A 57671-nucleotide genomic window follows, 5' to 3' on the forward strand; every position below is an offset into this window, starting at 1 on the left:
AATCACAAAAACAACTGCAATTACAGAGTGCTTTTCACTGATATTAAGAATGCTGCAAATGGCAAAACCATTACCAAAGAATTTGTATTCAATATTTTAACACAGCATAAGTCCTAAAATTTCCCCAAAACACATTGTTCTTTTATTAGGTTGTTCTATTTTTGCTTTCCATTAAAAATTGCATGGATTCCAACACAAAAACAAAAAAAAGTAGGTTTAGACTACTGCATCAGTATTACTCTTATACTGGGTTTTATAGGTTTATTGGTTTAAGCCTTAAAAAATCTATTATCCCTGTTGTACTTTTTATTGGTGTGCTTTTAGGTATTCATTATTTTGTTATTGATATTAATACAGCCTTAACAACTATTACCGAAACCTTTAGTACAGTTAGTGTTCTTGTGGTATTTTTTCTTTCGGAATCAATGTTAGGACTTATTCCTCCTGAAATTTTTATTGCGTGGTCCAAAAAATTACCGCAGCCAATTTTATACTTATCTATATTGGCACTATTGTCATATTTGGGTGGTGTAATTTCATATATTACAGGACTTAGCATTACTAGAATACCTAAAGTTCGTTATGCTATTGAAAACAGACTTGCAAAGCATATTAAAAACACTAGAAAGTGGGGAGGCTTCTTAATTGTAGTTGGAGCTTTATTCCCTATTCCATTTGCAATAACGAGTATTGCAGCAGGTTTTATTAGGTATGAATTTAAAAACTATTTGCTATTTGGCCTATTACGATTTGCAAGGTTTTATTTGTATGCTATTGCGATTTTTAAGGTAGTGCAATAATATAATTCTATTCTTCTGGAGGTCTTCCGTGGATTTCTTCAAAAATGACATCGAAATTTTCTCTTAGATACGAGCGTAATTTTTTGCGATAATCTTCTTTTAACCATTCAACAAAATTAAAAGTACTTTTACTTATGCATTTGGTATAACGCCCAATTCTATGGTCAATATCGTCACTTAAAAGCTTAACCAACAATAAGGCATCAAAAACATCTTCGCTGTTCTCAATACAAATTTTAGCATGGTGTTTAATTGATTTTTCAAGCACGGTTTTAGTAGATTCACCTTTTCTAATACTATCGACATAAATTTCTCGAATATCTAAATATACTTCTTTGGAATTTTTAAATTCCTCGCGAACTTCAGGAGGCATTTCATATCTAAAATTGCTCTCAATTTCATCGTCATTTAAAATACCATCTAAATAATAATTTGGTGACTTAAATATGCGCTGCCAATCTAAATCACTTCCCCAAGGTCCAAAGCGATGGAAATTATTTCCAAGATCAACTACCTTAAAAGTGTCTTTATTGTCTAAAATTCTTGATCCACGACCAATCATTTGGTAATAAAGCGTTAAAGATTTAGTAGCTCTATTTAATATAATTGATTCTACAGTAGGCTCATCAAAACCAGTGGTAAGAATACTTACTGATGTTAAAATAGCATCAGGTGTTTTTTTAAACCATTTTAAAATAAGCTCACGCTCCTTTTTGGAATGTGTATTGTCCAAGTGTGCAATAGGATAACCAGCAGCCCTAAAAGTATCATAAACATGCAAAGATGTATTAATCCCATTATTAAAAATCAACGTCTTTTTACCTTTTGATGTCTCTTCATAGGCATGTACTAATTTACCCAACATATCGTGGTTTGTGTATAAATCTTCTGAAGATTTCACGGTATAATCGCCATTCGCTCCTACTACTAACGATGTTAATCCAACATTATAAGAAAACGTTTCGGCACGAGCTAAAAAATTATTTTCAATTAACGACTCAATAGTTTCACCAACAATTAATTCATCATAATTATCGGTCATTGGAAGATTGATATTCGAGCTTAAAGGTGTAGCAGTAACGCCCAATAAAAAAGACTTATGAAAGAATTTGAATAGCTTGGTAAATGAGTTATAATGTGCTTCATCAATGATAACCAATCCAATGTCTGATATATCTAACTTGTCTTCATTTAGTCGATTGTTAAGTGTTTCGACCATGGCTACAAAACAAGAATAATCTCCTTGGTCATCAAGTTTTGCTTTACTATCAATAACTTTATTCTTAACATTAAACTCCGAAAGCATCTTTGAGGTTTGTTTACACAGCTCAATACGATGTGTCATTACTAACACTTTTTTATTATGATGCTTTAAATATTGTCTTACAATCTCAGAGAAAATCACTGTTTTACCACCACCTGTCGGCAATTGATATAATAAATGATAATCATCGGGAGCATCTTCAAAAGCCTTAAAAATTTTGTCAATAGCTCCTTTTTGGTAACTATATAATTCTTTTCCTTCCTTAGTTTCTCCCTTTAATGTTGTAGATGTAAGCATTAATGCAATTATTATTAAGTTGCAAAAATACTGTCTTTCTTGAGTTTTTTCTATGTTTTATAAAAAATGTTTCCGAAAGTTTTCAAGGATTATTAACAAAATCAATTCAAATAACCAATCTGCAAGTCACTAAACTTTTAAAATATAATTTGTTTTATTAGGGCTTTCTACCTAAATTGTTATAACATAACTCTATGTAAAACACTATTTTACTAACTAAAAACTAATTATTATGTCTAATTCTAACAAACCTGGAATTGCCTTTTGGATTATAGGTATTATAGCACTACTTTGGAATGGAATGGGTGTAAACACTTACCTTCAAATGGCTTTTAAAACTGAAGCTTCAACAGCTGGTTTAAATGCTGAGCAAATCGCAATGATGAATGATACACCTGCTTGGTTAACAGCTTTATTCGCAATTGCAGTATTTTCTGGAATAATTGCTTCAATCTTATTCTTAATGAGAAAAAAAATTGCAGTAACGCTATTTGTAATATCATTCGTAGCAGCTACAATACAACATTTATATTGGATGTTTGGTACTAATGCATCAGAAGTTTATGCAGATATGCAACCGTACTTAATGCCTACAATTGTAATAGTTTTAGGCGCATTTTGGGTATGGTTTTCTAAAAACCAACAAGCTAAAGGTATATTAGCTTAAACAAAAAAAAGCACAATTAAAAGTCAGGGCATTAGTTCTGGCTTTTTTTATGGTATCATTTTTGAGTTTTAAGAATCTATTAACATTTAAAACTTTAATTATGAAAACAAAAAAATCAGCGCCAGAGGTCAACGCTGGCTCTATGGCAGACATTGCATTCTTGTTACTCATCTTTTTTTAGTAACAACCACAATGGCAAACGACAAAGGCATTCAAAGAAAATTACCTCCAATATGTGTAGCAGACTACTGTGGAGGAGAGATTTACGAACGGAACATCTTAAGGATTTCTTTAAATGGCAACCAAGAAATTATGGTTCAAGATGAAATTGTTGCAATCGATAAGCTAAAAGATATTGTAAAAACATTTGTTGATAACAATGGAGACCATACTTGTACATATTGCAATGGTATTAAGGATGCCTCATCTTCCGATAACCCATCAAAAGCAGTAGTATCCTTAACAAGCCACCCACTATCATCTTATGAGTTATTTGTTAACGTTCAAGACAAATTAACTAAAGCTTATCTTGAGCTTAGAAAAGCATATGCAATAAACGTATTAGGTAAATCTTTAGATAACTTAAATGAAAACGATATGATTTTGTTAAAAAAAGCTTATCCCTTTATAATCTCTGAGGCACAAACAAAGTAACTTACATTTTATTATTATATTTGGTTGAATAAATACTAATAACCAATCAATTTAATAATGAAAAACAACAAAACAGCTCAAGCTTTTAAGTCTATTTCGATTTTTAAGCTTGTTTTTTTATGTATCGTTCTCCTAAGTGTTTCCTGTAAGGAACAAGAAGAAAAACCAATGAGCGAAGAGGATCTAATTGCTAAAGCAAAAGATATTCACGAACGCGTAATTACACTTGATACTCACTGCGATATCAATGTAAATAATTTTACCGACTCTATTAACTATACACAAGAATTAGACAACCAAGTAAATCTACCTAAAATGAAAAAAGGAGGACTTGATGTTGCATGGTTTATAGTTTACACAGGTCAAGATACATTAACAGACGAAGGTTATGCAAAGGCATACGAAAATGCTATGTCTAAGTTTAATGCCATTCATAAATTAACAAAAGAAATTGCTCCAGATCAAATTGGATTAGCAGTTACGTCAGATGATGTTAGGCGTATTGATGCAGAAGGGAAAAAAGTAGCTATGATAGGTATTGAAAATGGCTATCCAGTTGGTACAGATATTAGCAGAGTAAAAGAATTTTACGATTTAGGAGCTAGATATATGTCTTTAGCTCATAATGGACATAGTCAGTTAAGCGATTCTAACACTGGTGAACGTGATGACGTTTGGCTACATAACGGATTGAGTGATTTAGGTAAGCAAGTGGTTGCAGAAATGAATAAGTATGGTATTATGATAGATATTTCACATCCATCAAAAGAAGCCATTAAGCAAATGATAGAATTATCTAAAGCGCCAGTTATTGCGTCGCATTCTTCTGCTAGAGCTTTATGCGATCACAGCAGAAACCTTGATGATGAGCAATTAGGATGGGTTAAAGAAAATGGAGGTGTTGTACAAACTGTAGCTTTCACTAGTTATGTAAATAAAGAAAAGAATGATGCTCGTAATGAAAAATCGAGAGAGATTCAAATGCAAGTAGCAGATTCTATGGGAATAAAATGGATTACAAGTAGAGCTGATTTTGGAAAATTAACCGAAGAAGAGCAAAAAGCATTCATGGAAAACAGAAGTAAAGTTATGGAGATTGTTGATACTAAGGCTGCAAAAATGCCAGATTTTCCTGGTAAAGTTGATGTATTAGACTTTGTAGATCATATTGACTATCTAGTAGAAAAAATAGGATTAGAACATGTAGGTATTAGTAGTGATTTTGATGGAGGTGGTGGTGTTGAAGGTTGGAACGACGCTTCTGAAACTTTCAACGTAACATTAGAACTTGTTAAAAGAGGTTATACTGAAGAGCAGATAGAAAAGCTTTGGAGTGGTAACTTGTTAAGAGTACTTGATGAAGTTGGAAAAGTTGCTCAAGAAATTCAAGCTGGAGCATAAATTTCAATTTCTAACATAATAAAAAGTCAGCTTAATAGCTGACTTTTTTATTTAATCACTTTTTTTAAATCCGTAAAACAACTGCCTAAAAAATCCCTTAGGCATTTTATTATCATCTTCATATCCTAATTCTATACTACCACTATCCTCTGGAATATAATTAGTTTTAAAAATATAATCCCATAGGCTTAAGCTAATTCCAAAATTGACACCATAAAACCTGTCTTTTGGAAGTGAATAAGCATGATGATATAAATGCATAACAGGGTTGTTAAATACATATTTTAAAGGTCCGTAACTAAGCTTAATGTTAGCATGATTTAAATGACCAATAGAAATTGCTACAAAGTGAACTATATACGCCTGTTCTGGTTCAAAACCACCCAGAAGCATCACAACGAGGAGCTTTAATGGTTTATACAAAACATTTTCCATCCAATGATAACGCAAATGTGCTGCAAACCCCATTTCTTTCACTGAATGATGCACTTTATGAAAACGCCATAACACATTAAACCTATGCAACAACACATGAGTAAACCACTGGACAAAATCAGATAGAATAAAGAAGATTAGTAATTGACTCCACATTGGAAGTTGCTTTATATCTATAAGCGCTAAAGATTTGGCATCCATTCCAAAAACATCTAGAAAGAATAACTCAAAAACCTTATAAAAGCCACTGATAACAATGGCAAAAATGAAAAAGTTGAAAAACATGTAGAAGACATCTAACCAAAAGTCCTTTCTAAAAACCGATTGGTTTTTCCGCCAAGGAAATGCTATTTCAAGTCCCCAAACTATTAATGAAATAAGTATCAATCCCCAAAAATAATTATTGTACCAAACGACATCAAAAGTTATGGAACGCCAAGTCCAATCTAGTGTTCCCAATATTGAATTGATAAAAGCATCAAAATACTTCATTGGCAATAAAATTAGTAATCTAGAAGTGTTTTAAGTTCAGTTTCAAACCTATTTTTTGGCAGATACTGCTCTTCTAATTGATTAATAAACGGAATTGGAGTTTCTATACTTGCTACACGTTTAACTGGTGCGTCGAGATATTCAAAACATTCTTCCATAATCATGGATGCTATATCTGAAGCTATACCACCAAAAAGAGAATCCTCTTGTAAGATTATTGCTTTACCAGTTTTTTTAACCGAAGTTAATATCGCTTCAGTATCTAGAGGTTGTAAAGTTCTCAAGTCAATGACGTCGGCATCAATATCCTTATTGTTATCAAGTGTTTCAAGAGCCCAATGTACTGCTGCTCCATAACTAATAACCGTTACGTCTGTACCTTCACGTAGTAGTGATGCTTTACCAAAAGGTAAAGTAAAATAATCTATTGGCACTTCTTGGCGAATACTCCTATATAATGCTTTGTGTTCAAAGAATAACACAGGGTTGGGGTCGTTAATTGCTGTTGCTAATAGTCCTTTAGCATCATAAGGAAACGCTGGATAAACAACTTTTAAACCTGGTGTTTTAGTAAACCATGCTTCGTTTGTTTGCGAATGAAATGGGCCAGCTGCTACACCACCACCGCAAGGCATTCTTAGTACTACATCGGCATTTTGATTCCATCTATAATGCGATTTGGCCAAATAATTGACTACAGGGTTAAATCCAGAAGTCACGAAATCGGCAAATTGCATTTCCACTACACTTTTTATGCCAGCAATAGATAATCCCATTCCAGCTTCAACGATAGCCGATTCGCAAATAGGTGTATTTCTAACACGTTCTTCTCCAAAGGCCTTTAAAAAGCCATCGGTAATTTTAAAAACACCACCATAATCGGCAATATCTTGTCCCATTATTACCAAGTCTTTATGCTTTTGCATTGATTGCTTTAGGCCTTCAGAAATGGCATCAACAAATCTAATTTCTTTAGTTTTTCCTTTATGCGTAACCTCTTGATATTTAAATGCTTTATAAACATCATTTAACTCAGATGTTAAATTAGGAACAATCGCTTCTTCAGCGTAAGCCTTTTCTAAGCCATCATGAATTTCTTTCATAATGTCTTCCTTTATTATCACTTCATCCTTTTCGGTTAAAATGCCTTCTTCTTTAAGATAAGCTTGGTAATTCACTAACGGATCTTTTAAAGCCCATTGCTCCATTAAATCTTTCGGAACATATTTTGTACCACTGGCCTCTTCATGACCACGCATTCTAAAGGTTTTAAACTCTATAAGTATTGGTCTTGGACGCTTTCTAATACTCTCTGCTAGTTTCGTAAGCTTAGAGTAAACGTCCAAAATGTTATTACCATCAATAATAAATGACTCTATTCCATAACCCTTACCTCTATCTGCAATGTTCTTGCAATTATACTGCTGAGATGTTGGTGTAGATAAACCATAACCATTATTTTCAATACAAAATATAACAGGAAGCTTCCATACAGAAGCCACATTTAACGCTTCGTGAAAATCACCTTCGCTTGTCCCTCCTTCTCCAGAAAATACAGCTGTAACTTTATTATTCTTCTTTAATAGATTTGCAAGTGCAATACCATCTGCTACACCTAATTGCGGTCCAAGATGCGATATCATACCAACAATATTATACTCCTGAGTACCAAAATGAAATGAGCGGTCTCTACCTTTAGTAAATCCGCTAGCTTTTCCCTGCCATTGTGCAAATAAGCGATGAAGTGGGATCTTTCTTGTTGTAAAAACACCAAGGTTTCGATGCATTGGCAAAATATATTCGTCATCCTTTAAAGCCATAGTAACACCTACTGATATTGCCTCCTGACCTATTCCTGAGAACCATTTTGATATTTTTCCCTGTCGCAATAGAATGAGCATCTTCTCCTCTATCATTCTGGGTTTAAGCATATTAATATATAGTGAAATAAGTGTATTACGACGTAAGCTCTTTTTGTCATAATTTATATTTCTAATAGTATTTGTTGTTTTAGCCATCTAAAAAAAATCTTAATCAAAAGTAGCAAAAATAAGGTAACGGTAGCAAGATTTTTGCTATTGCACAAATTTCATCGATTATCTAGTTTATAATAAGCTATAAGGTAGATATTTGTCAATACTAGCCTTGTTTAGTGACCAATTTCGCTATCTTTGTTATTCTATTATATTTAATTTTAAGACGATGAATAAGATACCTAGCGTAAATCTTAAAGATTTTCTTTCAGAAGATCCTCAAACAAAACAAAAATTTATTAATGATATTGGAAAAGCTTATGAAGACATTGGTTTTGTTGCACTAAGAGGTCATTTTTTGGATGACGAATTAGTTGAAAACCTATATAAAGAAGTGAAAAACTTTTTTGACCTTCCATTAGAAACTAAAAGAAAGTATGAAATTCCTGGAATTGGAGGTCAACGTGGTTATGTATCGTTTGGAAAAGAAAGTGCTAAAGGAAAAAAAGAAGGCGATTTAAAAGAGTTTTGGCATTTTGGACAGTATGTAGAAAACAATCCTGATTTGGAAGCTGAGTACCCAAAAAATGTAAGTGTTGAAGAACTTCCAGCTTTCAATGCTATTGGAAAAGAAACCTATAGAATGCTTGAAAAAACTGCAAAATATGTGCTTCGCTCCTTAGCTCTTCATTTAGGTTTAAATGAGATTTATTTTGATGAATATATATTTAATGGTAATAGTATATTAAGACCTATTCACTATCCACCTATTAAAGAAGAACCAAAAAATGCAGTTAGAGCTGCTGCGCATGGAGATATTAACTTAATCACCTTGTTAATGGGTGCTCAAGGTCGTGGATTACAAGTGCAAAATCATAAAGGTGAATGGCTAGATGCTATTGCAGAACCTGATGAACTTATGATTAATGTTGGTGATATGTTATCAAGGCATACTAATAATAAACTAAAATCAACAATTCACAGAGTTATAAACCCACCCAAGGAGCTTTGGGGAACATCACGTTATTCTATACCATTTTTTATGCATCCAGTAAGTAGTATGAAGTTAGATGTACTAGATAGCTGTATTGACGAAGAACACCCTAAAAAATTTGAAGATATTACTGCTGGAGAATTTTTAAATGAACGTTTGATAGAATTAGGATTGATAAAAAAGTAGTATTCAGAAATCAGTCACAGTCGCAAATAAATTTTATTACTGTAACTGAAACTGTAAACTGAGACTATAAACTAATACACATGGATTTACAAGATCAATTAAAAAATCTGTTTCCAGATCACCAAGTACCTGAAACAACTGAAGAAACTAAGAAAACAGATGCTGTCTGGCTTCAAGATGATCCCATAATTTGTAAATACGAAAAACGTAAAGGCAAACCAATAACCATACTTGAAGGTTATAATGGAGCTACAGAAGATTTTAAGAAACTGGCAAAAGAACTAAAAACCAAGTTAAGCGTTGGAGGTAGTTTTAAAGATGAGAAAATCATCATCCAAGGTGATTATCGCGATAAAATTATGACTATTTTAAAAGACAAAGGGTTTAATGTTAAGCGTGTTGGTGGTTAATAATGACAAATAAAATCCTTCATATCACAAATGGATCAAGCCTAACTAACTATTTAAATGAGTTAAACTTCTCAGGCGATTTTTTAACTTGGCATGAAATGCTTTGCGAAGGCCCAACTGTTGAGAAAATTGATACTCAAGAGTTTGTAGAAATAAGACGCACTTTTCTAAATAAATATTATAATATAGATATTGATGAATATAAGTTTCATAATGAACTAGGAGTAATTGATGATATTAAAAACTATTCCAAAATAATTCTTTGGTTTGAGTATGATTTATTTTGCCATATAAATCTTATGGCAGTCATTAGCTTATTACAACAACAAAAAGTTAAACTACCTTTATTTTTAGTTTGTAGTGGTAGAATTAAAGGAGAAAAAGATTTTAAAGGACTAGGTGAGTTAAGTGAGAGTCAGCTTCTAGATCATTTTGATAATAAAATTGAATTGAACGAGTCTGATATAGAATTAGCTTCGTCAATTTGGAAAACATACTGTGGTAAAGACCATAATTTGTTAAGACCATATATTTTAAAAACCTCGTCATTTAAGTATTTAAATAGTTGCTTAAAAGCACATTTAAAACGTTTTCCAAACTCAAAAAATGGTCTAGATAGACTTGAAAAGCATATATTGGAAATAATTAGAGATAACGATATAAAATCTAAACATCATCTATTAGGTTATGTATTAAACTATCAAGGATATTATGGTTATGGAGACATACAAATAAAACGTATGATTGGCAATTTGAGTATATTCATTGAAGAAACTGACCAAAGATTAGAATTAAACCGTAAAGGTCATGACGCATTATTAAATCAGCATAACTTTTCAAATGAAATACATAACGATATTCAATATGGAGGTATAAATAGATTAAAATATCAGTTTAACAAAAAACAAAACAAACTCATAAAAACAGTATATAATGTCAATTAAGGAATCCGAACTTATTCTAAACCCAGATGGCAGTGTTTATCATCTTAATTTAAAACCAGTGCATATTGCCGATACTGTTATTTTTGTAGGCGACCAAGATCGTGTTGCAAAAATATCTAAACATTTTGATATAATTGAATTTGAAACTCAAAAACGAGAGTTTAAAACCCATACAGGATATTATAAGAGTAAACGACTTACGGTAATGTCTACTGGAATTGGTCCCGATAATATTGATATTGTTATGAATGAGCTAGATGCTTTAGTAAATATTAATCTTGAAACCAGAAAACCTAAACAAACACTTAAATCGCTAAACATTGTTCGTGTTGGTACATCTGGCTCTCTCCAAAGTGATGTTCCTGTGGACTCATTTGTATTGAGTACACATGGGTTGGATTTAAACGGCATGTTACACTTCTATCAAATTGAAGACATTTGTAATCCAGAGCTTGAAGATGCGTTTATTAAACACACCAATTGGCATAAAGACAAAGCAAGACCAGTAATAATTGGCAATAGTAAATTTCTTGAAAAATTTCTAGATAGCCCAAAAGTATATAAGGGTGTTACTGCTACTGCAGGTGGGTTTTATGGACCTCAAGGGCGTGTGCTTAGGTTACCTCTATTCGATAATAATATGAATACCAAAATGGACTCTTTTAATCATAATGGCATAAATATTACCAACTTCGAAATGGAAACATCAGTCATTTATGGATTGTCAAAACTGTTAGGTCATCATGCCTGCTCTTTAAATGCAATTATAGCCAATAGACCAAACGGAACATTTAGCAAAGATCCAAAAGCAGCTGTTGAAGAACTTATAAAATACACCCTAAATAAATTAGTTTCTTAAATGAGTGAAAGTTTAAAAACTGTCAGAATTGGAGGCGTACCAGAACATTTCAATCTAGCTTGGTACTTAACTCTTAAAAATAAGGAATACAAAGCAGAAGGTATTAATTTACGCTGGAAGGATTACTTTGGAGGTACTGGTCAAATGTGCAAAGCATTAAGGGATAATGAAATAGATTTAGCTGTAATTTTAACTGAAGGAATTATAAAGGATATTATTGCAGGCAACAAGTGTAAAATTGTTCAAGTTTATGTGAAATCGCCATTAATTTGGGGAATACATGTATCGCATAATTCCCCATATAAGGCAATTAATGATATAAAAGGAACCAAAGCAGCAATAAGTCGTTTTGGTTCTGGGTCTCATTTAATGGCATATATTAATGCTCAAAACAATCATTGGAATTTAGAAACCGATTTGCATTTTGAAGTCGTAAAAAATCTAGATGGCGCAGTTGAGGCTCTTACCAATGGAACAGCCGATTATTTTATGTGGGAAAAATTTACAACCAAGCCATTAGTAGACACTAATATCTTTGAACATATTGACGATTGTCCCTCTCCTTGGCCATGTTTTGTCATTGCTGTAAGAGAAGAGTTTCTAGCCAATGAAGAAGAATGTTTAAAGACTATTTTAAATATAATTAATAGGATGACTAAGGAGTTTAAAAATATTCCTTCTATTGATGTTACTATTGCTAATAGATACAATCAAAAACTAGAAGATGTGCAGCAGTGGCTTAATTTAACTGAATGGTCTCAAGACAACTTAGACATCGAAACAGTAAACAATGTTCAGGAGCAACTTTTGGCTTTGAAGATAATCCCAAAAAAAATACCTTTTAACCAGCTGGTAACCAACATTTAACGTTTTTCATCCAAAAAGTAGGAGTTTTCAACGAATACTTGTTATATACGTATATATACGTATTGTTTCGTATTATTTTTTTATTTACCTTTATTAACATATGTTAACATAGTTTTTGCATTTCATCGAATTTATTTGTATTTTGCCGAAATAATGTTGCCCAAATCCCTTAGTATATGATTTATAAAATTACATTAATTCTTTTAATTTTAGTAGCAATAAATTTCGTCCTATTGGTTTTTAGCACAAATAAAATTAAGAGTTTTTCGAAACCTAAAAAAGCCAAAGCTAGCAGACCTATAGTACTGAAAAAAGCACCAAAAACACTTACCACTCGACAGGTTCCAGGCCGTTTGTCTCCAACAGGGAGTTAGCTTTACTAAAGTGCTTATTTCCAAACCAATAACCTCTATTAGCACTTAATGGTGAGGGATGTCCAGACGTTAACACATGATGTCTTTTCGTATCAATAAGTTTTACTTTTTTTTTGGCAAATCCACCCCATAGCAGAAACACAATCCCTTCTCTATTTTTTGAAATTGTTGTAATTACAGCATCTGTAAATTGTTCCCAGCCTTTATTTTGATGACTGCCAGCTTGATGTGCTCTAACAGTTAGTGTTGCATTTAAAAGTAATACACCTTGATCTGCCCAACGTTCTAAATTTCCACTTTTTGGGTATGGAATTCCTACATCAGTTGTAATTTCTTTAAAAATATTAATCAGTGATGGTGGATGTTTAACACCATCTCGAACAGAAAAACATAAGCCATTAGCTTGACCAACACCATGATACGGGTCTTGACCAATAATTATCACCTTTAAATTATTAAAGGTGCAATGGTCAAATGCTGCAAAAATTTCTTTTCCAGGAGGGAAACATTGCTGCGTTTTATACTCTTGTTTTATAAAATTAACTAGCTCAGTAAAATATGGTTTACTAAACTCGTCTTGCAAATGTGTTTTCCAACTTGATTGAATGTTTACGTCCATATTAGTTCTTATCATTCCGCAATTGATACAGAATCTACTTAAGAAACAAAAATAAAACTCTCTCTTTACACAACTAATTAATTAAGCAATTAGTTACTAACAGTTTGTTTGCATAATTATTAGTTATGACAAACAACTACTTGACATTAAGAACTTAAAAAACTAACTTCATTAAATACATACTAATACCAAATAATGCGTTTCATAATTTTTGCATCTCTTATATTTCTTCAAATATGCTCACTATCTGGACAAGATTCATTAAAAGAAATAAACCTAAATAAAGGAAAATATGAAGTTGGCTTTCAGCACTACACAGTTATTGATAGCACGAGAACTTACCAAATCCACAATGAGCATAATAATCAATTCATACTAAGACCAATTTCTATTAGTATTTGGTATCCTGCTGAAATTAAAAACAGTAATACAGTAATTCTAAGCAATTAATTGTTTTGGATTATTTGGAGGTCTTAAAAGAGGAGGAAGAATGGAGAAACCTACCAAACAAGTTTTTGTTAGATTGGTTTCCTTACTTATGGAATACACCACAAAATAGATCTCATTTGTTAGAAAGAGTAAATGCCGTCTCCAATACTAACGTTTTAGAAGGCAAATTTCCAGTCGTAGTTTATGCACCAAGTTATCAAGCCTCATCCATTGAGAATTTTGCCTTATTCGAATTTTTGGCAAGTAATGGTTTCGTAGTGATATCAAGCCCTTCAAGAGGGACAGATACAAGATGGTTAGAAAGAGGAACTACAAAAGATATGGAAACACAATCTAGAGATGTAGAATTTCTTTTAAAAGAAATTCATAAATACGAATCTATAGACTTCGATAGAACAGCACTTATGGGCTTTAGTTTTTGTGGACTATCGAATGCTATAACGGTAATGAAAAATAAGAACATAAGCGCAATAGTAAGCTTAGATGGAACTGAAAGATTCAATTACCCTGTACTAGAAAAATCACCTTACTTTAATATAGATAGGTTTAATATTCCTTATATCCATTTTGCTCAAAAAGAGATTCCAAAAGAAGTACTTACTAGTGACAAAATTCCTGCCGAATTGAATTACAAATTTCAACTGTACGATTCTTTAAAATTTAGTGACGCCTATAGTTACAGATTCCACGACCTAACACATTCTTATTTTAGCTCCTTTGGTGTTTTATTTGCCAATAGAGATAAAAGACAAGACAAAAGTGATGCAGAAATTATGGCTTCTTATAAACTCCTTTCTGAACATACCTTACAGTTTTTAAATGCTACTTTGAAAAATGAGGAGAACGCAAAGGAATTCATTGAAAACAACCCTGACAAAAATAGTATTTCCAAAACACTGATTTCGAAAAAGATGAAAAAATCACTTGCGACAACATTTGATTATAAAGATTTTAATGATTTAGCACTTAGTCAGGATTATCAAGATTTAATTCCGTTATACGAAGAAACAGTAGTAAAACATCCAACACTAAAGCTTGAAGAAGGCATGTTAAACACCATGGGCTTGCGATTTTCATTTAACCCTTCAAAGTTTGAACAGGGTATAAATGTGTTGTTATTGGCATTGCATATCTATCCGAAATCGGCAAACTTATACGATAGTTTAGCTGAAGTTTATCTTCACAAGAAAGATTTTAAAGAAGCTGTTGCTAACTTCAAGAAGTCATTGGAATTTAATCCAGAAAATCAGAATGCTATTAATAAACTAAAGCAATTAAAAAATTAAAGTTGGCTATTACTATGTACATCTCCACAATTTCACATATCAATTGTAATACGTAACTTTGTCATCCTGTAAAAACAACAGGGTTGCTAAGGATGATTAACATTCACGAAAAGACACTTCAAGATTTAGAGTTTTCTACCGTTTTACAACAAGTTAGTGACCACTGTGTCACTGCTCTTGGGAAAGCAAAAGCGTTGGAGATTTTGCCTTATGATAAAAAAGAAACGTTGCTTATTAGTTTACAGTTAACTAATGAGTATGTCTCGTCTTTTTATAATGACAATCGCATACCAAATCATGGTTTTGACCCTATTATTAAAGAGCTTCAGTTATTAAATATTGAAAACACGTATTTAGAAACTCATAGTTTAAAGAAATTAGTTTCAATATCATTAACGGTAAATGACATACTTAAATTCTTAAAAAACTTTGAAGAGTATTACCCAAATTTATATCGTTATACATCTCACATTGAAATAACCACCGATATCATTGAACAAGTAGATGCTATTGTGGACCGCTTTGGGGATGTGAAAGATGATGCTTCTCTACTATTATATGAATTACGACAAGGCATCAATAAACTAAAAGGCAAAATTAATTCTAGTTTTGCCACTGCTTTAAGCACCTATCATAATCTAGAATATCTCGATGATATCCGTGAGTCTGTCGTTGAAAACAAGCGTGTTTTAGCTGTAAAAGCAATGTACAGGCGCAAAGTAAAAGGCGCAATAATGGGTGGTAGTAAAACAGGAAGCATCGTTTATATAGAGCCTGAAGCTACTTTGCAGCATTCTAGAGAGCTCAACAATTTGGAGTATGAGGAGAGCGAAGAAGTGGTTAGAATCTTAAAGGAACTTACCAATTATATTCGTCCGTTTTTACCATTATTAAAAAACTACCAATCGTTTTTAACAACTATGGATGTGATTGCTGCAAAAGCTAAGTATGCAAGGTCCATGAATGCAATTCTTCCTGAAATTACCGAAGAGCGTGAAATGTACTTACGTGATGCCTATCATCCGCTACTATACTTAACCAATTTAGAAAAGAAGGAAAAAACATTTCCGCAGACCATTGCATTAAAACATGATAGTAGGATCATTGTCATTTCTGGACCTAACGCTGGCGGAAAAAGCATTACGCTTAAAACCGTAGGGTTATTACAAGTGATGTTACAAAGTGGCATGTTAATTCCTGTACATGAACGTAGCAAAGCATGTTTATTTGACAGAATATTGAGTGATATAGGGGATAATCAATCCATTGAAAACCACTTGAGCACTTATAGCTACAGACTCAAGCAAATGAATTATTTCTTAAAAAAGTGCAACAAAAAAACACTGTTTTTAATTGATGAGTTTGGTACAGGAAGTGACCCTGAACTTGGTGGTGCTCTGGCTGAAACGTTTCTAGAAGTATTTTATGAGCGCAAAGCGTTTGGAATTATTACAACGCATTATTCTAATTTAAAATTATTGGCTAATGAAAAAGAGCATATGATTAATGCCAATATGTTGTTTGATGAGCGCTCCTTAGAACCAAAATATAAACTCGCTTTAGGTCAGGCAGGAAGTTCTTTTACGTTTGAAGTGGCACAAAAAAACGGTATTCCGTATAACTTAATAAACAAAGCAAAAAAGAAAATTGAGCGCTCTAAAGTACGCTTTGATGCAACCATTGCAAAATTACAGAAAGAACGCTCTAAGCTTGAAAAAACAGGTGAATCGTTAAAGCAAAATGAAAAAAAGAAACTCGCTGAGGCAGATAAACTAGAAGCTATTAACGAGAAAATTCAGAAAAAACTGGAAAACTACCAAGAGTTGTATGATAGCAATCAACGATTGATTTATTTAGGACAAAAAGTAAACGACTTATCAGAGAAATACTTTAATAATAAACGCAAGCGTGAATTAATGGCGGAACTTTTTAAGCTTGTTCAAATTGAAAATTCTAAACGTAAAAAAATATCTGTTAAAGAAAGTCGCTCGCAAAAAGCAAAATCAACTCAGATAAAACAAGAGGTTGAAAAGAAAGTAAACATCATTAGAAAGAAAAAGAAAGCCGCCAAGAAAAAAGCCATTGAAACACCTAAACCTAAACCAATTCTTAAAGTTGGTGACAGAGTGAGACTTGAAGATGGACGCGCTGTAGGTAGTATCGATAAAATAGAAAAAAACAAAGCCATAGTGAATTATGGCTTGTTTACGACTAATGTGAGTGTGGAACAGTTGGAATTAGTGGAAACAAAAAAATAACAGCCAACACCAAGTTGTTGAATCTACAACTTTAGGTGCCGACTGTATTTATAATTATTTTATTCTTGTTACAGCAAAGTATGCTCTTGCTTCGTGGTTTGCTTTCTCATCAAAATCCAACCTAACATTAAACTCCCTATTATCATCAGAAAATATTTTATCGGGATTACCTGGTAGATTGTATGGTATATCCTTTAATTTAAATTTAAATCCCCTGAAGCCCAAATCATCTACTCCCCAATCTTTATCGTATAAATGGCCAGATAAATAGACATAATCATCATCGTAATTTGGTCTATACACTTCAAATTCAATAGATTCATAAATATGATGATGATCTTCAACCTGTAAGTTATTGCTTTCGCTTCTATACCATTCCACTTTTCGTTGGGTGCCATCACTATTTTTTACATAGTCTTCATCATTTTCTTGCCATAATCTACCTCTCACATTACCAAACAATTCAAGATGGCTCCCTTCAGTTCCTCCTGGAGTTTCTTTTACGCGAATTTTAATAAGCTCCACTCTAAATTTAGGATATGCCAAATCGCAAGTACGTATTGCATATTCACTCGACAATACAACTTTTGCGATAGGGAAATCATTTTTTATATACCTTAGGGTATAACCCAAAGGAGCAGCTGGAGAGTCTGCAGAATAATTACCACCATTTGTAATATACTCATGAACACCTGAAGGTCCAGTAATTACCTGTGCAGCATCTTCACCAGAGCCACCAATAACCAAAGCCTTGACATTGGATGAACTCACAATATTTTGATACCCAACATTACCATTGGCATCAGCCGATTCAAATGAAGCACTAAACGCAGCTTGCACATCTGTTTTTTCGTAATCAGATTCAATGGTGTATAACACCATACGACCATACTTAACCGAAGATACCATCACAGGACTGGTAGAGTTTAAATTTGGAAGCTCTTTAAACAGTGATCCAGGATTGTTGTTCTCAGGAAGATCCATATCAATGGTATAATACACTTGGAAATATTTTAGTACGTACTTGTATTTTTTTTGAGAATTAGAAAAATCAAACGATGCCGAAACACTTCTGTTGCCACTTCTGTAATTAGCTCCTAAAGCTAGATTTAAGTGTTCTTCGGAATAAACTTCAGACAATTCAAAATTGATTTTTGCTGGTGTAGCACCACTAACACCTTGTTGCAAAATACTACTTATACCATTTCTTACCGTTGATAAACTAGGATTCTCTACTTCTACCGAGGCAGTACCATTAATGTTTTCCAATGATACCGAAAGTGTGATTGGTGCTCTACCACCATTAATGCCAATATATTCTCCTGTTGGTATAGACTCGCCTTTTAGCATCCCTCCGGGGTAAATAACATCGCTAGTTGGGTCCAGCGCAAGTAATTCGCTATAACCAGGTGCTGCTTTATAATGCTTTACAACACATTCTAGGCTTGTGTCTTCGGTATCTCGCTCTGGAGCTTCTTGGCTTAGTTCAGTTGGACTAGATTCTGCTGGCTGTTCAAAATTATTTAATGCAGCTAGTGCATTATTAAATTCTTCAATCTTATTTTGCGAAACAGTATCGTCATCGCTTACGCTTTCTTTACTACAAGCAGTAAAAAAAGAAAAGATAATAACTGTGCATAAAACGTGTATACATTGCTTAATGGTTAATTGCTGTGTTTTCATAATTTCTAAATTTTTGTGATTCAACAATTCAAAACTATGGAGCAACCAAGCTAAAATCTAATTTTTGGTATGGACAAAGTATGGACAGATTTGAATTTTTTTATAAAAGTGGGAATAGACAACAGAATCAACAAAATATCATACAACTTTGATTATCATGTGTTTATGAATTATAATCTTAGTGTCATTAATGGACAAAATATAGACTGGACAAATTCAATATTAGAAAAATCAAGTATTTAGTAAGGTAATTTTCTATAATTTTACATGGCGATTAAAAAGTTAAACCAACTATTGTTTATATGAAAACCCTTCTTTCCTTATCCCTAATATTATCATCTGCATTTTGTTTTTCACAAGCTATAGATGAGAATACTGCAACTAAAATTGATAGTATTAATGGTATTATAAAAAATCAAAATGGTGCAGTTCAATTAAAATCGTATTGGGAACTAGGAAAATTATATATGGGAAACAAACCAGAAGTTGCCATAAAATATATTGATACATTAAAAAATGAATCCTTAGCCCTTAATAATATTGAATACAATGTTAAATCTAACATTATGCGCGCTTTTTACCTTATGGAAAAAGCTGAACTTAAAAAGGCAGAAGAACTTTATTTAAAAAACATTCCTATGCTTGATAGCCTACAATTGGGACCTGATGTTGCTAGTGCCTATAGTATGTTAGGAGTTACACAAATGCAACTAGGAAATTTTGATGATGCTCTAGATTCGCAATTAAAGGCACTAAAAAAAGCACAAAGTTTAGAGTATTCAGAAGAAAAATTAGCTGGATTTTATCTTAATATTGCTGGTGTATATATGAATACAGGAAAAATAAACAAATCCATTGAGTACCTTGAACAAGCTGAATCAGCCTATATTAAAAGTAATAATCAACCTAGTTTAATGCGAGTGAAAGCAAACATAGCTAATATACAATTAAGGAGAAAAAACTACAAAGAAGCCATACAAAAATACCAGGAATCGGCTGCATATTTTAAAAAAGTAAATGACACCTTTGCTTTAGCAAGAATGTACAATTTTATTGGACAAGCATACAAACGTGCATTGGACTTTAATAATGCCAAGATTTGGTATAATAAGGCTCTAAAAATTTCTGAAGACACAAATAAACCAATACTAACTGCAATGATTTATAGAGATTTAGGTAGGGTTGCTGGACTAGAAAAAAATGATGACCAAGCCATTTATTATTATAAAAAGTCATTGGATGTTAATTTAAAAGCTAATATAAAACGAGGCATTTTAGATGGTTACAGCTTAATTACCAAATATTATGAAAGAAATAAAGATTACAAAAATGCTCTTGAATACAAAAAGAAGTTTGGTATAATAAAAGACTCTATTTTTAATAAAGAAAGTAATGACAAGATAAATGAATTGCACTTAAAATTTGAAACCGAAAAAAAAGAAGCAGCCATTGCTTTACAAGAAGAAGAAATAAAAACTCTTAATGCCCAAGCCGAAAACGACAAACTAACCAAAACTCTCTATGGTATAGGCATGTTCTCGTTTATAACCATTGCAGCACTACTCTATTTTGGATTTAAGCAACGTATGAAGAAAAACAAAATCGAGCGTGAAAGGCAAGAAGAAATCCTTAAAAAGGAAATTGAATTTAAAAAGAAAGAATTAACAAGTCAGACACTACATTTAGTCCAAAAAAACACGTTTATACAAGAATTAAAAGATAATTTAGAAAAGATTAAAAAATCACCCGAACTGTTTAAAGTTGAGTTTAGACGTTTGGTCATGTTGCTCAAAAAAGAAAGTGCAGAGGATAAAGATTGGGAAGTTTTTAAGTCGTACTTCTCTGAAGTGCACAACGATTTTGATAATAAAATAAAGGCCATTGCCGAAGATATATCAGAAAAAGAAATTCGTTTGGCATCATTTCTTCGTATGAATCTAACTACTAAAGAAATAGCTTCAATGCTAAATGTATTACCAGATAGTGTACTAAAATCCAAATATCGATTAAAGAAAAAACTTAGTTTAAACAAAGAGCAAGACCTTAACGAATACTTGAATGCTCTTTAATTAAGTTGTAATTTTGTTAAGTGATAAAAAACTTACCAAAACATAAGCAATTAATTCTTTTTGATGGTGTTTGCAACCTTTGCAACTCTAGCATTAATTATGTGATAAAATATGATAAAAATGATGTGTTTATGCTTGCTCCTTTGCAAAGTGAAGTTGGGAAATCTATTATAAAAAAATATAATTTAGACACTTCAAAAACCGATTCTATACTGTTATATTCTGAAGAAAAAGGGTTAAAAATTAAATCTTCGGCAGCATTAGCAATAGCATCAAGACTAGGGTTTCCAAGAAGTTTACTGATTGCGTTTTACATAGTGCCTCCTTTTATTAGAAATTTGGTATATAACTATATCGCAAAGAATAGATACAAATGGTATGGTAAAAAAGATGCTTGTATGATACCTACACCAGAATTAAAGGCGAAATTTTTAGAATAAAAAAACCCTAAAACGAATTTTAGGGTTTAAGTACATTTAACAATTAACACAATTAAATGTAAATCTTAGCACACTTATTTTGGTGATTATAAATATAATCAAGCATTTGTCTAAACACACTAAATTATCGTTAAAAACCTTTTTTATTTGATAAAAGAATTATCCTTTATTTTAAACTGCTTAAAATAAAGTCAATTGTTTTGTTGGTATTATTGTTCTCGGCAAAAGAATCAGTGATGTATTTTGGTTTCACAGCCAATCCTTTTTCTTGAAGGTATTCGATATCATTTTTATGTTCCAATGATACTTTTCCAGTTAACAACACATCAAGACTGTCTCCTTTTTCATAAATGTCATACACTTTTTTTAAGCCAGTTAGATACAAATAATCTTTCGTAAACCCTCCACCTCTATGTGTTCTTGTTGTTATATAAAAAGCATCTTCTCTATTTAAATCGTAATTACTATGCAGCATCCTAAAGGTTTTTGAAAAGGAATAGCCTTTTGCTAAACTATCTACTGCCAATACTCTATATGCCAATTCTTTTAAACGTTTAATAGTTAAGTTGCCAGACATATATTCACTAAAAACTGATAAGCCTTCTTGGGTTTCGACATTGTTTGGAAAGCCGTGAGAAAATATTTTTAATGGATGCAATAAAGCATTCATCGTGGTAACCATATGCACTCCAATTTCATGATTTGTGAGTACTCCAATTTCGTTATCACTAAACACATGATTGCTGTTTAACACTAAAGTTTGTTGATTGTTAAGCACCATGGCTATAGCTCCCATTCTTTCAGAATGTTTTATGCTATAAGTGAAATCATATCTTTTAGAATAGTCTTTAAAAAATTGTTCTGTTTCTAATGCTGAATATTTTGGTTGAAAATGTTCTGCGGCTAGATTTTCCTCAAAATGCAAAATAAACTTGGCATTATCTACATCCATTTCTGTTGGTGTCCCAAAAGAATGCAAACTATTATAGTAAAACTTTTTACCTGTGCCAATAGTTTCAATAGATTGAATTAAGCCTGAATAGAAATAGATAATGTCTTCGTACAAGTTTTTAATTCGTTCATCATCAATCTTTTCGATTGGCAAAGAAAATAACTCCTTATGCAATTTGAATTTATCGAAATCAATGTTAGGATATATAAAATCTGGTTCAGATAAATACTTTGATGAAAAAAAGCGCTCTTTTTCACTTTCAATATTAATAGGATTTACATAGGTTAAAAGTTCAATTTTTTTAACCAGTTTGTCCAAATAGGTGTCTATTTCAAGTAGTGTTTTATTTGCTGTACTTATTCCTTGCTTCATTAAGTAATTTGTTTACTGTGCTTTTCCATAAATGTTTTTGCATGTTTTGGCAATCTTTCTCTAAGCTGTGATTCAACACTACTTACAACTTCTGGGAAATTAACTTGCTCATATTCATCGCAATACACTTTAGCAATTTCGGTAGCCAAAACTAGTGTATTTTTAAAACTATTGGTAATAAATTTCAGGAAATATCCGTTACCAAAAAAAGTGTCATTTATTAATGCTGTAGACTTGATGTTATTTGGCAAATTCAATTCAGATAGGCTTTGTCGCCATGTTTCAATATCATCTCCAAATCGTTCATTATCAACATTGGTTGTGCCTAAATTCCAAGTTGGCACTTCCCTGTCCCAACGTTTCCAATTATAACTATGCATATCGTAAACGATAGCTACTCCATATTTTGACTCAATAGTTTCAATCAAAGCGTGAACCACATCATAAAATGCTTTATGTTTTGCTAATGATGCTTGTTTTTGTGCTTCTGGCAATGGGGTTTTCCAGAGTTGCTTTCCCCAAGCAGTTTCAAAAACAGCTTCTTCAGGAGGTCTGTTTAAATCGTATTCAAATCGAGAATCACAGCCAGCAATTACTATTGGATGACTAGAAATCATGTTTTTCGTTTCAGGATCTTCTTCGTACCATCTGTCATATTCGGTATGTAAGCAATTATCCCAAAGTTCTTTTCTAAATTGATGGCCATCATGTATAGCTGCGCAAACATAAGGTACATAATCTTCAATTTTTATTGTAAAAGAGTAATCTTCAGCTACTGCATGAAACGGCTGTTGTTGTTTTATTTTATCTATTATTACCTCAACTGATAATTTCTCCATAACCTAGCTCAATATTTTTTTTAAGTATAAAAACATATTACGCTCCATAATATCATATTCACCATCGCTTAGAAACAATGTTTTAATATCTGTAAATAATGATTGAAGCTCATCTTCATTATAGTTATGGTCTTTTACGCCTTGAATTATTTTTTGAAGGCTTTGATAATCGTTATCCTCATCAAACTCATCATGAATTTTTTGAAATGTTTGCATATCAACCTTAGAAATAATGACGTTTTTTTCTGTATTAGCTTCGTCAAAATTTGAATGTGCAGTATATAACAATATATACGCTACTAATTCTTCTTTTGTCCAATGAGGTTGTTTCATGATTATTCTGTTGTTAATGTTCCATACTCAGTCCATGAACCATCATAAACTGAGATATCATGTTTTCCAATTAATTCTGCTCCAAGAGCTAAAATACATGCAGTAATTCCTGAGCCACAAGAAAACACTAGATGTTGCTCTTTTGCATTAATTGTTTCAAATTCTTTTTTAATAGCTTCTTTTGATTTGAAACAATATCCGTTTTCTAAAAGTTTTGAAAATGGAATATTCACAGAGTTAGGTATACTTCCACTTCGTAAGCCTTCTCTTGGCTCTTGAGCTAGACCTTTAAATCGGTTTTCGGAGCGTGCATCAATAATCAAATGATTTTTATTTTTTGAAGACTCCAGGATATCATCGAAAAATTTAAATTTCTCAGGGCTATATGTTGCAATAAAATTGCCTTTTGGTTTAGCATTGATTTTTTTTTCTTCAACATCATAACTAGCTGCCTTCCATTCTGGCAATCCTCCATCTAAAACCGCTACATTATCAAAGCCAAAAGCTTTGAATAGATACCGAACTCTAGCGCTTGAATAAACACCCTTATCATCATAAACTACAATTATACTATCAGTATTCACCCCAAGTTTTTGAGCTTCTCTGGTAAATTGTTGTTCTGAAGGCACCGTACTAGGAAAAGGTGCGCTTGTATCACTAAACACATGTTTTATGTCAAAATATTGTGCAGTAGGAATTTGTGAGTTTTCAATTTCATTATCGTTAGAAGTCACTTTATTCATACTTGCATCAAATATGAGCAAGTTTTTATCGGTTAAATGATTGTTCAACCATTCAACTGATACTAAAGGTTCTAGAGTAGATAAATTTGCCATAATCATTTAAATTTCTGGATACTGCTACTGCAACTATAAAACTCATACTATTTAAGCTTCATCAACTGCTTTTCGCAATCTAGTGCGTCTATCAAAAGCTTGCAGTTTATCAATCACTTTGCTTTCAAGAAAATCAATTACCTTTTCTTCAACTCTTATCTTTGGCTTGTAAACCTTATTTATGTAAGTAATTCCGCCAGGAGACATCACGTTTACTTCAACAAGTTTACCGCCTATAACATCAATACCAACAAAATACAATCCGTCACTAACCAATTTTGGACCTATTTGTTTGCACAATGCTTTTTCTTCTTTAGTAAGTGTATGTTTTTGCACACTACCTCCAGCTGATACATTGGAACGATGATCGTCGGTTCCTGGAACACGCTTCATAGCTCCAACAGGTTCTCCATTAAGCAATAAAATTCTAACATCTCCTTGGTCTGCTCCTTCAATATAGTCCTGAAGAATTACATAATTTGAAGAACCATCTGCTCCTGAAATATAGAAATCCAGTAAGGAGTTGATATTACTCATTGCCGATTTTTCAATAAGAATCACGCCTGAACCTCCAAAACCATTTAATGGTTTCAATATCATTTTATCTGCTTTTGATTCTTTTATTTGTTGAACTAAGTAGTCTTTGTTTTTGGATACGTGAGTTGCAGGTATAATATTACTATGCGCATCTCCAAAAGCTGCTGTGTATAATTTATTATTAGCTTCTCGCATACCACGAAGTGAGTTAATAATAAATACATCATCTTTTACAGAATCTAAAAAGTTCAACATTATTGGATCTAATGGAGGGTTTGCTCTGAAAAATATAGCATCAAAACCAGCCAGTGGCAACATCTCTTCACGTAGTTTTGCTTTATTATAGAATGCTTTTAAAGAACCAGGTACTTTATCCATTCTTCCAATAACAGTACAGAAAGCATTGGTTACACTATTTCTAATCGTTAAGTTTGCTGGAGAGCACATAGCGACGCCATGACCACGTTTAGCACATTCTTTCATTAACGCTAAACTTGTATCGTTTTCTGCATCAATATCTTCCCAAGGGTACATTATAAAACAAACATTCATCTTCTTATATTTTAAATTCTTGAAACTTAATTTAACTATTTTACTTCTTCGTAATGATCATCCCAATTCTGCACTTTTGGTTCACCAAGTTTCCCTACAGATTTAGCAACTAACATTGACACCATGGCATCTCCTGTTACATTTACTACAGTTCTACACATATCAAGTGGTCTATCTACAGCAAAAATAAGGGCCAATCCTATTGGTAATAATTCTGGTGGAAGACCAACAGATTCCAGTACTATAACTAACATTACCATTCCTGCTCCTGGGACAGCAGCACTACCAATGGATGCTAATAAGGCTGTTAAAACAATAGTAATCTGGTCGCCAAAAGTTAGGTCTAAACCTAATGCTTGAAAAATAAATACAGCGGCAACAGCTTGATATAAACTTGTTCCATCCATATTTATGGTTGCTCCTACTGGAAGTACAAAGCTTGATACTTCCTTATCAACTCCTATGTGCTCTTCAACTCGTTCCATAGTTACAGGAAGTGTTGCAGCACTACTACTTGTGGAAAATGCCAATAATTGCGCAGGACTAACTTCTTTTAAGAACCAGAACGGATTTTTCTTTGTAACAGTAGCAACAATAACTGTATAAAAAACAATCATTAATGCAAGTCCAAGAAGCACAACTCCAGCATACTGTGCTAATGCAACTAAAATATCTGGGTCATCTGAAGACACCACAACGCTTGCTAAAAGAGCAAACACTGCGTAAGGTGCTGTTAGCATTATTAAGTCTACCATTTTTAACACCACATCGTTGAGCGAATCAAAGAGATTTTTTAAGGGTTCAGCTCTTTTTTCTCCAATTAACAACATTGATATCCCTAAAAATATTGAGAAGAAAATCACTTGAAGCATCAAACCATTTTCACTCATTGCTTTAAAGGCGTTGTCTGGCACCATATCTTCCAAAAACTGTAATGGTCCACTCTCTACTTGTTTAGAAGCCTCAGCAATTTTACCTTGTACACTGCTGTTATCTTTATAAGTACTTGAAAGTTTTTCAATAGTTTCTTCCGAAACTCCATCACCTGGTTGTAATACATTTACTACCATTAACCCAATAGAAATAGCAATTACAGTTGTTATAACGTAAGTGATAATAGTACGAATACCTATACTTTTAAATTTTGAAATATCTTTTAAATCTGAAATTCCTTTTATTAAAGAAGCTAATATTAATGGAATAGCAATCAATTTTAATAGCTTAACAAAAATGCTACCTAGAGGTTTTATCCAATCGTCAGTAAACTCTTTTCCTCCATCAATTTGTAGCATGATGAAACCAAAGATGAGACCAATAAGCATCCCTATTAAAATTTGCCAATGTAGTGCTAGTTTTTTCATATATCCTATAGTTTAGTAATCTTATTCAATAAATAATAATCTGCCAATACTAAAGCTGCCATAGCCTCAACAATAGGCACAGCTCTAGGGACGACACATGGATCGTGACGTCCTTTCCCTTGCATTTCCAACTCATTTCCTTTTGCATCGATGGTTTGTTGTTTTTGCATAATGGTTGCAACAGGTTTAAAGGCAACTCGAAAATAAATATCTTCTCCATTACTTATACCTCCTTGAATACCGCCAGACAGGTTTGTTTTAGTACTTCCATCTGAATTAAAAATATCGTTGTGTTCGCTCCCTTTCATTTCTACACCACAAAATCCACTGCCATATTCAAATCCCTTTACGGCATTTATAGAAAGCATAGCTTTACCTAATTCTGCATGCAACCTATCAAAAACAGGTTCGCCTAATCCAACAGGAACATTTTGCAAAACACAAGTCACCGTTCCGCCAATGGTATCGCCCTCTTTTTTAATGTCTTTAATAAGAGTAATCATTTTTTCGGCTACTGCTTCATCTGGACAACGAACAGCATTAGATTCAATTTTTGAAAAATCTAAATCCTGATACGGTTGGTTGATGTTTATTTTTCCAACTGAAGATGTAAATGCATTTATTTTTACGTCTTTAAGCAATTGCTTAGCAATCGCTCCAGCTACAACCCGACATGCTGTTTCTCTTGCAGAACTTCGTCCTCCACCTCTATAATCACGCACGCCATATTTTTGGTCGTATGTATAATCTGCGTGACTTGGTCTATACACATCTTTTATATGAGAGTAATCTTTAGATTTTTGATTAGCATTTTTAATGACAAACCCTATTGGAGTTCCCGTAGTTTGACCTTCAAAAATTCCAGATAAAAATTCAACTGTGTCAGGCTCTTTGCGCTGTGTTACAATTTTAGATTGTCCAGGTTTACGTCTATTCATTTCATGCTGGATAGCATCAAAATCTAATTTAAGCCCTGCAGGACAACCATCTATTACACCTCCAATGGCTATTCCATGAGATTCACCATAGGTAGAGAGTTTAAATAAATTACCGAAAGAATTTCCAGCCATTAATTATGTATTCTTATTAGTTAGTTTCGCTAATGTAATTGTATTATTAGAGAAACAAAAATGGATTTTAATTATTAGCCATATTTATTGATGATTTTTTGGCAAATTTCAATATTGGCATAATATTAGCGTTATAGATTTATATTTTTTATCAAAATAATTACTTTTACAAAAACTTAAAAATTATGAAAAAATTATTTTTATTATCATTGACTTTATTTGGGTTTGCATTTACTGCACAAGCACAAGACATCTCAGATCATGCCATAGGATTACGACTAGGCGATAGTGATGGTTTTGGTGCTGAAATTTCCTATCAACTCGGTTTAAGCGATTCGAATAGATTAGAATTTGGTTTAGGCTGGAGAGATGGCAAGAATTATAGTGCTTTAAGAGCTGTTGGGTTGTACCAATGGGTAATGCCGCTTGATGGAAACTTCAACTGGTACACTGGTGTTGGTGGTGGTTTTGCTTCTTATAGCTTAGACAATGCAGCACCTGGAGTGGACGACAGTAGTACTTCCTTATTAGTTGCTGGTAATATAGGGATTGAATATGATTTTGATATTCCATTACTTATATCTTTAGATTTTAGACCAGAACTTGGTTTTGGAGATATAAATGATGATTTAGATTTTGATATCGCCTTAGGGTTACGTTATCAATTCTAATAGTAAATAGATATTAAATTATTAAAGACCACTTAGCAAAGTGGTCTTTTTTTTAACTAAAAATGCAATAGATTTAAAAAACCTCGTCTTTACAATTGAAGACCTGTTTTAAAAGGCGTTAAATGACCCATCAATCAGAAAACAATAAAAAACTTAAAGACTTTTTTGGAAAAGAATATCAATCTCTTAAAGTTTTTGTCAATTCAAGAATTAAGGCAACTGCCAGTCGTGATGCCGAAGATATAATTCAGGATGTGGCTTTAAAATTGTTTGCTGGAGCTGATAGATATTCGCCCATAAATAATGTAGCTGGATTTGTATACAATTCAATAAAAAACAAAATTATTGATGTTATGCGATCTAAGAAGTATAATTATAGTTATGAAAATAATGCAGAAATTAAGCTGCAAGAATTGGCAGAAATGGTATATGATACGGCAGAAAACCCTTATAGCGAAGAAATGAATTATGTACTAAAGAAGGCAATCATTAATCTAAAACCTGAGTATAGAGATATTATTATAGCAATTGACTTTGAAGGATATAGTTATAAAGAAATATCATTAGAAACTGGAATACCTAAAGGCACTTTAATGTCTAGAAGACATAGAGCCATAGGCATACTTTATAAGAAATTAGAAACAAAAAATATTAATTAAAAAGAGAATACAATGACAAATTTTTTCAATCATAAGTTAAGAGGAAGATCTCCTGGGGAAATTGCAGGATTGATAATACTAGCAATTATAGGAATATCTGGACTTGCCATTCTTTTTGGTTTTATAATAATGTGGCTGTGGAACTGGTTAATGCCTGAGCTTTTTGGCTTAACAACAATAACTTATTGGCAGGGAGTTGGGCTGTTTATACTTTTTAAAATCCTTACTGGAAGTTGTGGTAGCAGTAGCTGTGATTCATCAAAAGATTTGAAATCAGATTGCAAAACCGATTCTAAAACAAGTTTTTCAAAATGGAAGCACTATGACAAATTTTGGAAAGAAGAAGGAGACATGCTTTACAAACAGTATGTTGAACGCCAAAACAATGATAATAAGGAAGATAATTCAATTGAATAGTAGTAAATGCTTAAAAACATGAAAAAAGTATTAATATTTAGAACAAATATCGAAACCCAAAAAAGTGTTGAAGCAATACAAATGCTATTTAATAATCAATCTAGCATTATTAATTGGTCAATAGATTTAGAAGATATTGACAAAGTATTAAAAGTTAAGATTACTGATACATTAAATGAAAATGATGTAAAAAACTTGGTTAAGGTAAAAGGCTTCTATTGCGAAGCCTTGCCAGATTAAAGTTCTATAATTGATGTTAAATTGACACACATCTAGTTAGTGCTTGCCTATAAATTTCTTCGTAATGTGGTACTATAGCATGAAGATCGAATTGCATAGCCTCTCTTTTAGCGTTGTCCTTAAATTCAGCTAAGACAGCTTCATCTTTAAGGATTTTCAATGCATTTGTAGTCATATCTTCAATATCGCCTACATTACTTAAATACCCAGATACACCATGTTTATTTACCTCAGGAATTCCTCCTGTATTACTTGATATAACAGGGACACCTGATGCCATGGCTTCTAAAGCAGCTAGTCCAAAACTTTCAGTTTGAGATGGCAATAAAAATAAATCACTAAAGCATAGTATTTTATCAATTTCGCTGCTATTCCCCAAAAACTTAACCTTATCTTCAATTCCTAATTTTTCACATAGTCTTTCTGCTGGTTCTTTTTCTGGACCTTCACCAACCATCATTAGTGTTGCAGGTATCTCTTTCTGAATATTGTTAAAAATATGAATAACATCATCAATTCGTTTTACCTCTCTAAAGTTGCTAATATGTGTAACTACCTTTTCATTTTCATTTGCTAACATAGCTCGTTGACAATCCGTAAAATGATTTACATGCCTTTCTAGGTCAATAAAGTTTGGTACTACTTGTATGTCATTTTTAATATTGAACAACCTTAAGGTATCTTCTTTTAAACTTTGAGACACTGAGGTTACTGCATCTGATTTGTTAATACTAAATTCAACTGCAGTTTTGTAAAATGGATGACTCCCAACAAGCGTAATATCTGTACCGTGAAGTGTTGTCACTATTGGCAATTCTATACCTTCTTCGTGCAACATTTTTTTGGCCATATACGCAGCATAAGCATGCGGAATAGCATAGTGCACATGCAACACATCTATGTTATGAAGCTTTACTGTATCTACTAATTTACTTGAAAGAGCCAACTCATAAGGTTGGTAAAGAAATAGTGGATATTCTGGTACATTTACTTCATGAAAATGAACATTATGACTTAATAAATCCAACCTCACAGGTTGACTATAGGTTATAAAATGTACCTCGTGTCCTCGCTTAGATAGTTCTAAACCCAATTCTGTGGCTACTACACCACTACCTCCAAAGGTTGGGTAGCAAACTATACCTATTATCATTTTTTTATTCTTCAATGGCTTCGTAAATCAATCGTTGTATTTCGGTTCTAATATTTTCTTTTAATAATTTGTTTCCATTCATGGATGTTGGATAGGTTCTATTTGCCATAAATACATATACAATTTCTTCTTCAGGATCTGCCCAAGCATAAGTTCCTGTAAAACCTGAATGACCAAAACTTGTCATGGATACACAACCACATGTTGGTCCATCATCTCCTAACTGTGGCTTATCAAACCCTATTCCTCTTCGGTTATCACTTTCACAGTAATAACATTCATTAAACTTTTCCAATGTTTCCCTTCTAAAATAGCGATGACCTCCATAAAATCCTTTTTGCAAGTACATTTGCATAATCTTTGCGATATCATTGGCATTGCTAAAAACACCTGCGTGACCACCTACTCCATTTTGCATTGCAGCTCCCATATCATGCACATAACCATGTACTTCTTGATATCTATAATAATTATCAATTTCACTTGGCACAATCTGCGTTTTACTAAATCTTTCTCTAGGCTTATACGTTGTATAATTAGCTCCTAGAGATTTGTAGAAATGCTGTTGTACCAATTCATCCAAAGGTTGGTCGTAATGTTTTTCAATAAATTTCTTTAAAATATAATAAGGCAAATCACTATAACGATATCTTAATCGAGATAACATATCACTCTCCTTAATAATTCCTTGAATAGAATCTTGATAATCAGTTCTTAAAAACAATTTATTAGCAACTTCAATATCAAAACCCTTGCTTATTTTTCTTCTATAATATTTTGCATCAGGTTTTTTAGTAACTGAGTCTAAAGTAGATGCATAAAAAGGAATCCAAGGTTTTAATTGTGCATAGTGAGAAAGCATTTGCTTAATAGTCACATTTTCTTTGTTAGTCCCTTTAAATTCTGGTAGTAAATCAGATAATTTACTTTCCAAAGAAATAATGCCTTTTTCTTCTAATTCCATAACCAATGGCAATGTAGCGACTATCTTGGTTAACGAAGCAACATCGTAAATATCCGTAAATCTTACTTTTTGTTTTCCCTGATATGTATGCTTTCCAAAGTTCTTGTTGTAAACAACCTTTCCTTTTCTTGCTACTAACAATTGTATTCCTGGAGTCATTGTGGAGTCTATAGCATATTGTGCCACTGAATCTAATTTAGCAAGCTTGTGAGAATTCATGCCTACGCTTTCTGGTAAGCTATAACCCAATCTACTTAAAGATGAAAAATGAATCCCATCTCCAACTTTAAACTCCTCACCAGAAGTTACGGGTAAAACACCTTTTGCAGGAATAGCTCCAAATATTAGTTGCGCTGCTTTTTGCTGTGCAACATCACTATTTTGATAGGTAACTAGAATACTTTCTAGGTTTTCATTGGTTTTTAAATCTAATAGTGCATAAGGCTTTGCAAACACAGATAAAATTGTAGTATTAGTTCTAGCTATTTCATATAGCCAAACCAATTCTTGATTTGAAAACTTATAACTTTCCCAAGGACTTTTATTTGATTTATGAAACCCAACGATAACTGTATTGTAATTGTTGAGTTTTGAAATAAGGTCATCTAGATTTGCTGCACTTATTTCATGGACTTTGGCATATTTTTTTAGTTCATTTAAAAATACTGAACCCTTATCGTCTCCAAGTTTTACATACGCTATTGACTTATTTTCTAACTGACGAAAAGGCAATAATTTAGTACTGTTTTTTACTACTGTTAATGCATTTTCTATAAGTGTTTCATTCAACAAATCATCTTGTAGACGGTTAAGGTCTTCAACCAAATTTTTAGTCCCAACTGGTTTGTAATTGTTGAGACCAACTTTGTACTTAGCCATTAATATTTTTTTTACCGAATGCGCTAAACGCTCTTCTGTAATATCTCCACTATTAAAGGCTTCCAAAATTTTGTCGATCCCTTGAGGTACGCTTGCGGACATTAGCATAACATCGTTTCCTGCTTTAAAAGCTCCTAAGTCTATTTCGCCAGGGTTGCTAAAATTAGCTGCAGCTTTCATGGTAAGAGCATCAGTAAAAATTAACCCCTTAAAACCTAAATTATCCTTTAAGATATCTGTTACTATATGCTTTGATAATGATGAAGGATAACCATCTCTTGGTTCTAAACTTGGTACGTTTAAATGCGCAACCATAACACTAGACAGTCCTTTTTTAATGAGCTCTTTGTAAGGATATAACTCTACCGAATCTATTCTTTGCTTATTAAAACTAATTGTTGGTAAGGTATGATGCGAATCCTGCTCAGTATCTCCATGACCAGGAAAATGTTTTGCAGACGCCAATGTGCCAGCCTCCTGCATCCCTTTCATAAGAGCTAAGGATTTATTAGTGACATTATCACGACTTTCGCCAAATGAACGATTTCCAATAATAGGATTTTTAGGATTTGTATTAATATCTACAACAGGCGCAAAATTAAAATGCACACCTAATCGCTTACAATGTTCACCAATGTGTCTTCCTACACTTTCGACCAACTTATTGTCTTTTATTGCACCGAGCGCCATATTATACGGAAAAGCATAAGTGGAATCCAATCGCATATTTAATCCCCATTCGGCGTCCATACCAATAAGCAAAGGGATTTTGGACATAGCTTGTAATTCATTATTTAGTTTAGCTTGTCTAATTGGTCCACCTTTAGAATAGATAATACCTCCCAAATGATAGTCTTTAATTTGCTTTACAAGTGCTTGCTTAGCTTTTTTATCTTGACTTGAATAAACTTGAACCATATAGAGCTGACCGATTCTTTCTTTTAAAGTCATTGAGTTATACACACTATCTACCCATTTTTCTTGGGCTTCAAAATCTTTTGTTGCAAGAGGGTGATTACTTTGTGCTGAAACAAATACACAAGTAAAAAGCAATAGTAAAGTTATATTTCGCATAGTTTGGGATTAATTAATGATCCATATTTATATGGAAAACGAAAAACTATGCCAAAATAGCATTTTTACAACTAAGAATAAAAAACTTTAAGATAGATTTATAACCAAGATAATTAACAATGGTTATAATTTTAATTTAAAAAGCGGCTATGCCAACTTTCACTTGCAGGAACTTCCCAGTTTTCTATGTACTCTGCTTTATTGGCAACCAAATTGTTAAATACTATTGTGTTTTTGGAAACTGCTTTGTCTTTTGCCATTTTACGAAAGTCTGTCAAAGGTTTATAAGCAATAAACTCACCTTGTTTATAGGACACATTCATTTTGTCCATTAAATCGACATTATACTCTTTTTCTAACTGTTGAATAAAATGCACTGAAGCATCAATTGAGCAACCTGTCGCACTATTTAAGTTTTGATTTAAACCAATAACTATAAAGCGCTTATATTTAATTTCATAGCCAGAATGCAAATCACCTCCATGTGCTGTCCAATTTTCAATAAAAACATCTAACTTAGAACTAATGTCTTCTATTTCTTGTTCGGTAAAAGAACGATTGGCTTGGTAGATCCAAACTCTAGCGGTTTCTGGTAATGTGTTAAAATCTACTAGCATTTTTTATAAATCTTGATTACTTGCCAACAATTCCGCAACATCCAACACTTGAACATCTGCTTCTTTTTCTTTAAACTTGACGCCATCTGTCATCATGGTGTTACAATAAGGGCAACCTGTTGCAATAACCTCTGGGTTGGTTTGTAACGCATCTTCTGTCCGTAATACGTTTACATCTTTATCACCTTTCTCAGGTTCTTTAAACATTTGAGCGCCTCCAGCTCCACAACAAAGTGCAGTGCGTTTGTTACGTTTCATTTCAACTAATTCTACTCCAAGCTCTTTTAAAAGTTCTCGAGGTGCTTCATACACTTCATTAGCTCTTCCTAAATAACAAGGGTCATGAAAAGTTATGCGTTTTCCTTTGAATGAATTGTTAGTTATTTTTAATTTTCCTTCTTTAATTAATTGCTGTAAAAACTGCGTATGATGCAGGACTTCATAATTTCCTCCAAGTGAAGGATATTCGTTTTTTAATGTATTGAAAGAATGCGGACAAGCCGTCACTATTTTTTTTACTTCGTAAGCATTTAGTATTTCAATGTTAGTGACTGCTTGCATCTGAAACAAAAATTCGTTTCCAGCGCGTTTTGCAGCATCGCCAGTACAACTTTCTTCTGTACCCAGTACTGCAAAATCAATGTTTGCTGCATTAAGCAATTTTACAAACGCTTTGGTTATTTTTTTAGCACGATCATCATAACTTCCAGCAGACCCTACCCAAAATAGAATTTCGGGTTGTTTGCCTTCAGCCATATATTCTGCCATTGTTTTTACAGTCATTTCATTAAGTGTTTAACTAGTTATCACTTTCCTTTTTACTGTTCAATAATAGGTTTTGTCTGTATTCCTTAGTTTTTTCAAGTAAATCTGTAGACAAAAGTTGATAGGTTATTGGCGAATCTGGATCATAATTTATCATTACCCATTTATTTTCAGTAGCATCTTCTTTTAATAAAATTGTCACCCTATCTCTCATTAAGACATCCATAGTGCTATTGGATAAAAAGGCAACATCCATTCCTTGTACTTTCATCATGTTAATCATCATCTCTTTACCTTCTTCGTCAAACTCTTGATTATTGAAAGTCATTTTCATGCTCATGTCGTAAGAAACAAATGCATATTCTAAATTATTTTCTTTGCCTATATACACATCCGAAACTTTATAATCTGGAATAGTTTTAGGGATTTCTACAGAAAACTCGTCGTTACCTTCAAACATACTCATGAACAAGGTTTTCATTTGCTCTTTAGAAACCAAATCAAAAACCTTTGGATGTGTCATACCAAGAATTGCATCATAATCTAGATTATTTAAATCGACAAACATTTTATGAGCAACAGTTTCAACTTCTCTGGTGTTAACTGTTTCTTGCGCATAACTATAAGTTAGACATCCTAATAGAATGAACCAAAACAGCAGAATTTTATTTTTTTTAATCATCATCTTTTATTATTATTCATCTTTCCAATTCAGCCTATCCATCTGATTATAAGGCCAAGGAGCACCATTGTTCTCAATATTGGTCATCATATTATTTAACTCAGTTGGTGCAGCAGATTCTTCCATTACCAAGTAACGCCTCATATCCATGATAATGGATAAAGGACTAATGCTTACTGGACATTCTTCAACACAGGCGTTACAAGTAGTACAAGCCCAAAGCTCTTCTTTTGTTATATAGTCACCTAATAATTGCTTTCCATCATCCTTATACTCACCTTTATTAGCATCTATGTTTTTACCAACCTCCTCTAATCTGTCTCTAGTATCCATCATTATTTTACGAGGAGACAATTTTTTTCCTGTTAAATTTGCTGGACAAGATGAGGTACAACGACCACACTCTGTACATGTATAAGCACTTAGCAACTGTGTCCAATTTAAATCGGTGACATCACTAGCTCCAAATTTCTCAGGAGCTTCATCAGTATCTGCTTCTTCAGGTGCTGCAAAAGGGTCTGCATTTGGATCCATCATGAGCATCACTTCTTTTGTGACAGACTCCAAATTATCTAATTGCCCTTTTGGTTTGACACTTGCATAATACGTATTTGGAAACGCTAATAATATGTGTAGATGTTTTGAAAAATATAGATAATTTAAGAATACTAATATTCCTAATATATGAATCCACCAAGCTGTTCTTTCTACTAAATGCAAACTATTTTCAGACAATCCACTAAACCAAGGTGCTATGTATTGACTAATAAAATTTCCTGAATCCATAGCCTGAAATGAAGCATCAGTTGCATTCATAATTAAAAACAACGACATCAATACCATTTCAAAATATAAAATGTAATTAGCATCATTCTTTGGCCAACTAGTCATTTCGCTATTCCAAAAACGTTTTAGTTTTATAATATTTCTTCTAACCCAAAATATAATAACAGATACTAAAACTAAGACTGCTAAAATTTCAAAGCTACCTATTAAAACCCCATACAAACTACCTATTCCAGAAAAAACACGATGCGTACCAAATAATCCATCAATAATAATTTCTAAAACCTCAATGTTTATAATAATGAATCCAACATAGACAATAACATGCAAAAAACCAGCTACTGGACGACGTACCATTTTACTTTGTCCAAGCGCAATGTTAATCATGTTTTTAAGGCGTTGTGACTTGTTATCGCTAACATCAACATCTTTTCCCAATTTTATGTTACGAATAAGCTTTTGAACATTTCTAACAAAATATCCAATACCAATAACCAATGCGATTGCAAAAAGTATGTTTGGTAAATAATTCATAGTTGGTTGATTTATAAAGTGTATTAGTTTTCGCTATATGGAATTTCTTTTTTGGAAAGGATTCTAAAATAACGTTTTGGATGCAGCTTAATATCTCTTAGTAGTTCTTCAAGTTCTTTAGTAGCTCCTTCAATATTATTGTACAAGCCATCTTCTTTCATAAGTTTTCCCATAGAGCCTTCACCCTTTTCTATACTCGATAATATATTTTTAAAGCTATCAATGGTTGTTTGCAATTCTGTAATGGTTTGACCTAGATTTGCCTTAGCCATTTCATCTGTTAACGAAGCTAAATTAGCAGACGTACTTTCAAAACTTGTAATAGTGCTGTCTAATTTTTCTTTATTATTCGCTATTAAATTATTAATTGAATTAGACGTGTTTTTAAATGATAAAATCGTCTCGTTTAAGCTTGAAATGCTACTTTTTAAATTGGTTTTAGTCTGTTTATCAAACACATCGTTAATGTTTCCAAGAAGTGAGTCTGCACTTACCATCACATTTTCAATTTTCCCTTGTAATGGTGTGAGTTTTTGGTTTACCAACTCTGTCAAACCAGCTTTAATGGAACCCTCCAAGAAGTCACCATCCACAGCAGTTTCAGAGCCATCATTGGCTAGTACTATAGCTACTGCTTTTCCTCCAATAAGACCAGTTTCATAAATTTGAGCTTTGCTGTTTTTTGAAAACTGAAAATCATTATCTATCATAAGCTTAAGCTGAAGCTTTCCTGAACCATCTTCAGTAAATACTATTTCTTGAACCTTACCGACAACATTTCCGCTAATGGTAACAGGAGCCGATGGTGCTAACCCTTCAACATTATCGTAAACTGCATAAAACGTTCGAGAAGAATCCAATAGGTTTTCTCCTTTTAAATAATTGAATAAATATACAATGAGTAACAATCCACTAATGACTAAGACTGCCGTTTTTACTTCTCTAGTGATTTTCAATATTATTTTTTTTGATTAAACACAAAATTAGCAATTAATTTAAATAAAGCCTTAATTTGAAATAGTTTTTAAAGCCTCCTTAATATCTATGCGCTCACCATTTTTGTAAGCGACAATAAAACAGCTTGTATAACCTTTTTCTAAAGCTTCTTCTTTGTGTCTTTTAATATCATCGTAATTAGAAGTTTCTCCATAAAAATATTTGTAACCATTACCAATACTTTCAGATGTCACGCCTCTTAATCCTTTAAAATTATAGGGTTTTGTTTCTAGTTTTCGCGCTCCAGCTGCTATTTGAACTTTGAATGTAATATCAGAATTTAATTCCTCTTCATTTTCTGGATTTTCCAAAACAATTGAAACTGAACTTGACCCACTGCTTAAATTATTTTTATATGACAAAACACCATTTTTAATAGCTTCAGCCATTGCTTCCTGTCCTTTTTTAGAATTTAAATATGCACCTTCACTTTTATTTGTTAGAAAACCTGTTTCAACCAATATACTGGGCATGTATGTATTGTGCAACACCCAAAAACCTGCCTGTTTTACACCTCTATTTTTTCGATTTAGCTTTTGCACAAAATTATCCTGTACATATTTGGCTAATAATATACTTTGGTCTAGATAGTCTTCTTGCATTAAAGTCAATCCAATTAATGACTCCGGAGAGTTTGGATCAAATCCTTCATATTTTTCTTCATAATTCTCTTCTAAAAAGATAACAGAGTTTTCTTTTTTGGCTATTTCAAGGTTGGCTTTATTCATATGCAGACCAAGTACAAATGTGGAAGCACCAAACACACTACTTTTAGTCCAAGAATCACAATGTACAGATACAAACAAATCTGCATTAGCTTTGTTAGCGATAGCAGCTCTCTCATGCAACTCTAAATATACATCGGTTTTACGTGTATAAATAACTTTAATATTGTCATGCTTTTCTAACTCTTTACCAACTAGGAGAATTATTTTAAGAGCAATGCTTTTTTCTCTATAACCATTTCCAATATTTCCTGGGTCTTTACCTCCATGTCCAGCATCTAGCACAACCACAAATTTATCTGTTGATTTTTGAGGAAAAACGGAGATGGAAAATATAAAGAAAAAAGATACTAAAAGGTATTTCAGATTCGTTTTCATATAAAGTCTAAAACGGCATTAAAACTAGGTTTATTTTAAATTCTATATTTTTTTAGTTATTAAAATATTCACAAAAAAATATATGTACATTTGGCAATTCAAAAACCGAGCCATACTTTTACAAAAATACATCTAAAAGCGTTGCAAACAAACATCTTTCAAATACTTTTTGCCTTAAGTTTTACAGTGTTTATAAACACTTTTAGCTACGCTCAAGATATTCCACCAAAAAAGGAAAAAATTAAACCTACGATAGCAAGAGATACCATTCCTGTAAAAGTTGATAGTTTAAGGGCTAAAAATATTGATTCAAATATTATTGTTAACGATACAATTAAACTAGACAGTATCCCTAATAAACCTAAACTCTTAAAAGATATTGTAAAATATAGTGCTTCTGGTTATACATCTATTACAAGAAAAGACCAAAAAATCACCTTATATGATAATGCCAAAATCAATTATGAGGATATGGAAATTACCGCAGGAATCATTGTAATTGATTATGAAAAGAATGAAGTCTATGCAGGCAGGTTAAAAGACTCACTAGGTAATTATACGCAAGAACCTATTTTTAAGCAAGGTAACGATGTAGTGGAACCAGATTCAATTCGTTTTAATTTCGACACTCAAAAAGCCTTAATATTTAATTCCAGAACTGAACAAAGTGGCGGCATTATTATCGCTGAAACCACAAAAAAGGAAAATGATTCGGTTTATTTTATTGACCGTGGAAAATTTACAACCTCTAAAAATCTTGAAAACCCTGAGTATTATTTCTTAATGCGTAAAGCTAAAATAGTTCCTGGTAAAAAAGTGGTTACTGGTTTAACCAATATGTTTATTGCAGATGTACCCACACCAATTGGTTTGCCTTTCGCCTATTTTCCATTAACTCAAAAACGCACCTCTGGTGTTATTTTTCCGTCATTTGGAGAGCAAAATAGTCGTGGGTATTTTGTACAAAACGGTGGTTATTATTTTGCGGTAAGCGATTATTTTGATTTAGCTTTGTTAGGTGATTATTACACCAATGGTAGTTATGGTATGCGCGTAGAAAGCAACTATGCTGTACGTTATAAATTTAGAGGTAACTTAAGTTTTAGGTACGAAAATCTTATTAGTAGCGAACGTGGTTTTCCAGACTATTCCAAAAGCTCAATTTATAATTTGCGCTGGTCGCATAGTCAAGACGGAAAGGCAAACCCAAATTCGCGTTTTTCGGCATCTGTTAACCTTGGTAGTAGCCGTTATTATCAACAATCCATAAATCAACTAAACGCATCCAATTACTTAAATAATACGTTGAGTTCATCTATTTCGTATTCCAAAACATTTCAAGGTGAGCCGCAGGTAAATGTAAGCCTTACTGCAAATCATTCGCAAAACACCAATACCCAAACCATTAACATGACGCTTCCAACATTTCAAGGAAGTGTAGGTCGTGTATTCCCTTTTGCTCCAAAAATTGGTGCAAAAAAAGGAATGATTCAAAATATAAACTTGCAATACAATGCTAGGGCCGAAAATAGAATTCAAACAACAGATTCCCTATTCTTTAAAAAGGAAATGTTTGAAGATGCCAAAGTAGGTATGCAACATAGCATTCCGTTAAGTACTAATTTTAAAGTATTAAACTATTTAAGTTTAAGTGCTGGGGTAAATTTTCAAGAAACCTGGACACTTAATACTATTGAAAAATCATTCAACCAAGCAACACAAGAAACTATAATAACTAAAAAAAATGGGTTTGATTCTTTTAGAACATACAATTTTAGTGCAAGCTTAGGAACAACCCTTTATGGTATGTTCGAGTTTGGAGAAGACAAAAAAATTCAAGCAATTAGGCACGTTATGAGACCTTCGATTAGCTATAATATTTCGCCAGCTTTTGACCAGTATTATGATACGTATGAAGTTATTAGTGCTGATGAATTAACAATAGAAGATGTTCAATATACACGTTTTGAGCAATCTATTTTCGGTAGCCCAACAAATAGTTATTCCAGTGCTATTGGTATTTCTGTTAGTAATAATTTTGAAGCCAAAGTAAGAGATAGAGACAGTACCGTTGTTGAGCCAAGAAAAATTACACTTATTAATAACTTAAACTTTTCTACAGCGTATAATTTGGCTGGTGATTCATTAAACTGGAGTCCTGTTAGGGTTAATGGTGGCTTCAAATTGCTAAAAGACATGACTGTGAATTTTGGTGCTACTTTAGACCCATATGCCTTAGACAGTAACAATAATAAAATTGACAAGTTTAATATCGATAATGGAGGGAGCTTATTTAGGCTAACTAGTGCCAATTTAACTACAGGTTATTCATTTTCTAGCAGCGATAATTCTAAAAAAGACAATACCAACAATAGAGCGCAGCAAGAATCGTTGCGAAGTGGTGGTCGTGATGATGATTTATTTGGAAAACCTCAAGATTTTGCCGATAAATCATTTAATGATAATGAAGATGATAGCGAGGAAACTAGCGAACTTTATAAGTATAAAATTCCATGGAATTTAAGAATAGCCTATGCTGTAAACTATAGTAATACTAGGAGGCAAAACGAAATCTCGTCACACTCGTTAATGTTTTCAGGAGATGTAAATATTTCGCCTCGTTGGAAACTTGGTGCATCTTCTGGTTACGATTTAAAAAATAAAGGCATTACCTATACACAGTTACGTTTTGAACGTGATTTAGAAAGCTGGAGAATGAATTTTTCTTGGATACCATTTAGTGCCAATAAGCAGTGGAATTTCTTTATAGGTATTAAATCTAGTATTTTACAAGATATTAAATACGAGAAGCGAAGACAACGTGATAGAGACCTTTAATCAATTGGTAGTGCTCAGTCCACAGTCGCAGTTTACAGTCTAATGAATAATAAAATAACTTTTTAAATGAAAACAATAATTACAACTACCAAAGCCCCAGCACCAATAGGCCCTTATAATCAAGCTGTTTTAAGTGGGAATACACTTTACACATCGGGACAAATAGCATTTAACCCAGAAACAAATGAATTGGTTTTAGATAACATTACTGATGAAACTAAGCAAGTCATGGAAAATATGAAAGAAGTATTGGCTGCTGCTGGAATGACATTTGAAAACGTTGTAAAAACTTCTATTTTTATTAGCGATATGAACGATTTTGGAGCAATAAATACTGTGTATGGTTCTTATTTTGATGAAGCAACTGCTCCTGCTCGTGAAACTGTGCAAGTTGCTTGTTTGCCAAAAAATGTGAATGTGGAGATTAGTATGATTGCTATAAAATAGACTGTTTTCAATATTTATATGTTCCGCTTTGGAGAACTAGTTTTTCTTCTTTTAAATGATTCATTAAATTAACTAGTTTTTGCTTCGTAGTTTCTCCCATTAGGACATTTAGTCCCATTTTTGGTGGACCAACCTCTTTAAGTTTAGCTACTAGAGTTTCAAAAAAATCAACACCTTTTTTTGTTTGGTTTTCTGTTTGAACTTTTGAAAAACCGAGATTGCTCAATATTTGATTCTTATTCTCTAAACTGAATAAAAAACTTTGACTTGAGTTACTGGCCCAAGGCATTGGGTAAGTTACTTCAATATCTCCTTTTTTAAAAATGTCATAATAAAGTAAATGTCCATTCTTTTTTAAGACTCTCTTAATTTCAGAATAAAATTTATTTTTATCAGGAATATTCATTTGTACATGCTGTGTCCAAACAACATCAAATGTGTTATCTTCAAAAGGAAGATTTACCGCATCTCCTTTTATAAAACTTGTCTTGTCATCTAACTTTACAAGTTTTGATAGTTTTGTTGCTGTTCTAATATATTCATTGCTTAAATCAATCCCAGTACTTATACAATCGTATTCATCAGCTAGCATTCTACATGGACCACCAAGACCACATCCAACATCTAAAACGTGTAGTCCTTTCATATTTATTGAGCTAGCTAATTCCTTAGAAACAATTGCTCCTCTAACATGAAACTCATCCACATCAGATATATGAACTCTTTGTACTTTATCTAAATCTACACCTTGTTCTTCTAATCGACCAATAATATCTTCAAAAAGATCTTCTTTAAGATAATGGTTTTCTATAGCTTTATTTAAATTTTCCATTTATAATATTCGGATGAGATATTTTTTTTAACCTTGCTTATTAAGAAATAAAGCTCCAGAATCTACATTAGCATCGAGCAATTTCACCACAGCATCTAAAGTTACAGTGCCATAATACCAAGTGCCTGCTGCTAATGACTCTGCTAATACTGCCTTGTAAATTTCGTAATAGCTACGTTTACCATCTACAAAATTAAACACTTCCATTCGCATAGTCGAGTGAATTTGCACACCAGCAACACCACCTCTGCGCTTTCCAAAGTACTCATCCAGTATAGGATTATTTTTTGGGATTTTTTTTGTAGCAGCTTGTTCTTGTGCAGTCAGAACTATTTTTGGAGTTTTTGCATTATGTGTGTTACTAAACACATTAGACGCTTCAGCCAACATACTTTTCTTTTTAATTTGAAGCTGCTTAGAAACCGTATTTATTTTACTCATGATAACTGCATCTGTTCCAAGTAAACGTGTAATAGATTTTAGAGCTCCTTCTTCTCTAATAATCCCTTGTTCAATAATAATATTAGCATTTTTCCATCCAAAATTTGTATCACTTTGCGATTGAATTTGGTGGAATGCAGTTTCTAAATCATTAGCTAATCGCTTAGTGCCTTGAGCATACGTTTCTGAAAGTAGTAATGGCAATTCTTCACTTTCAGACTTTCCTAAATAATAAGCCATGGATGCAATAATAAAAGCATTACGTTGTAATTGCGTAGCATCAATTTGCCATAAATCGTCATCTGATGAATGGATGTAATAATCATCCCAATTAATTAATCCAACGGCTGGAACACCAATAGCGCCTTCAACAAAATTCAAGTTATCTGACGCATTAAAAAATGGCACGAAACGAGCACCAAAACCTTCTTTAGTGCCTCTAGTAGCATAAATTGGTCGTGAGTGTGGACGAGGCAAACCTCCCATTCTACCTGCTGTTATAAAAGGATTATTAGTTTCTATAACAAACTGCCCAACGCTTTCAAATATAGCGTCAACATAACTTGTTATAGAATGTGGCGAATAAATAAGGTGTTGTGTACGACTTCCAATAGATTGCTTTGCACCAACCATATCTTGATGTAAATTGGCTAGCATTTTTGCTGGCTCCTTTGGGTAATCTCTAAAGTATCTATACTCTGAATAAATTTCATCGGTCCACCAAAAACGAATATCACGTAAAGGACGTTCTATTTTGCCTTCTTCAATTAGTTTATTAAGTGTTCTAGCAATTTCTAATAAATTACCGCAGCCACTACCGTCATCATTTGCAGAGCCTTGCTCTTCTTGCAAATGTGCAGTAATCATAATTTGCTGATCATGATATTTAGAACCTCTAATCCAACCTTCTACAAAACCTGTTCTACCAGGAGCTTCACCAATTTCGGTATCAACTTTTGCTTTCAATACAACTTTTCCTCCCATGGTTTTTTTACCAGTCGCAAACACATCTTGTATTGCATTTGTTTGCAACATCTTTTTTAACTGCTCTCCTTTTCTAGGCGATAAATTAAATGCAAATGTACCATGCTTTCCCTCTGGAACATTCATTGATATTCTAGTCCAAGCCAATTGATCAGGGAAATCCATTTGATTTTTATTCTCAGAAGATGTGTAACATACCACACCTACGGCACCTTTTGCATATACAGCATTAGTTACTGCTGCACCAGGCGAACCATTTACTAATACAATTTTACCCGAGACATCTAAACTCTCTAAATCAGCTTTACTACCAGATCCTGCCCAAACTAATTCGGCAGTAACATCTGCATCATGACTGCCATCGGATAGCATTAGCGCATGGTCGCCAATATCGGCGAGCTTAATTTCAACAGGTTCGGTTATCCAAAGTTCTGCAGACTTAGCTGTATAATTTGGACCACCTAGTGGTTGTTCAATAAATTTCACATCTTCTAATCCAGCTTTTTTGGCTTCTTCAACAACATAATCGGCAGCTTTAAAATAACCTTCCATTCCAGAATTACGATGCCACTGCGTTAAAACGCGAATGTGCTCAAAAGACCTGTCTCCAGACAATTCATTGATTAACATCCTTATTTCTGCATCATTTAAAAATGGAGTTTCTTGAGCAAACGTTGGGATAATAAAAAGGGACAGCAAAATGGATTGAACAATTTTTCTCATAATATTGAAGTACTAGAATTTTAAAATTGGTTGATTGTAAATGCAATAACACATGCAATGCACTACAAGGTATTTTATTTTGTATAAACAGTCAAAAGTTGTTAATAACTAATAACAAGGAAAGATTATAGTAGTCTCTATTAAAACTATTTAGATAATTGTTTACTATGGTAATTTACCAAACCTTCAATTGGGCGGCGTTCAAAATTACCAACAGTAAAGTCTAATTCTTTAGCAACTTCTTTTATTTCATCTTGTGAAAAGAAGGCAATAGAACCAGCGAAATGCACAGGAACTGCTTGCAACACATCTTTGTATTGCATTATCATATTTTTTGCAAAAAGACGAATACCCACTTTTATAACATTTACAATATACTCTGAGTCCTTATTAAGGAACATAAATTCCGCAAAAGATGCCAAATAGGCATTAGGATTTGGTTGCTTATAAAGGTTGTATTTTATGAAATCAGAATCCATATTATATTTTTCGGCAAGTGACACTTTTAAATGCTGTGGCATATGGTTAAAATAATAATCTCTAATAAGCTGTTTTCCAAAATAATTACCAGAGGCATCATCCATTACAGAATAACCAAGTGATTTTACTCTCTGTTCTACACTTGTTCCGTTAAAATAACTACAATTAGAACCTGTACCCAAAATACAAACAACTGCTGGTTACAAATCAACCCCAACGGTTGAGTAAATAGCAGCATAGGTGTCTTCTCTTACTTCAGCTATTGCATTTGGAAAAAACTCTTGAAGTACATCCTTTAGTAATTGCCTTGGCTTTTCAGTACCACAGCCTGCACCATAGAAAAAGATATGTGTAACATCGTTTTTTACTTGGTCCAAAGTTTCGTTTTTCTTTATGGTCTTATAGAGTTTTTTACTACTTAAAATTGCAGGATTCATCCCTTTAGTACGCTGCTTTTCCAGCAATTGATTCCCTTGATTGTCTATTGCTAACCAATCACATTTTGTAGAACCACTATCAACTATAAAAATCATATAAAAACTATTAAGACATAAAAAAACTGCCAATCAAAGATAATGATTAGCAGTTTATATTTATTACTGATTTTAAAGATTGTGAATATACTCAATCAAATCGATTAATTTTGCTGAATAGCCATACTCGTTGTCGTACCAAGAAACTACTTTAAAGAATTTAGAATTTAATTCAATTCCTGCTCCAGCATCGAAATTACTTGTATGTGTTTCACCAACAAAATCTTGAGATACCACAGGTTCGTCAACATATTTTAAAACACCTTTAAGCTCTCCATTTGCCGCATTTTTAAAGGCTTCTTTTATGGCCTCGTATGTTGTTTCTTTTTGAAGTCTTACTGTTAAATCAACCACTGACACATTTACAGTGGGTACTCGAAACGCCATTCCTGTAAGCTTTCCATTAAGTTCTGGAATTACTTTACCAACCGCTTTGGCTGCTCCTGTTGTAGATGGAATAATATTATTTAATGCTGAACGACCTAAACGATAATTCTTTCTTGAAGGTCCATCAACAGTTAACTGTGTTGCAGTTGCTGCATGAATGGTTGTCATTAATGCTTCTTCTACACCAAAATTATCATGTAAAACTTTAGCAACTGGCGCTAGGCAATTGGTTGTACAAGACGCATTAGAAACAATCACATCTGAGTCTTTAATATTGTTATGATTTACACCCATTACAAACATTGGAGCATCTTTTGAAGGTGCCGAAATTGCAACTTTTTTAGCTCCTGCTTCAATATGATAGTTTGCAGTTTCAAGTGTTGTAAAAATACCAGTGCATTCGGCTACCACATCAACATCCACATCATTCCATTTAAGATTACGAGGATCTCTTTCGGCTGTAACTCTAACAGTCTTGCCATTAACAACTAGGTGACCATCTTTGACTTCGATATTTCCATCAAAATTACCATGAACCGAATCATATTTTAACAAGTATGCCAAATGGTCGACATCCAATAAATCATTTACGGCTACTACATCAACATCAGGTCTTTTAAATGTATCTCTAAAAACGAGTCTTCCTATTCTACCAAATCCGTTAATTCCTATTTTTACTTTTGACATATTCTTTCTTCTAATTTTTATGTTGTCATTATATCTGACACTCTTAATAGTTCTAAATTTATTGTTGATTTTCCTTTAATAGCTTGTTCTAAAGGTGTTAATTCCATTTGATTATTTAGCAATCCAACCATGAAATTAGTTTTTCCTTCTAGTAAGCTTTCTACTGCTTTTACTCCCATTCTGCTAGCTAAAACACGATCAAAACAAGATGGGCTTCCGCCTCGTTGTATATGACCCAAAACTGATACTCGAACATCATAGTGCGACATATGCTCATCGACATAGTCTTTTAATTCGAATACGTTTTTACCTATTTTATCGCCTTCGGCAACAACAACAATACTCGATGTTTTACCAGATTGTTTACTTCTATTTAAAGATTCCAGTAATCTATCCAATCCTAAATCTTCTTCTGGGATTAATATTTCTTCAGCACCTGCTCCAACACCTGTATTAAGAGCTATATGACCAGCGTCCCGTCCCATAACTTCTACAAAAAACAATCTGTTATGAGAACTTGCAGTATCTCTAATTTTATCGATAGCCTCAACTACAGTATTTAAGGCAGTATCATAACCTAAAGTATGTGTTGTTCCAAAAATATCATTGTCGATAGTTCCAGGGATTCCAATAACAGGAAAGTTATACTCTTCATTAAATATAAGAGCTCCTGTAAAAGTACCATCACCACCAATAGTGACCAAAGCATCTACCCCAGATTTGATTAGGCTATCATAAGCCGTTTTTCGGCCTTCTTTAGTTCTAAAATCATCAGAACGTGCAGATTTCAAAACCGTTCCACCCTTGTTTATAATGCCTTTTACACTACGTGCATCCATAGATTTATAATCACCTTCAATAACACCATCATAACCTCTGTAAATACCAATACATTCAATGCTATGATAAGCACAGGCTCTAACCACAGCTCTAATTGCAGCATTCATTCCTGGAGCATCTCCTCCTGAAGTCATCACTCCTATTTTTTTAATTTTTTCTGTCATTTTTAAACCTTAGAACAGGTAAATCTAATAAACTTAAACAAGAAAAAAGCTAAGTTTCATCATATTTTAACTAAAATTGAAACTCAAACGTTTTCGCTGTAAAATGATAAAGAAATGATTATTTAATTATTGGATTGACGTGTGCTTAAAGAGTCTTTTCTCTTGATATTAATATATGAAGTTGAGTTGTTTTCGGTGGTTATTTCTTCTTTCTTTTTTTCTTTGTTTTTCTTACTATATATTTTCTGCAACAATTCTTTTAAGTTATCAAACTCAACATTATAAGAAAGCCCAATTCCTTGTGTATAACCAATATTCTCCCCAAAATATCTGATACTGTTTTCACGATTAAAGAATTTTAGTGACAATGTTCTATCTTCATTTATTAACATTTCTACTTCAAAATCTCCAGCAATAACGGTTTCGCTTACGCCACCAATTGGTACACCAACTTTACCATTAATAAGAATATTATCGCTTAATTTGGTAGACAATGTGACACCTACACGACTACTAGTTTCAAAATCTGGTGTGTTTTGACCAATTTGAAAATCTACACCTAAATTAAGTTTACCATCCTCAGAAGACAGGATTTCATTAAGCATTGATTGCACCCTATCGGAAACCAATCCAAAAGCATCCTGTGAACCAAAATTTAATTCACTTCTAAAACCGCCTGTTAACAATAAAGAAATTACCTGAAGTTCTTTACTATCTCTATCGTTTAAACGATACTGCAGCTCAGAATCTAAGGTAGAACTTACTGTTGGAAATGCTAAATCGTAGTCAATGTTTGGCTGTTCCAACTCCTCGGTTAAATGAATTTTGACCTCAACAGGAATACTTGTGTTAATTGGGTTTTCTAACAATACCGATGGATTTGCTTGAATTTTATCGTAAACTGCTTCAATATTTATTTGGGCTTTTAAAGGGTCTCCTTCCCAAACCAGAGTACCTCCATATAATACTCTAAATTCTTTTTCTATAATACCTTGATAATTGTAGTTATACGTACCTTCAGTAATGAAAAAATCACCATTCATTTCAAAAATACCATTAGTAGTAATTCGAGTTAACAAAGTTCCAATACCTACTCCTTTGATGGAGCTCCCTGTACTTTTATCCATGATAATTTCAATCTCGGCATTATCAGTGATATCTAATACAAAGTTCATTTCCAAGCCTTTAATAACCTCAGCAACCACTTGCTCTTCACTTATTTGAGCTTCCTTTTCTTCTTTAGTTAAAAAATGTATATACGAACTCTCTCCAAAGGAATCTGCATCATTCAATGGAATCTTAAAAACTGTTCCATCTTGAGATGATACATTAGCATTAATTACTAACTGATCCGTAGGGCCTACAATACCAATATCACCATTTACAAAAGCTCTACCATAATATAATGCATCTTCTGTATCACTTGTGTTTAGCACTAATAATCTGTCTGAGTCTATATCTAAGTTTAACTGCCAGTTGGAAAAATTCACATGGTCAATATTGCCACTCAAAGTTGCTCTTGAGAAAAATTCAGAATCTGTTAACCTTGCATTATTAAATATAAAACTTTGTTCCTGCAGTGCGATTTTTGTTTCATCTCCAAAAGAATAATCAACATTTAGATGTGGAATTCTAAGTCCTCCACTATCCAAATTTAACTCGCCAGTTATTTGTGGCCTACTTAATAAACCAGAAACTCTAGCATTACCAGATACTTCTCCACGAATATTGGTAATAACCCCTTCTCCAAATGGATTTAGTGGGTTAAGAATAAACTCATTAAAAGCAACATTTAGATTTATGGTCGAATTACTGCCTGTAAAATCCAAAACTCCTCTTATAGCTAGCGACTCGGTATCGTCTTCTTTTAAACTAACATTAACTGAATAATTAGTTAATGAACGATTACCCTTTATATCTGCGTTAAATGAACCTAGGTTAAAATCGTTTACCTTAAAATTATCAATAGCAACATTTGATTCAGGAATATAAACACCTTGATTTTGTTTAATTTCTAGCCTACCATTTACATTCCCAGCTAATGCCAAACTATCAATTCTAGGAGTTATTTTAGCAAGTTCTACATCTTTAAAATCTAAGTTTATGTTTTTATTTGTTGCGCCTTTTATGATACCATAAAGATTGATAACTTCTTCTTCATGGCTCATTCGTAAGCTTCTGATATTAATATTTTTAAACTGCCTATCAAATTCTATTTTATTTTTATCGATGTTATCTTTGTCTTCATTTATAAACCAATCGTTATCCTTAAAAACAATAGCAGATTTTCTAAAACCTAACACAGAGTTGTTTTCTTCGTTTATGGTATAGAAAAGATTCATATCAAAATCGTCGGTATTGCCTTTCCCTCCCTTGAATTCTGTTTTAACAAACAAGGTGTCGTTTTTTGTAACATTAATTAAGCTAAATTTTGATACATCATAAAACTTTGATGTCATACTATCTATCTCAATAAATGTATTGTAAAGTGGGTTTTTATTATCTAATTCCAAATGTATCTTATTGGCAAAATAATCACGGAATTTTATTTGCGGTGAGTTAAACTCCAATTTAAATTTCTTAGCATCACTTTCTACCCTACCTTCAAAATAAGTATTGCTTCCTAGTTCCAAATCTGGATAAAACACTTCGGCTATTTTGTTATAGATATTAAATTTAAAGTTGATAAACTGGTTTGAAGCTATATCGTGTGGCTTGAAATTAGTATAAATATTACCAAGCGAATTCTCTAAAAGCTTGTATATATCCCTAAAGACAAATTTACCACTAAGACTGCCCTTTACAATATCTGGGGAATTAACTTCTAAAAACCTTACGTCTTCTTCAAACCGTGAAGAAATGGCAAAATCTTTAAAATAATATTCATCGTTTTGATTTTTATAGAGTGTATTTTCAAATCTTATGCTGCCATAAGCATCATCATAATTACTACCATTCATGTTCATGCTAACATCACTCTTAAAAATTGAAATACTATCGTTTTCAATAAAATTTAGAGCTTTTAAATTGGCATGTTCTACATTGGCGTTAAAATCATATTTTTTTTCTTTTTCAGAAAAATCTACTAAACCATTAAACGTTAAAATTAAATTTTGGTCATTAACAAATAGGTTGCCATCAAATATTTTGTTCTTAATATTTCCAACTACCTTGATTCTCTCATATTCATAATCGTTATACACAATATTGAATACGTCTCCTTTTACTTGCGAATTCACGCTCTCAGCAGTAAAACCTGTACCATTAACATCTAAATTAGCAGATATGTTACCAACATTTAAGTCTCCTACCAAAGTACCTACATTAAAATTATCCATGACAACATTACCTGTATAAATGGCATCATCTTTTGCATTAATATCATTAATGTCGAGATTTGCAGTTAATTTCCCAAGATTTGAGGTTAATACAATATCTGTGTTTAGATTTTTTGTTGTAAGATTTGTTTTTCCTTTGATTGTGAATACGCCCAAACTATCTACAATTGTTGGGATAGAAGTTCCTAAAACATTGGGAAGCATTCTTGCAAGATCATTATTACTTGTTGTAAGTCTATTGAAATTAGCGTCCATTATAAAAGTATCTTCCATATTATCGAAAGCATTCTTAATAACCATATTTCCATCTACTATAGTATTTCTAGAATTACGCAATTCTATATTACTCGCTGTAAGGTTATTTAACGTACCAAATAAATTTACATTTAGGTTTACTTTTTGATTGCTTCCAAATTCATCATAAAAAATATTTAAATCGCTTAATGTAACATCAGAATCTTCAAAAGAGGCAGTAAGTTTTACTTTATCAACAAAATATTGTAAATCTTCTCTTTTGTAATCGAATTTCAAGTCGCCCTTTAAAGTAGAATTAGGTGTTTTTATTTGGAGGAATTCAAAAGTCATTCCAGTTAAAGTATAACCAAAATTAGTTGTCATGTTGGTTACTTCAAGTCCTCTATTATCAATAAAACCAAGCTTATTGATTCTTGCGCTAACATCTGGTCCTAAAATTAAGAAGTCGGTTGCGTTGATATTTAAATTATTAAATGTGAATATCTCACTATCTACCTTGTTTTCATCGACTAACCTAAATTTACTATCTAAAATTGTTATATCACTAGAAGATAATAGAAAATCGCTTTTCTCTTGGCTTGGGTTATCTTCAACAAACTTTTCTACAAAAACATCAAGGTTGGTATCTGTTTCGTCTTTATACGTTTTAAGATTGAAAAGCATGCCTTCAATATCTACATCACCAAAAGTTAGTTTATTATCGTAAATCATTTTTCTAACACTTAAAATAGAAGTGTTAAGCTCATTAATACTTATAAGAGTATCTTTTTTGTAATCTTCGATATAAATATTTAGCAATTCGACATCGCCGTTAAATTGCAACCCAACTTTTTCAATATTGATATTCGTACCAAAATCATCGTTAATTCTATCTGTAGCATATTTACCCAAACGAGTTTGAACAGCAGGAATAGATAGTAATAGCACCAAAATGATGAACAATAGCAAAAAGATTGCTACAATTTTTAACGCTATTTTAAGTGCCTTTTTAATGTTGTAGTAAAGTTATGAAATTTGATTCTAAACCCTAATTTAAAACTAGCTTTAAACTTATCAATTTTTAAGCCTATTTTTAACTATTAGCTCTTTATTTTTTTATTTATTTGTATATACGTTAAAACAAAAAAACACAGACGTTTATTTTATTACAAAATAAGCAATTATTATGCCTAAAACTTCTTAATGACATCACAAAATATTTACATATTAGGTATAGAGTCTTCATGCGACGATACAGCCGCTTCTGTTATACACAACGGAAGCATTTTAAGCAATGTTGTTGCCAACCAAAAAATTCATGAAGAATATGGTGGTGTAGTACCCGAATTAGCTTCTAGAGCGCACCAACAAAACATCGTTCCTGTAGTACATCAAGCTCTTGAAAAAGCTGGAATTACAAAAGAACAACTTAATGCCATTGCGTTTACAAGAGGCCCAGGATTAATGGGTTCTTTACTGGTTGGAACTTCTTTTGCAAAATCGTTTGCTTACGGATTAAATATTCCGCTAATTGATGTTAACCACATGCAAGCACATATTTTGGCACATTTTATTGACGAAGAAGGGTTTGAAAAACCAGAATTCCCTTTTTTAGCAATGACAATTTCTGGAGGACATACCCAAATAGTAAAAGTGAATAACTATTTTAACATGGACGTTATTGGAGAAACAATTGATGATGCTGTTGGTGAAGCATATGACAAAAGCGGTAAGATATTAGGCTTAGGATATCCTGCGGGACCAGAAATAGATAAGCGTGCACAACTAGGTAATCCAAAAGCTTTTAAGTTTACAAAGCCTAAAGTAGACGGATTAAATTTTAGTTTTTCAGGACTAAAAACTGCCATACTCTATTTTATTCAACGTGAATCAAAGAAGAATCCAGATTTTATAAAGGAGAACCTAAATGATATTTGTGCTTCAATACAATACACCATTATTGGTATTTTAATTGACAAATTAAAGGTAGCTACAAAACAAACTGGAATTAATCAAATAGCCATTGGTGGTGGAGTATCTGCGAACTCTGGTATAAGAAAGGCATTAAAAGATGGTGAGCAAAAATTTGGTTGGAAAACCTATGTGCCAAAGTTTGAATTCACCACAGATAATGCTGCTATGATAGCTATTGTTGGGTATTTAAAATATCTAGAAGAAGATTTTGCAGAACAAGATATTACGGCTTCTGCAAGGTTGAAGATATAGATTTATGTTTAAATTTAAGGCACATCAATATTTTTGGATTACATGTTTATTCTTTCTGCTACTTTGGCTTTATTGGTCAAATTCTGATGATGCAATTGATATAAACATACATGACACCTATTTTGTTATTGCTAATTCTCATATAGTCAAACTGTTATTTGCTCTTTATGGGTTTATAGGTTTCATTTATTGGGCTTTTTATGAAACCAAAATATTTTTAATTAGAATATTAACTAAACTTCATGTACTAATTACAATTGGTAGCGTTCCAGTATATTTTTTAGGCTTAAAACTATTTAAGTTGAAGCCACCAAATACTAATTTTCCATTAATTGATGATTTATCTGATGAAAACCTGTTTTTAACATTACTATTCTTATTTGTTATAATTGCACAATTATTATTTATTATCAATCTTAGCATTAGCCCTTTTAAGAACTTCAAAAGAAAATCATAATTTCAAAGTATATTTGAGTCATGCAACTATTTTACAATCCAGACATCAACGACAACACCTTGCAATTCACTTTTCCAAAAGATGAAAGCAGGCATATTGCTAAGGTGTTACGTAAAAAAACTGGAGATACACTTTACATCACCAATGGTAATGGTTGGCTATTTGAAGCGGAAATTGAAATGGCCGATTTAAAAAATTGCATGGTAACTATTGTTTCAAAGACTTATAAAGAACCAAAATCTCATCAAGTACATTTAGCAGTAGCACCAACAAAAATGAACGACCGCTACGAATGGTTTCTAGAAAAAGCAACCGAAATTGGAATCGACAGCATCACTCCTATTATTTGTGACCATAGCGAACGTAAGGTTATTAAACCAGAGCGTTTTGAGAAGATATTACAATCTGCTATGAAACAATCATTACACTATTATTTACCTAAATTGAATGATGCTATCCCTTTTACAGATTTTATAGAACAACAACACCAAGGGCAATTGTTTATTGCGCATTGCGAAGACACAAATAAACAATCCTTAAAAAGTCAGCTAAAGCCAAATACAGACATTACTATTCTAATTGGACCAGAAGGCGATTTTAGTGTTAAAGAAATTGCAATGGCTTTGGAGCATCAATTTATTCCTGTAACTTTGGGAGAAACCAGATTACGGACAGAAACTGCAGCAATAGTTGCTTGTCATAGTGTCGCTTTTGTCAATGAATAACATGAAACAAAAATTCTTTTTAGTTTTTGCCTTTAGCTTTTTCGCTTTTGGAGTATTTGCTCAAGAAGTAGCTATATTAAAATATCGTGGTGGTGGCGATTGGTATAGTAATCCAACCGCTTTACCAAATCTAATAGAATTTTGTAACGAGAATATTAATACCAAGATAAAAGCTAAACCTCAAACTGTTGAAGCCAATAGTGTAGATATTTTCCAGTTTCCATTTTTACACATGACTGGACATGGTAATGTGTTTTTTAATGATGATGATGCGAGAAACTTAAGAGATTATTTAACTTCTGGAGGTTTTTTACATATCGACGATAATTACGGTATGCAGTCCTATATTGTAAAAGAACTTAAAAAAGTATTTCCAAATACTGATTTGGTTGAAGTTCCAGCAAATCACAAGATATTTAATATTGCGTATGACTTTCCACAAGGTTTGCCAAAAATACATGAACATGATGGTAAACGTCCGCAAGCCTTAGGGATTTTTTATGAGTCAAGATTGGTAGTGCTTTTTACGTTTGAAAGTGATTTAGGAGATGGTTGGGAAGACCCAGAAATACACAATGACCCAGACGATGTTAGAGAAAAAGCGCTTAAAATGGGAGCGAATATAATAAAGTATGCCTTTGAGAATTAAGACTTATGAATATTTTACCTCTAAAATATAAAATTGCTGCTATAGTATTTTCTTTTTTCTTGATTGTGATGCCTCTATCAAAAATCAATAACTCATTTGAAATTCAAGGAGGAGTTTACATTTGTGGCCCTAGTGATTGTCTTGACCAATCACCAAATCATTTATCATATTATTGCGGTAATCATCATAAATATCTTTGGGAAACAAACAAAGAAAACTAATTAAGATTGCAATTAAACCATTATAATACCAATTTTACTAAACGACAGTTTCCAATCACACTAATTTGTGACAACATTACCAATGCGCCAAACCTTGGTAGTTTATTTAGAATTGCTGATGCTTTTGGTATCAGCGAACTTATTTTTTGTGGTGAACATATTCCGTTAGGTCGTAAAATGACCAAAACCTCTAGGGCTACGGAAAAGGTGGTGAACTATGAAGTAGAAACTTCTGCTTTAGACGTTGTTGCAAAACTTAAATCTAAAAACTATCATATTATTTCTTTAGAAATCACAAGTCACAGCAAACCAATTCATAAATTTAAAATTCCAAAAAACAAACCTATTGCGTTAGTGGTTGGTGATGAGAACTTTGGTGTTTCAGACGATACATTAAAGCTTTCGGGTGATGTAATCCATATCGATATGTTTGGGCAAAATAGCAGCATGAATGTTGTTCAAGCAGCAAATATTGCACTTTATGAAATTACCAAGCAGCTTTTGTAAACTCTTTTATATATTTACTAAATGAATTCTAAAATTATTGCAAACGGTATTTTAAGGGCTTTGGCAATTATTGTGGGTGTCGCTTTATTGGTTTATTTTTTATATAAAATACAATCGGTAATTGTTTACATAGCTATAGCAGCA

At 32.6% G+C, this 57671-nt stretch carries 55 protein-coding genes (2 of these 55 running past the window's edge); 28 read left to right on the plus strand and 27 right to left on the minus strand.

Going from position 1 to position 57671, the window contains the following annotated elements; all coding sequences use genetic code 11:
• Positions 1–117 carry the 3' portion of a DNA topoisomerase 3 gene (locus HB672_RS10785; protein WP_167612254.1) on the plus strand. The gene continues 2175 nt to the left of window position 1, outside the view, so only the last 117 of its 2292 coding nucleotides appear in the window; its start codon lies beyond the left edge, outside the window; its stop codon occupies positions 115–117.
• 65 nt (positions 118–182) lie between these two features.
• Complete coding sequence (locus tag HB672_RS10790) at positions 183–800, plus strand: short-chain dehydrogenase (RefSeq protein ID WP_167612257.1); 618 nt, start codon at positions 183–185, stop codon at positions 798–800.
• A 7-nt stretch (positions 801–807) separates the two neighbouring features.
• Here HB672_RS10790 and HB672_RS10795 read toward each other — a convergent pair whose 3' ends face one another.
• Complete coding sequence (locus tag HB672_RS10795) at positions 808–2361, minus strand: DEAD/DEAH box helicase family protein (RefSeq protein WP_167612260.1); 1554 nt, start codon at positions 2359–2361, stop codon at positions 808–810.
• A 232-nt stretch (positions 2362–2593) separates the two neighbouring features.
• Between HB672_RS10795 and HB672_RS10800 the strand changes: the two genes are divergently transcribed.
• From HB672_RS10800 to HB672_RS10810, 3 genes are all read left to right on the plus strand, one after another.
• Complete coding sequence (locus HB672_RS10800) at positions 2594–3028, plus strand: hypothetical protein (RefSeq protein WP_167612263.1); 435 nt, start codon at positions 2594–2596, stop codon at positions 3026–3028.
• Positions 3029–3220: 192 nt separating this feature from the next.
• Positions 3221–3682 (plus strand): biopolymer transporter ExbD, encoded by a 462-nt coding sequence (locus HB672_RS10805; RefSeq protein ID WP_244306606.1) that lies wholly within the window; start codon positions 3221–3223, stop codon positions 3680–3682.
• Positions 3683–3739: 57 nt separating this feature from the next.
• Positions 3740–5083: a dipeptidase gene (locus HB672_RS10810; RefSeq protein ID WP_167612266.1), complete on the plus strand. Its 1344-nt coding sequence runs from the start codon at positions 3740–3742 to the stop codon at positions 5081–5083.
• A gap of 51 nt (positions 5084–5134) precedes the next feature.
• On the opposite strand, the gene HB672_RS10815 is transcribed toward HB672_RS10810, so the two are convergent.
• Both HB672_RS10815 and HB672_RS10820 read right to left on the minus strand, forming a co-directional pair.
• Positions 5135–6010 (minus strand): sterol desaturase family protein, encoded by an 876-nt coding sequence (locus HB672_RS10815; protein ID WP_167612269.1) that lies wholly within the window; start codon positions 6008–6010, stop codon positions 5135–5137.
• Positions 6011–6021: 11 nt separating this feature from the next.
• On the minus strand, positions 6022–8028 hold the full coding sequence (locus tag HB672_RS10820) for a dehydrogenase E1 component subunit alpha/beta (protein ID WP_167612272.1): 2007 nt from the start codon (positions 8026–8028) through the stop codon (positions 6022–6024).
• A gap of 184 nt (positions 8029–8212) precedes the next feature.
• Here HB672_RS10820 and HB672_RS10825 point away from each other — a divergent pair, with 184 nt between their 5' ends.
• The 5 genes from HB672_RS10825 to HB672_RS10845 all read left to right on the plus strand — a co-directional run bounded on the left by HB672_RS10825 (position 8213) and on the right by HB672_RS10845 (position 12243).
• Positions 8213–9163 (plus strand): isopenicillin N synthase family oxygenase, encoded by a 951-nt coding sequence (locus HB672_RS10825; protein WP_167612275.1) that lies wholly within the window; start codon positions 8213–8215, stop codon positions 9161–9163.
• Positions 9164–9243: 80 nt separating this feature from the next.
• Positions 9244–9573, plus strand: a complete 330-nt coding sequence (locus HB672_RS10830) for a translation initiation factor (protein ID WP_167612278.1) — start codon at positions 9244–9246, stop codon at positions 9571–9573.
• Positions 9574–9575: 2 nt separating this feature from the next.
• Positions 9576–10517, plus strand: a complete 942-nt coding sequence (locus HB672_RS10835) for a DUF1835 domain-containing protein (protein WP_167612281.1) — start codon at positions 9576–9578, stop codon at positions 10515–10517.
• On the plus strand, positions 10507–11376 hold the full coding sequence (locus HB672_RS10840) for a nucleoside phosphorylase (protein ID WP_167612284.1): 870 nt from the start codon (positions 10507–10509) through the stop codon (positions 11374–11376). The genes HB672_RS10835 and HB672_RS10840 overlap by 11 nt, the downstream gene beginning before the upstream one ends.
• Complete coding sequence (locus tag HB672_RS10845; RefSeq protein WP_167612287.1) at positions 11377–12243, plus strand: substrate-binding domain-containing protein; 867 nt, start codon at positions 11377–11379, stop codon at positions 12241–12243. It abuts the gene before it with no gap.
• Between the two features lie 327 nt (positions 12244–12570).
• On the opposite strand, the gene ung is transcribed toward HB672_RS10845, so the two are convergent.
• Positions 12571–13236 (minus strand): uracil-DNA glycosylase, encoded by a 666-nt coding sequence (ung, locus tag HB672_RS10850; protein WP_167769593.1) that lies wholly within the window; start codon positions 13234–13236, stop codon positions 12571–12573.
• 195 nt (positions 13237–13431) lie between these two features.
• Between ung and HB672_RS14660 the strand changes: the two genes are divergently transcribed.
• The 3 genes from HB672_RS14660 to HB672_RS10860 all read left to right on the plus strand — a co-directional run bounded on the left by HB672_RS14660 (position 13432) and on the right by HB672_RS10860 (position 17230).
• A complete protein-coding gene (locus HB672_RS14660) occupies positions 13432–13686 on the plus strand; it encodes a hypothetical protein (RefSeq protein ID WP_208864208.1) in 255 nt (84 codons plus the stop codon).
• A gap of 5 nt (positions 13687–13691) precedes the next feature.
• Positions 13692–14972, plus strand: a complete 1281-nt coding sequence (locus HB672_RS10855; protein WP_208864209.1) for a tetratricopeptide repeat protein — start codon at positions 13692–13694, stop codon at positions 14970–14972.
• A 92-nt stretch (positions 14973–15064) separates the two neighbouring features.
• The gene (locus tag HB672_RS10860; protein ID WP_167612290.1) at positions 15065–17230 is read left to right on the plus strand and encodes a DNA mismatch repair protein MutS; all 2166 of its coding nucleotides are present in this window, start codon (positions 15065–15067) and stop codon (positions 17228–17230) included.
• Between the two features lie 54 nt (positions 17231–17284).
• Here HB672_RS10860 and HB672_RS10865 read toward each other — a convergent pair whose 3' ends face one another.
• On the minus strand, positions 17285–18913 hold the full coding sequence (locus tag HB672_RS10865) for a thiol-activated cytolysin family protein (protein WP_167612293.1): 1629 nt from the start codon (positions 18911–18913) through the stop codon (positions 17285–17287).
• Between the two features lie 69 nt (positions 18914–18982).
• Between HB672_RS10865 and HB672_RS10870 the strand changes: the two genes are divergently transcribed.
• From HB672_RS10870 to HB672_RS10880, 3 genes are read left to right on the plus strand one after another with little or no spacing between them, the layout of a single operon-like run.
• Entirely contained in the window at positions 18983–19156 is a 174-nt protein-coding gene (locus HB672_RS10870; protein WP_167612296.1) for a hypothetical protein, read from the plus strand.
• 59 nt (positions 19157–19215) lie between these two features.
• Positions 19216–20982: a tetratricopeptide repeat protein gene (locus HB672_RS10875; protein ID WP_167612299.1), complete on the plus strand. Its 1767-nt coding sequence runs from the start codon at positions 19216–19218 to the stop codon at positions 20980–20982.
• A 20-nt stretch (positions 20983–21002) separates the two neighbouring features.
• Positions 21003–21422, plus strand: a complete 420-nt coding sequence (locus tag HB672_RS10880; protein ID WP_167612302.1) for a DUF393 domain-containing protein — start codon at positions 21003–21005, stop codon at positions 21420–21422.
• Positions 21423–21588: 166 nt separating this feature from the next.
• On the opposite strand, the gene HB672_RS10885 is transcribed toward HB672_RS10880, so the two are convergent.
• Genes HB672_RS10885 through aroC form a run of 7 tightly spaced genes read right to left on the minus strand, consistent with a single transcriptional unit; the run spans position 21589 to position 28274 of the window.
• The gene (locus HB672_RS10885; protein WP_167612305.1) at positions 21589–22746 is read right to left on the minus strand and encodes a tyrosine/phenylalanine carboxypeptidase domain-containing protein; all 1158 of its coding nucleotides are present in this window, start codon (positions 22744–22746) and stop codon (positions 21589–21591) included.
• Positions 22746–23585, minus strand: coding sequence for an N-formylglutamate amidohydrolase (locus HB672_RS10890; RefSeq protein WP_167612308.1), 840 nt, complete (start codon positions 23583–23585; stop codon positions 22746–22748). Before HB672_RS10890 ends, HB672_RS10885 begins: the two co-directional genes overlap by 1 nt.
• A gap of 3 nt (positions 23586–23588) precedes the next feature.
• Entirely contained in the window at positions 23589–23918 is a 330-nt protein-coding gene (locus HB672_RS10895) for a hypothetical protein (RefSeq protein WP_167612311.1), read from the minus strand.
• A 2-nt stretch (positions 23919–23920) separates the two neighbouring features.
• Complete coding sequence (locus HB672_RS10900; RefSeq protein ID WP_167612314.1) at positions 23921–24754, minus strand: sulfurtransferase; 834 nt, start codon at positions 24752–24754, stop codon at positions 23921–23923.
• A gap of 51 nt (positions 24755–24805) precedes the next feature.
• Entirely contained in the window at positions 24806–25843 is a 1038-nt protein-coding gene (gene gshB, locus HB672_RS10905) for a glutathione synthase (RefSeq protein WP_167612317.1), read from the minus strand.
• 35 nt (positions 25844–25878) lie between these two features.
• Entirely contained in the window at positions 25879–27204 is a 1326-nt protein-coding gene (locus HB672_RS10910) for a dicarboxylate/amino acid:cation symporter (RefSeq protein WP_167612320.1), read from the minus strand.
• A 5-nt stretch (positions 27205–27209) separates the two neighbouring features.
• Positions 27210–28274, minus strand: coding sequence for a chorismate synthase (gene aroC, locus HB672_RS10915; protein ID WP_167612325.1), 1065 nt, complete (start codon positions 28272–28274; stop codon positions 27210–27212).
• A gap of 185 nt (positions 28275–28459) precedes the next feature.
• On the opposite strand from aroC, the gene HB672_RS10920 reads away from it, so the two are divergent.
• The 4 genes from HB672_RS10920 to HB672_RS10935 all read left to right on the plus strand — a co-directional run bounded on the left by HB672_RS10920 (position 28460) and on the right by HB672_RS10935 (position 30261).
• The gene (locus HB672_RS10920; RefSeq protein WP_167612328.1) at positions 28460–28945 is read left to right on the plus strand and encodes a porin family protein; all 486 of its coding nucleotides are present in this window, start codon (positions 28460–28462) and stop codon (positions 28943–28945) included.
• A gap of 122 nt (positions 28946–29067) precedes the next feature.
• Positions 29068–29604, plus strand: a complete 537-nt coding sequence (locus HB672_RS10925) for an RNA polymerase sigma factor (protein WP_167612331.1) — start codon at positions 29068–29070, stop codon at positions 29602–29604.
• Between the two features lie 12 nt (positions 29605–29616).
• Entirely contained in the window at positions 29617–30021 is a 405-nt protein-coding gene (locus tag HB672_RS10930) for a hypothetical protein (protein ID WP_167612335.1), read from the plus strand.
• An 18-nt stretch (positions 30022–30039) separates the two neighbouring features.
• Positions 30040–30261: a hypothetical protein gene (locus HB672_RS10935; RefSeq protein ID WP_167612338.1), complete on the plus strand. Its 222-nt coding sequence runs from the start codon at positions 30040–30042 to the stop codon at positions 30259–30261.
• Between the two features lie 16 nt (positions 30262–30277).
• Here HB672_RS10935 and bshA read toward each other — a convergent pair whose 3' ends face one another.
• From bshA to HB672_RS10975, 8 genes are all read right to left on the minus strand, one after another.
• Complete coding sequence (bshA, locus tag HB672_RS10940; RefSeq protein ID WP_167612341.1) at positions 30278–31414, minus strand: N-acetyl-alpha-D-glucosaminyl L-malate synthase BshA; 1137 nt, start codon at positions 31412–31414, stop codon at positions 30278–30280.
• Between the two features lie 4 nt (positions 31415–31418).
• On the minus strand, positions 31419–34331 hold the full coding sequence (locus HB672_RS10945) for a glycoside hydrolase family 3 N-terminal domain-containing protein (protein WP_167612345.1): 2913 nt from the start codon (positions 34329–34331) through the stop codon (positions 31419–31421).
• Between the two features lie 131 nt (positions 34332–34462).
• Positions 34463–34948, minus strand: a complete 486-nt coding sequence (locus HB672_RS10950; protein ID WP_167612348.1) for an ABC transporter ATPase — start codon at positions 34946–34948, stop codon at positions 34463–34465.
• Between the two features lie 3 nt (positions 34949–34951).
• Positions 34952–35731: a (Fe-S)-binding protein gene (locus HB672_RS10955; protein WP_167612351.1), complete on the minus strand. Its 780-nt coding sequence runs from the start codon at positions 35729–35731 to the stop codon at positions 34952–34954.
• A gap of 16 nt (positions 35732–35747) precedes the next feature.
• Positions 35748–36398: a hypothetical protein gene (locus tag HB672_RS10960; protein WP_167612354.1), complete on the minus strand. Its 651-nt coding sequence runs from the start codon at positions 36396–36398 to the stop codon at positions 35748–35750.
• 9 nt (positions 36399–36407) lie between these two features.
• A complete protein-coding gene (locus HB672_RS10965; RefSeq protein ID WP_167612357.1) occupies positions 36408–37715 on the minus strand; it encodes a (Fe-S)-binding protein in 1308 nt (435 codons plus the stop codon).
• Positions 37716–37738: 23 nt separating this feature from the next.
• Positions 37739–38671 (minus strand): MlaD family protein, encoded by a 933-nt coding sequence (locus HB672_RS10970; protein ID WP_167612361.1) that lies wholly within the window; start codon positions 38669–38671, stop codon positions 37739–37741.
• Positions 38672–38722: 51 nt separating this feature from the next.
• A complete protein-coding gene (locus tag HB672_RS10975; RefSeq protein WP_167612364.1) occupies positions 38723–39814 on the minus strand; it encodes an N-acetylmuramoyl-L-alanine amidase in 1092 nt (363 codons plus the stop codon).
• 90 nt (positions 39815–39904) lie between these two features.
• Here HB672_RS10975 and HB672_RS10980 point away from each other — a divergent pair, with 90 nt between their 5' ends.
• Both HB672_RS10980 and HB672_RS10985 read left to right on the plus strand, forming a co-directional pair.
• Positions 39905–42652, plus strand: coding sequence for a putative LPS assembly protein LptD (locus HB672_RS10980; protein WP_167612367.1), 2748 nt, complete (start codon positions 39905–39907; stop codon positions 42650–42652).
• 66 nt (positions 42653–42718) lie between these two features.
• Entirely contained in the window at positions 42719–43099 is a 381-nt protein-coding gene (locus HB672_RS10985; RefSeq protein ID WP_167612370.1) for a RidA family protein, read from the plus strand.
• Positions 43100–43106: 7 nt separating this feature from the next.
• Here the strand turns inward: HB672_RS10985 and HB672_RS10990 are convergent, their stop codons facing one another.
• From HB672_RS10990 to HB672_RS11015, 7 genes are all read right to left on the minus strand, one after another.
• Positions 43107–43931: a class I SAM-dependent methyltransferase gene (locus HB672_RS10990; protein ID WP_167612374.1), complete on the minus strand. Its 825-nt coding sequence runs from the start codon at positions 43929–43931 to the stop codon at positions 43107–43109.
• A gap of 27 nt (positions 43932–43958) precedes the next feature.
• Positions 43959–46079 carry a M28 family peptidase gene (locus HB672_RS10995; protein WP_167612377.1) on the minus strand — a complete coding sequence of 707 codons (2121 nt, stop codon included), beginning with the start codon at positions 46077–46079 and terminating at the stop codon, positions 43959–43961.
• Positions 46080–46225: 146 nt separating this feature from the next.
• On the minus strand, positions 46226–46741 hold the full coding sequence (locus HB672_RS14770; protein ID WP_348272553.1) for a hypothetical protein: 516 nt from the start codon (positions 46739–46741) through the stop codon (positions 46226–46228).
• A gap of 18 nt (positions 46742–46759) precedes the next feature.
• Positions 46760–47092, minus strand: coding sequence for a hypothetical protein (locus HB672_RS14775; RefSeq protein WP_348272554.1), 333 nt, complete (start codon positions 47090–47092; stop codon positions 46760–46762).
• A 72-nt stretch (positions 47093–47164) separates the two neighbouring features.
• Positions 47165–48166, minus strand: a complete 1002-nt coding sequence (gene gap, locus HB672_RS11005; protein ID WP_167612381.1) for a type I glyceraldehyde-3-phosphate dehydrogenase — start codon at positions 48164–48166, stop codon at positions 47165–47167.
• Positions 48167–48183: 17 nt separating this feature from the next.
• Entirely contained in the window at positions 48184–49170 is a 987-nt protein-coding gene (gene pfkA / locus HB672_RS11010) for a 6-phosphofructokinase (protein ID WP_167612384.1), read from the minus strand.
• 122 nt (positions 49171–49292) lie between these two features.
• Positions 49293–53705: a translocation/assembly module TamB gene (locus tag HB672_RS11015; RefSeq protein WP_244306607.1), complete on the minus strand. Its 4413-nt coding sequence runs from the start codon at positions 53703–53705 to the stop codon at positions 49293–49295.
• A gap of 240 nt (positions 53706–53945) precedes the next feature.
• Between HB672_RS11015 and tsaD the strand changes: the two genes are divergently transcribed.
• The 6 genes from tsaD to HB672_RS11045 all read left to right on the plus strand — a co-directional run.
• Positions 53946–54968 (plus strand): tRNA (adenosine(37)-N6)-threonylcarbamoyltransferase complex transferase subunit TsaD, encoded by a 1023-nt coding sequence (gene tsaD / locus HB672_RS11020; RefSeq protein ID WP_167612387.1) that lies wholly within the window; start codon positions 53946–53948, stop codon positions 54966–54968.
• A 4-nt stretch (positions 54969–54972) separates the two neighbouring features.
• Positions 54973–55425 (plus strand): hypothetical protein, encoded by a 453-nt coding sequence (locus HB672_RS11025; RefSeq protein ID WP_167612390.1) that lies wholly within the window; start codon positions 54973–54975, stop codon positions 55423–55425.
• A 20-nt stretch (positions 55426–55445) separates the two neighbouring features.
• Positions 55446–56150 (plus strand): 16S rRNA (uracil(1498)-N(3))-methyltransferase, encoded by a 705-nt coding sequence (locus tag HB672_RS11030; protein WP_167612393.1) that lies wholly within the window; start codon positions 55446–55448, stop codon positions 56148–56150.
• Between the two features lies 1 nt (position 56151).
• A complete protein-coding gene (locus HB672_RS11035; protein ID WP_167612396.1) occupies positions 56152–56799 on the plus strand; it encodes a DUF4159 domain-containing protein in 648 nt (215 codons plus the stop codon).
• 227 nt (positions 56800–57026) lie between these two features.
• Positions 57027–57527, plus strand: coding sequence for a TrmH family RNA methyltransferase (locus tag HB672_RS11040; protein WP_167612399.1), 501 nt, complete (start codon positions 57027–57029; stop codon positions 57525–57527).
• A gap of 21 nt (positions 57528–57548) precedes the next feature.
• Positions 57549–57671, plus strand: the start of a protein-coding gene (locus HB672_RS11045; protein WP_167612403.1) for an AI-2E family transporter. It continues 966 nt past the right edge of the window; the window shows 123 of its 1089 coding nt (coding positions 1–123); the start codon lies at positions 57549–57551; its stop codon lies off the right edge, out of view.

Source organism: Gaetbulibacter sp. S0825 (assembly GCF_011777505.1).
Classification (GTDB): Bacteria; Bacteroidota; Bacteroidia; order Flavobacteriales; family Flavobacteriaceae; genus Pontimicrobium.

Coding starts and splice junctions, on each gene's coding strand:
- pfkA (WP_167612384.1), bottom strand. CDS start 49,170: ATGACAGAAAAAATTAAAAAAATAGGAGTGATGACTTCAGGAGGAGAT.
- HB672_RS10965 (WP_167612357.1), bottom strand. CDS start 37,715: ATGAATTATTTACCAAACATACTTTTTGCAATCGCATTGGTTATTGGT.
- gshB (WP_167612317.1), bottom strand. CDS start 25,843: ATGAATGTTTGTTTTATAATGTACCCTTGGGAAGATATTGATGCAGAA.
- HB672_RS10870 (WP_167612296.1), top strand. CDS start 18,983: ATGGACAAAGTATGGACAGATTTGAATTTTTTTATAAAAGTGGGAATA.
- HB672_RS10900 (WP_167612314.1), bottom strand. CDS start 24,754: ATGGCAAATTTATCTACTCTAGAACCTTTAGTATCAGTTGAATGGTTG.
- HB672_RS10810 (WP_167612266.1), top strand. CDS start 3,740: ATGAAAAACAACAAAACAGCTCAAGCTTTTAAGTCTATTTCGATTTTT.
- HB672_RS14660 (WP_208864208.1), top strand. CDS start 13,432: ATGCGTTTCATAATTTTTGCATCTCTTATATTTCTTCAAATATGCTCA.
- HB672_RS10875 (WP_167612299.1), top strand. CDS start 19,216: ATGAAAACCCTTCTTTCCTTATCCCTAATATTATCATCTGCATTTTGT.
- HB672_RS10945 (WP_167612345.1), bottom strand. CDS start 34,331: ATGCGAAATATAACTTTACTATTGCTTTTTACTTGTGTATTTGTTTCA.
- HB672_RS10865 (WP_167612293.1), bottom strand. CDS start 18,913: ATGAAAACACAGCAATTAACCATTAAGCAATGTATACACGTTTTATGC.
- HB672_RS11035 (WP_167612396.1), top strand. CDS start 56,152: ATGAAACAAAAATTCTTTTTAGTTTTTGCCTTTAGCTTTTTCGCTTTT.
- HB672_RS14775 (WP_348272554.1), bottom strand. CDS start 47,092: ATGATTTTTATAGTTGATAGTGGTTCTACAAAATGTGATTGGTTAGCA.
- HB672_RS10795 (WP_167612260.1), bottom strand. CDS start 2,361: ATGCTTACATCTACAACATTAAAGGGAGAAACTAAGGAAGGAAAAGAA.
- HB672_RS10885 (WP_167612305.1), bottom strand. CDS start 22,746: ATGAAGCAAGGAATAAGTACAGCAAATAAAACACTACTTGAAATAGAC.
- ung (WP_167769593.1), bottom strand. CDS start 13,236: ATGGACGTAAACATTCAATCAAGTTGGAAAACACATTTGCAAGACGAG.
- HB672_RS10995 (WP_167612377.1), bottom strand. CDS start 46,079: ATGAGAAAAATTGTTCAATCCATTTTGCTGTCCCTTTTTATTATCCCA.
- HB672_RS10920 (WP_167612328.1), top strand. CDS start 28,460: ATGAAAAAATTATTTTTATTATCATTGACTTTATTTGGGTTTGCATTT.
- HB672_RS10815 (WP_167612269.1), bottom strand. CDS start 6,010: ATGAAGTATTTTGATGCTTTTATCAATTCAATATTGGGAACACTAGAT.
- HB672_RS10895 (WP_167612311.1), bottom strand. CDS start 23,918: ATGAAACAACCTCATTGGACAAAAGAAGAATTAGTAGCGTATATATTG.
- HB672_RS10860 (WP_167612290.1), top strand. CDS start 15,065: ATGATTAACATTCACGAAAAGACACTTCAAGATTTAGAGTTTTCTACC.
- gap (WP_167612381.1), bottom strand. CDS start 48,166: ATGTCAAAAGTAAAAATAGGAATTAACGGATTTGGTAGAATAGGAAGA.
- HB672_RS10955 (WP_167612351.1), bottom strand. CDS start 35,731: ATGACTGTAAAAACAATGGCAGAATATATGGCTGAAGGCAAACAACCC.
- HB672_RS10960 (WP_167612354.1), bottom strand. CDS start 36,398: ATGATGATTAAAAAAAATAAAATTCTGCTGTTTTGGTTCATTCTATTA.
- HB672_RS10985 (WP_167612370.1), top strand. CDS start 42,719: ATGAAAACAATAATTACAACTACCAAAGCCCCAGCACCAATAGGCCCT.
- HB672_RS10840 (WP_167612284.1), top strand. CDS start 10,507: ATGTCAATTAAGGAATCCGAACTTATTCTAAACCCAGATGGCAGTGTT.
- aroC (WP_167612325.1), bottom strand. CDS start 28,274: ATGGCTGGAAATTCTTTCGGTAATTTATTTAAACTCTCTACCTATGGT.
- HB672_RS10930 (WP_167612335.1), top strand. CDS start 29,617: ATGACAAATTTTTTCAATCATAAGTTAAGAGGAAGATCTCCTGGGGAA.
- HB672_RS10910 (WP_167612320.1), bottom strand. CDS start 27,204: ATGAAAAAACTAGCACTACATTGGCAAATTTTAATAGGGATGCTTATT.
- HB672_RS10800 (WP_167612263.1), top strand. CDS start 2,594: ATGTCTAATTCTAACAAACCTGGAATTGCCTTTTGGATTATAGGTATT.
- HB672_RS10805 (WP_244306606.1), top strand. CDS start 3,221: ATGGCAAACGACAAAGGCATTCAAAGAAAATTACCTCCAATATGTGTA.
- HB672_RS10935 (WP_167612338.1), top strand. CDS start 30,040: ATGAAAAAAGTATTAATATTTAGAACAAATATCGAAACCCAAAAAAGT.
- HB672_RS10925 (WP_167612331.1), top strand. CDS start 29,068: ATGACCCATCAATCAGAAAACAATAAAAAACTTAAAGACTTTTTTGGA.
- HB672_RS10845 (WP_167612287.1), top strand. CDS start 11,377: ATGAGTGAAAGTTTAAAAACTGTCAGAATTGGAGGCGTACCAGAACAT.
- HB672_RS10990 (WP_167612374.1), bottom strand. CDS start 43,931: ATGGAAAATTTAAATAAAGCTATAGAAAACCATTATCTTAAAGAAGAT.
- tsaD (WP_167612387.1), top strand. CDS start 53,946: ATGACATCACAAAATATTTACATATTAGGTATAGAGTCTTCATGCGAC.
- HB672_RS10950 (WP_167612348.1), bottom strand. CDS start 34,948: ATGCTAGTAGATTTTAACACATTACCAGAAACCGCTAGAGTTTGGATC.
- HB672_RS10835 (WP_167612281.1), top strand. CDS start 9,576: ATGACAAATAAAATCCTTCATATCACAAATGGATCAAGCCTAACTAAC.
- HB672_RS10830 (WP_167612278.1), top strand. CDS start 9,244: ATGGATTTACAAGATCAATTAAAAAATCTGTTTCCAGATCACCAAGTA.
- HB672_RS10820 (WP_167612272.1), bottom strand. CDS start 8,028: ATGGCTAAAACAACAAATACTATTAGAAATATAAATTATGACAAAAAG.
- HB672_RS10825 (WP_167612275.1), top strand. CDS start 8,213: ATGAATAAGATACCTAGCGTAAATCTTAAAGATTTTCTTTCAGAAGAT.
- HB672_RS11030 (WP_167612393.1), top strand. CDS start 55,446: ATGCAACTATTTTACAATCCAGACATCAACGACAACACCTTGCAATTC.
- HB672_RS10790 (WP_167612257.1), top strand. CDS start 183: ATGGATTCCAACACAAAAACAAAAAAAAGTAGGTTTAGACTACTGCAT.
- HB672_RS10890 (WP_167612308.1), bottom strand. CDS start 23,585: ATGGAGAAATTATCAGTTGAGGTAATAATAGATAAAATAAAACAACAA.
- HB672_RS11025 (WP_167612390.1), top strand. CDS start 54,973: ATGTTTAAATTTAAGGCACATCAATATTTTTGGATTACATGTTTATTC.
- HB672_RS10975 (WP_167612364.1), bottom strand. CDS start 39,814: ATGAAAACGAATCTGAAATACCTTTTAGTATCTTTTTTCTTTATATTT.
- bshA (WP_167612341.1), bottom strand. CDS start 31,414: ATGATAATAGGTATAGTTTGCTACCCAACCTTTGGAGGTAGTGGTGTA.